This is a genomic window from Serratia sp. ASV30 (assembly GCF_016428815.1).
Classification (GTDB): domain Bacteria; phylum Pseudomonadota; class Gammaproteobacteria; order Enterobacterales; family Enterobacteriaceae; genus Chania; species Chania fonticola_C.
The window spans coordinates 1-49940 of record NZ_JAELTL010000041.1 but is presented as its reverse complement, the minus strand read 5'-3'; the positions used below and the strand labels follow the sequence as shown (position 1 = coordinate 49940).

General features: G+C 54.3%; 46 protein-coding genes, 1 tRNA gene and 1 other RNA gene. 37 read left to right on the top strand and 11 right to left on the bottom strand.

Translation table 11 applies throughout. From position 1 onward, the window contains the following. Positions 1-119: 119 nt before the first annotated feature. Positions 120-920 (bottom strand): transcriptional regulator, encoded by an 801-nt coding sequence (locus JHD74_RS17690; protein ID WP_199063187.1) that lies wholly within the window; start codon positions 918-920, stop codon positions 120-122. A 428-nt stretch (positions 921-1348) separates the two neighbouring features. Between JHD74_RS17690 and JHD74_RS17685 the strand changes: the two genes are divergently transcribed. From JHD74_RS17685 to JHD74_RS17660, 6 genes are all read left to right on the top strand, one after another. Further along, entirely contained in the window at positions 1349-1858 is a 510-nt protein-coding gene (locus tag JHD74_RS17685; RefSeq protein WP_199063186.1) for a fimbrial protein, read from the top strand. A 272-nt stretch (positions 1859-2130) separates the two neighbouring features. Continuing rightward, on the top strand, positions 2131-4647 hold the full coding sequence (locus JHD74_RS17680; RefSeq protein WP_199063185.1) for a fimbria/pilus outer membrane usher protein: 2517 nt from the start codon (positions 2131-2133) through the stop codon (positions 4645-4647). A 16-nt stretch (positions 4648-4663) separates the two neighbouring features. After that, complete coding sequence (locus JHD74_RS17675) at positions 4664-5389, top strand: fimbria/pilus periplasmic chaperone (RefSeq protein WP_370592665.1); 726 nt, start codon at positions 4664-4666, stop codon at positions 5387-5389. An 18-nt stretch (positions 5390-5407) separates the two neighbouring features. Further along, positions 5408-5935 (top strand): fimbrial protein, encoded by a 528-nt coding sequence (locus JHD74_RS17670; RefSeq protein WP_199063184.1) that lies wholly within the window; start codon positions 5408-5410, stop codon positions 5933-5935. Between the two features lie 8 nt (positions 5936-5943). Further along, entirely contained in the window at positions 5944-6453 is a 510-nt protein-coding gene (locus JHD74_RS17665; protein WP_199063183.1) for a fimbrial protein, read from the top strand. 43 nt (positions 6454-6496) lie between these two features. Continuing rightward, positions 6497-7456 (top strand): hypothetical protein, encoded by a 960-nt coding sequence (locus JHD74_RS17660; RefSeq protein WP_199063182.1) that lies wholly within the window; start codon positions 6497-6499, stop codon positions 7454-7456. Between the two features lie 87 nt (positions 7457-7543). Here JHD74_RS17660 and JHD74_RS17655 read toward each other — a convergent pair whose 3' ends face one another. Next, entirely contained in the window at positions 7544-7831 is a 288-nt protein-coding gene (locus tag JHD74_RS17655; RefSeq protein WP_021806219.1) for a putative quinol monooxygenase, read from the bottom strand. A 458-nt stretch (positions 7832-8289) separates the two neighbouring features. On the opposite strand from JHD74_RS17655, the gene epd reads away from it, so the two are divergent. The 3 genes from epd (at position 8290) to fbaA (ending at position 11777) form a co-directional block, all read left to right on the top strand. Then, complete coding sequence (epd, locus tag JHD74_RS17650) at positions 8290-9306, top strand: erythrose-4-phosphate dehydrogenase (protein ID WP_021806218.1); 1017 nt, start codon at positions 8290-8292, stop codon at positions 9304-9306. Positions 9307-9378: 72 nt separating this feature from the next. Then, positions 9379-10542 (top strand): phosphoglycerate kinase, encoded by a 1164-nt coding sequence (gene pgk, locus JHD74_RS17645; protein ID WP_024485678.1) that lies wholly within the window; start codon positions 9379-9381, stop codon positions 10540-10542. 155 nt (positions 10543-10697) lie between these two features. Then, complete coding sequence (gene fbaA / locus JHD74_RS17640; protein WP_021179781.1) at positions 10698-11777, top strand: class II fructose-bisphosphate aldolase; 1080 nt, start codon at positions 10698-10700, stop codon at positions 11775-11777. Positions 11778-11861: 84 nt separating this feature from the next. Here fbaA and JHD74_RS17635 read toward each other — a convergent pair whose 3' ends face one another. Further along, on the bottom strand, positions 11862-12530 hold the full coding sequence (locus tag JHD74_RS17635) for a DUF1345 domain-containing protein (RefSeq protein WP_199063188.1): 669 nt from the start codon (positions 12528-12530) through the stop codon (positions 11862-11864). A gap of 230 nt (positions 12531-12760) precedes the next feature. On the opposite strand from JHD74_RS17635, the gene mscS reads away from it, so the two are divergent. Then, complete coding sequence (gene mscS / locus JHD74_RS17630) at positions 12761-13627, top strand: small-conductance mechanosensitive channel MscS (protein ID WP_021806216.1); 867 nt, start codon at positions 12761-12763, stop codon at positions 13625-13627. Between the two features lie 262 nt (positions 13628-13889). Here the strand turns inward: mscS and JHD74_RS17625 are convergent, their stop codons facing one another. Next, entirely contained in the window at positions 13890-15089 is a 1200-nt protein-coding gene (locus tag JHD74_RS17625) for an NAD(P)/FAD-dependent oxidoreductase (RefSeq protein WP_074029713.1), read from the bottom strand. Between the two features lie 229 nt (positions 15090-15318). Here JHD74_RS17625 and JHD74_RS17620 point away from each other — a divergent pair, with 229 nt between their 5' ends. From JHD74_RS17620 to JHD74_RS17610, 3 genes are all read left to right on the top strand, one after another. Beyond that, on the top strand, positions 15319-15825 hold the full coding sequence (locus tag JHD74_RS17620; protein WP_074029715.1) for an Rrf2 family transcriptional regulator: 507 nt from the start codon (positions 15319-15321) through the stop codon (positions 15823-15825). A 124-nt stretch (positions 15826-15949) separates the two neighbouring features. Further along, positions 15950-16573 carry an arginine exporter ArgO gene (gene argO / locus JHD74_RS17615; protein ID WP_024530749.1) on the top strand — a complete coding sequence of 208 codons (624 nt, stop codon included), beginning with the start codon at positions 15950-15952 and terminating at the stop codon, positions 16571-16573. A 144-nt stretch (positions 16574-16717) separates the two neighbouring features. After that, the gene (locus JHD74_RS17610) at positions 16718-17449 is read left to right on the top strand and encodes an oxidative stress defense protein (protein ID WP_021806211.1); all 732 of its coding nucleotides are present in this window, start codon (positions 16718-16720) and stop codon (positions 17447-17449) included. Positions 17450-17486: 37 nt separating this feature from the next. On the opposite strand, the gene JHD74_RS17605 is transcribed toward JHD74_RS17610, so the two are convergent. After that, positions 17487-18380, bottom strand: coding sequence for a LysR family transcriptional regulator ArgP (locus JHD74_RS17605; protein WP_021179788.1), 894 nt, complete (start codon positions 18378-18380; stop codon positions 17487-17489). Positions 18381-18596: 216 nt separating this feature from the next. On the opposite strand from JHD74_RS17605, the gene rpiA reads away from it, so the two are divergent. Both rpiA and serA read left to right on the top strand, forming a co-directional pair. Next, positions 18597-19256: a ribose-5-phosphate isomerase RpiA gene (gene rpiA / locus JHD74_RS17600; protein ID WP_024530750.1), complete on the top strand. Its 660-nt coding sequence runs from the start codon at positions 18597-18599 to the stop codon at positions 19254-19256. A gap of 416 nt (positions 19257-19672) precedes the next feature. Continuing rightward, complete coding sequence (serA, locus tag JHD74_RS17595; RefSeq protein ID WP_024486383.1) at positions 19673-20911, top strand: phosphoglycerate dehydrogenase; 1239 nt, start codon at positions 19673-19675, stop codon at positions 20909-20911. A 45-nt stretch (positions 20912-20956) separates the two neighbouring features. Here the strand turns inward: serA and JHD74_RS17590 are convergent, their stop codons facing one another. From JHD74_RS17590 to zapA, 3 genes are all read right to left on the bottom strand, one after another. Continuing rightward, positions 20957-21565 carry a 5-formyltetrahydrofolate cyclo-ligase gene (locus tag JHD74_RS17590; RefSeq protein WP_199063181.1) on the bottom strand — a complete coding sequence of 203 codons (609 nt, stop codon included), beginning with the start codon at positions 21563-21565 and terminating at the stop codon, positions 20957-20959. Between the two features lie 52 nt (positions 21566-21617). Continuing rightward, positions 21618-21801: non-coding RNA, 6S RNA (ssrS, locus tag JHD74_RS17585), on the bottom strand. 41 nt (positions 21802-21842) lie between these two features. After that, positions 21843-22172, bottom strand: a complete 330-nt coding sequence (zapA, locus tag JHD74_RS17580; RefSeq protein WP_021179791.1) for a cell division protein ZapA — start codon at positions 22170-22172, stop codon at positions 21843-21845. 295 nt (positions 22173-22467) lie between these two features. On the opposite strand from zapA, the gene JHD74_RS17575 reads away from it, so the two are divergent. The 8 genes from JHD74_RS17575 (at position 22468) to JHD74_RS17540 (ending at position 32918) form a co-directional block, all read left to right on the top strand. Then, positions 22468-23046 (top strand): YecA family protein, encoded by a 579-nt coding sequence (locus JHD74_RS17575; RefSeq protein WP_024486381.1) that lies wholly within the window; start codon positions 22468-22470, stop codon positions 23044-23046. Between the two features lie 90 nt (positions 23047-23136). Beyond that, positions 23137-24450, top strand: a complete 1314-nt coding sequence (gene pepP, locus JHD74_RS17570) for a Xaa-Pro aminopeptidase (RefSeq protein ID WP_021806207.1) — start codon at positions 23137-23139, stop codon at positions 24448-24450. A 1-nt stretch (position 24451) separates the two neighbouring features. Next, complete coding sequence (ubiH, locus tag JHD74_RS17565) at positions 24452-25630, top strand: 2-octaprenyl-6-methoxyphenyl hydroxylase (RefSeq protein ID WP_098929860.1); 1179 nt, start codon at positions 24452-24454, stop codon at positions 25628-25630. Between the two features lie 177 nt (positions 25631-25807). After that, on the top strand, positions 25808-27010 hold the full coding sequence (gene ubiI / locus JHD74_RS17560) for an FAD-dependent 2-octaprenylphenol hydroxylase (protein ID WP_199063180.1): 1203 nt from the start codon (positions 25808-25810) through the stop codon (positions 27008-27010). A 510-nt stretch (positions 27011-27520) separates the two neighbouring features. Next, a complete protein-coding gene (gcvT, locus tag JHD74_RS17555; RefSeq protein ID WP_065684488.1) occupies positions 27521-28618 on the top strand; it encodes a glycine cleavage system aminomethyltransferase GcvT in 1098 nt (365 codons plus the stop codon). A 29-nt stretch (positions 28619-28647) separates the two neighbouring features. After that, the gene (gene gcvH / locus JHD74_RS17550) at positions 28648-29034 is read left to right on the top strand and encodes a glycine cleavage system protein GcvH (protein ID WP_065684487.1); all 387 of its coding nucleotides are present in this window, start codon (positions 28648-28650) and stop codon (positions 29032-29034) included. Between the two features lie 85 nt (positions 29035-29119). After that, the gene (gene gcvP / locus JHD74_RS17545) at positions 29120-31999 is read left to right on the top strand and encodes an aminomethyl-transferring glycine dehydrogenase (protein WP_199063179.1); all 2880 of its coding nucleotides are present in this window, start codon (positions 29120-29122) and stop codon (positions 31997-31999) included. A gap of 172 nt (positions 32000-32171) precedes the next feature. Continuing rightward, complete coding sequence (locus JHD74_RS17540; protein ID WP_199063178.1) at positions 32172-32918, top strand: SDR family oxidoreductase; 747 nt, start codon at positions 32172-32174, stop codon at positions 32916-32918. A gap of 184 nt (positions 32919-33102) precedes the next feature. Here JHD74_RS17540 and JHD74_RS17535 read toward each other — a convergent pair whose 3' ends face one another. Further along, positions 33103-33711: an HD family hydrolase gene (locus JHD74_RS17535; protein ID WP_074029726.1), complete on the bottom strand. Its 609-nt coding sequence runs from the start codon at positions 33709-33711 to the stop codon at positions 33103-33105. A gap of 235 nt (positions 33712-33946) precedes the next feature. Between JHD74_RS17535 and JHD74_RS17530 the strand changes: the two genes are divergently transcribed. Both JHD74_RS17530 and JHD74_RS17525 read left to right on the top strand, forming a co-directional pair. Beyond that, positions 33947-34621: a hemolysin III family protein gene (locus JHD74_RS17530; protein ID WP_024530761.1), complete on the top strand. Its 675-nt coding sequence runs from the start codon at positions 33947-33949 to the stop codon at positions 34619-34621. Positions 34622-34852: 231 nt separating this feature from the next. Continuing rightward, positions 34853-35350, top strand: a complete 498-nt coding sequence (locus tag JHD74_RS17525; protein WP_021179803.1) for a DUF2165 family protein — start codon at positions 34853-34855, stop codon at positions 35348-35350. A gap of 39 nt (positions 35351-35389) precedes the next feature. Here the strand turns inward: JHD74_RS17525 and ygfZ are convergent, their stop codons facing one another. Then, positions 35390-36382 (bottom strand): tRNA-modifying protein YgfZ, encoded by a 993-nt coding sequence (gene ygfZ / locus JHD74_RS17520; protein WP_074029782.1) that lies wholly within the window; start codon positions 36380-36382, stop codon positions 35390-35392. Positions 36383-36682: 300 nt separating this feature from the next. Between ygfZ and sdhE the strand changes: the two genes are divergently transcribed. The 5 genes from sdhE to creD all read left to right on the top strand — a co-directional run bounded on the left by sdhE (position 36683) and on the right by creD (position 40954). Beyond that, positions 36683-36949: an FAD assembly factor SdhE gene (gene sdhE / locus JHD74_RS17515; protein ID WP_024530763.1), complete on the top strand. Its 267-nt coding sequence runs from the start codon at positions 36683-36685 to the stop codon at positions 36947-36949. Beyond that, a complete protein-coding gene (locus JHD74_RS17510) occupies positions 36930-37352 on the top strand; it encodes a protein YgfX (protein WP_074029727.1) in 423 nt (140 codons plus the stop codon). The genes sdhE and JHD74_RS17510 overlap by 20 nt, the downstream gene beginning before the upstream one ends. Then, complete coding sequence (gene creB / locus JHD74_RS17505) at positions 37352-38047, top strand: two-component system response regulator CreB (protein ID WP_024530765.1); 696 nt, start codon at positions 37352-37354, stop codon at positions 38045-38047. Before JHD74_RS17510 ends, creB begins: the two co-directional genes overlap by 1 nt. Then, positions 38044-39462, top strand: coding sequence for a two-component system sensor histidine kinase CreC (creC, locus tag JHD74_RS17500; protein WP_074029728.1), 1419 nt, complete (start codon positions 38044-38046; stop codon positions 39460-39462). The genes creB and creC overlap by 4 nt, the downstream gene beginning before the upstream one ends. A 103-nt stretch (positions 39463-39565) precedes the next feature. Then, positions 39566-40954, top strand: a complete 1389-nt coding sequence (gene creD / locus JHD74_RS17495; protein WP_065684479.1) for a cell envelope integrity protein CreD — start codon at positions 39566-39568, stop codon at positions 40952-40954. A gap of 35 nt (positions 40955-40989) precedes the next feature. Here creD and fldB read toward each other — a convergent pair whose 3' ends face one another. After that, the gene (gene fldB, locus JHD74_RS17490; RefSeq protein WP_021179810.1) at positions 40990-41508 is read right to left on the bottom strand and encodes a flavodoxin FldB; all 519 of its coding nucleotides are present in this window, start codon (positions 41506-41508) and stop codon (positions 40990-40992) included. A gap of 137 nt (positions 41509-41645) precedes the next feature. Here fldB and xerD point away from each other — a divergent pair, with 137 nt between their 5' ends. The 7 genes from xerD (at position 41646) to JHD74_RS17455 (ending at position 49697) form a co-directional block, all read left to right on the top strand. After that, positions 41646-42545 carry a site-specific tyrosine recombinase XerD gene (gene xerD, locus JHD74_RS17485; RefSeq protein ID WP_021179811.1) on the top strand — a complete coding sequence of 300 codons (900 nt, stop codon included), beginning with the start codon at positions 41646-41648 and terminating at the stop codon, positions 42543-42545. A 27-nt stretch (positions 42546-42572) separates the two neighbouring features. Next, entirely contained in the window at positions 42573-43286 is a 714-nt protein-coding gene (gene dsbC / locus JHD74_RS17480; RefSeq protein WP_024530768.1) for a bifunctional protein-disulfide isomerase/oxidoreductase DsbC, read from the top strand. A gap of 6 nt (positions 43287-43292) precedes the next feature. Next, entirely contained in the window at positions 43293-45026 is a 1734-nt protein-coding gene (gene recJ, locus JHD74_RS17475; protein WP_024530769.1) for a single-stranded-DNA-specific exonuclease RecJ, read from the top strand. A gap of 150 nt (positions 45027-45176) precedes the next feature. Continuing rightward, positions 45177-46275 (top strand): peptide chain release factor 2 gene (gene prfB, locus JHD74_RS17470; protein ID WP_098929871.1). Its coding sequence is split into 2 segments (ribosomal slippage): positions 45177-45251 and positions 45253-46275, totalling 1098 coding nucleotides; the frame shifts between segments, so codons are not numbered across the junction. A 9-nt stretch (positions 46276-46284) separates the two neighbouring features. Then, positions 46285-47802, top strand: coding sequence for a lysine--tRNA ligase (gene lysS / locus JHD74_RS17465; protein WP_024530770.1), 1518 nt, complete (start codon positions 46285-46287; stop codon positions 47800-47802). Positions 47803-47959: 157 nt separating this feature from the next. After that, positions 47960-48033: transfer RNA gene (locus JHD74_RS17460), tRNA-Gly, on the top strand. Positions 48034-48296: 263 nt separating this feature from the next. Further along, complete coding sequence (locus JHD74_RS17455; protein WP_199063177.1) at positions 48297-49697, top strand: HdeD family acid-resistance protein; 1401 nt, start codon at positions 48297-48299, stop codon at positions 49695-49697. Positions 49698-49940 lie beyond the last annotated feature (243 nt).

Genomic DNA, 49940 nt, shown 5'->3' with positions numbered 1-49940 from the left:
GAGATTTGCTGTGTATCACAGCGGAATGGTTTTATGTCTTGATGATGGGAACGCCACCACCACAGACACATTAGTAGAACGGTAAAAAGTAGCACTGTGCCAATAACTCGTTTCATTTTTTACTCATTAATTTTAAAGGTTTTACAATGCTGATAATCGCCGGCAGTCTGGTCTTTTTGACAGGCGGCCAGAAAAGTTATCTTCAATAGTTCGTTATCGGGGCGCTCTTCGGTATAAAAAATGTCTTGCCTGACCCGATCGCAATCCAGTTTTTCTGACTCCAGTATCTTTTTTGCCCTGAACTCTGAGCCGGGGACTGTGTCTTTTCTGATAGAGTAAATATCACATTGTTTATAGGTACTAATTAATTTTAGCTGAGTTGATGGTGCCCTGAGCAGCAAAGCCAGGCCGATGAAACCCAATACGGTCAGCAGTGCCAGGGTAGGTATCATCATGGTTTTTATAGTCAATTTACCTGGCATGACCAGTGGAAGAGTACCGATGGGCTTTTCCTCTTTAGGCGCCCCCTCCTTCTCTGGTTTCGCCGCCACTTGCTCCACTTTCTTTATCTTGGCGTCGATCTTTTGTTTTGGGGCGGGGTGAATATCTGCTTCCATTCTAAACCCTAACTTAGGTAGGGTTATAATGATGGGTTTTTCTATCCCCAGGCTAACGAATGATTTTCTCAACTCACTGATGCAGTTGTTCAAGCCTGCGTTGGAGGCAGGAAAACCATAATCCTCCCACGCATTTTTCAGTAACGAATCACGGGATAAGTTAACCCCATTGCTTTTGATAAACTCATTAAGTACTCGGCAAGAGGGTTTTGAGAGTTCAAGAGCCGTCTGATTATTATTGTTTAAGGCGAGTGTTCGATGCTCCGGATCAAACACAATGATTAAGTTTATGGTGTATTTCATTTTATAATCAACTTCCTAGGTGTTGTTGATGAGATGGCTTTGCTGACTAAGATTAATCTTTATATAAATTTAGGAGAAATCTAAGTTAAGTGTGCATAGATAGTCAAGTGTGACGTTTGAATTTATTTTTCATCAACATTTACGTGGGTTTCTAATGAGTTAGAAATGCTGGGCGTTGATGTATTTTCATTCATTTGTTGCATTTAATGTTAATTTATGTGATTTTTTAGATTAAAAACCTAATATTTTGCATAAGTGCAGATTAATTTGCTGTTTATTGCGAGCGTGCATAATATTTGTCGGGTCGCCGAAAGCTATGTGTATATGTACTCAGCGTAACGTATTACGACAGGTAAGATCGGTGACGACTAATAATATGGAGGTGCAGGCTCGACCTGTGCTGTTTTTAGTTAAAAAAGGACAAAATGATGAAATTGACGCAAATTGCGATGGCCACTTTACTGGCAAGCGGTATCTCATTCGGCGCTCAGGCTGCTACCGGAAACAGCGGGACCGTGACGTTCAGCGGAGAAGTCAGGGATACACCATGCGATCTGGCTGCGGGTCAGGATGGGTCTGATATCAAGGTGGATTTTAGTCAGCTTTCCATGTCTGGGTTGAACTCAGGCAAGAGCGTCACCAAGGACTTCAATATCAAATTGGAGAACTGTGCGATGGATAAGAAAACGGCAGAAATTACCTTCAACAGCACCAACCAGATTGCGGGTAAAAACCTGCTGAAAACCAATGGTAGTGCGACCGGTTTGGGTATCAAAATCAACGATATCACCTTTGGTACGGCATTGCCACTGACGGGTCTGGCAGAAGGCAATAATACCCTGACGTATACGGCGATGGTGCAGAAAGCCGATGACGCCACTGCGGTTACCGGGGGTGATTTCACCTCTAGCACCAACTTTGTGATTGCCTATAAATAAAGGATTTTTCTGACGCAGTAGATGTTCTCTGCATCAGAACGTTTCTTTTGCATGGCAGGACAGAGTTACCGTTCTGCCATTGCTATGGTAACCACGAAATACTATTTGTTGTGCGGAGTTAGCGCAAAACTCTTTTCATGCATTGTCTGGTCTGGATAGATTTTTCCTATGTCTCTGTAGCTATGTTCAATCCCTTGTTGTTAGGGAGGCGGCAGTATCTGGTGTAAATGATGTGATGGATTGCTTGTGAAAGGGATTCTGGATAATAGCCTATGATTCAGTCAAGGTTTATAAAAAACCGCATCACGTTGTCGATATTAATGATGCTAACGGCAGGGAATGCACAGGCCGTAAAATTCAATATCGACATGCTTGATGCGCAAGATAAAACGAATGTTGATTTTTCCCGATTTTATCAGTCCGGTTATGTGATGCCGGATGATTATCAATTACAGGTCACCGTCAATGGCGAGAGCTTGGGCAATGAAAGAGTTATTTCGTTTTATCTGCCTGAGGGTATAGCGGCCGCAGAGCCAGATGCCGTTAATTTACCTCAGGCCTGCCTGTCACAGGAAATGGTTGATTCGCTAGGGTTGACGACCTCCGCTCGTGAGAAGGTCACTACCTGGCGTAACGGGCAGTGTGCCGATTTTAGTGCTCTGCCAGGGGTCACGTTGGTTCCTGACCTTGGGGCCAGCCTGTTGAAGATTAATGTGCCCCAAGCCTGGCTGGAGTACAGCGATAATTCTTGGCTGCCGCCTTCCCGGTGGGATCATGGTATTCCCGGGATACTGCTGGATTACAACCTGAATGCCTCGGTAACGCTTCCGCAAGGGAACGGCGGCCGACAGCGCAATATCAGCGTTAATGGTACCGCTGGGATGAATGCAGGGGCCTGGCGCTTGCGGGCGGACTATCAGGGTAATAATAGCCAGAGCTCCGGACCTAACCCGTCCTCCATGCGCAACTTTGACCTGACCCGGGTCTATCTTTATCGCCCTTTACCCAGCCTGCAGTCAACGCTGACCCTGGGGGAGGATTATGTTAACTCAGCCCTGTTTGACTCCTGGCGTTATACCGGTGGGAAGCTGGCCAGCGATGAACGGATGTTACCGCCGCGTTTAAGAGACTACGCCCCGGAAATCATCGGGGTGGCCAATAGTAATGCGCGAGTCACTGTGACCCAGCAGGGGCGCAAAGTGTATGACAGTACCGTACCGGCGGGCCCTTTCCGTATTCAGAGCCTGGACAGCGCCATTCGCGGCACATTGGATGTGACCATTACCGAACAAAATGGTGAGCAGCGCCGGTTCAGCGTTTCCACCGCGTCGGTGCCCTATCTGACCCGACCAGGGCAGATGCGTTATCAACTGATCACCGGGCGGCCCAGCACATGGCAGCATCATCTGGAGGGCCCGCCGTTTGTTGCCGGTGAAATGACCTGGGGTATCAGTAACGCCTGGTCAGTCTACGGCGGCGGGACGTTATCTCGAGACTATCAGGCTGCGGCACTCGGGGTGGGGCGTGATCTGTTCGTGTTGGGAACCATGGCACTGGACGTCACCCAGACTGTGGCGAGATTCCCCCAGCACGATGATCGGCAGGGTAAATCCTGGCGTCTGAGTTACTCGAAGTTCTTTGATGAGATGGATACCGATGTGACCTTTGCCGGATATCGTTTCTCGGAGAAGGATTTTCTCAGTATGCAAGAGTACCTGAATGTACGTTACCGGGAAGACGTTCGTGGCCGTCAGAAAGAACGCTATCAGATAAACGTCAATAAGCGTTTTGAGGGCTTTTCTCTGGGGCTGAACTATGAGAGCCAGACGTATTGGGATCAAGGGGATACCGAGCAGTTTGGCGGAACTGTCGGTACTTATTTTGACCTGCCGTCGCTGGGGTTGAGAAACCTGTCTGTCACTGGCACGGTCACCCGCAGCCAGTATCAGGGGCGTGAGGATAATCTGGTTAACGTGATGATTTCTGTGCCGCTGGGGCTAGGTTCGGTGAGCTATAACGCCAGTCAAAGCCGAGGGCGCTATAACCAGCAGGTCGGGTATTACGGCGTGGCGGGGAATGATAGTTACAGCGTGAATGCTGGGTTGATCAGTGGCGCTCAGGCATCGGCCAATAGTCAGTTCAATGGCATGTACACCCATAATGGCAATATGGCCAAGGTTAGCGCGAATGCGGCTTTTGAAGACCGTGGTACCTCCTCTTTCGGGTTTAATGCCAGCGGTGGTCTGACGGTCACAGGGCTCGGCGCGGCAATGCACCCGGCGGGTTACAACGGCGGAACCCGGCTGATGTTGAGTACGGATGGCATTGCCGGGGTGCCGTTAAACACTTCGGGCGTCAAGAGCAACCGCTGGGGGATCGGCGTGTTGGGCGATGTAAACAGTTATTACCGTACGACCGCACGTATTGATGTTAACACCTTGCCGGATGATGTTGAGGCGGTTCAGGGGGTGGTAGAGGCCTCGCTGACTGAAGGCGCGATTGGTTACCGCCGATTTTCCGTATTGCAGGGGGCTACAGCGTTTGCGGTGTTGCGATTGGCGGATAGCAGCTATCCCCCCTTTGGCGCAAGCGTGACAGATAGCCGAGGACGAGAGGTGGGGCTGGTGGGGGAACAGGGGCTGGCATGGCTCAGCGGTATTGCCCCGAAGAGTGCCTTGAATGTGGCGTGGGCCGGGGAAGTTCAGTGCCAGGTGCAGTTACCAGCGCAGATTGGCGAGTCTAATCTGTTATTGCCTTGCCGACCAACCACGTCGGATCAAATTAATTAATAAAGAGTACATACTTATGAGAGTTCGCAAGATGGCAACCTGCACCGTTTGGAGTGTAGTGACGTTGTTGGTATTCCCTTTAACGGTTCAGGCGGCGGTCACGCTAGACCGAACCCGGGCGGTATTTGACGGCGCCAGCCAGTCTATCAGCCTGAATATCAGCAACGATAACCAGCAGCAGCCCTATCTGGCGCAGTCCTGGCTGGAAGATGAACAGCAGAACAAGATGTTAACGGGTCCCTTGATCATTACGCCACCGGTGCAGCGTTTGGAACCGGCGGCTAAAGGGATCATTCGGGTGAAGGCCTCGGGGTCGGTGAGCCAGCTTCCCCAAGATCGGGAGTCGCTGTTTTATTTTAACCTGCGGGAAATCCCACCGGAAAGTGAAAAGCCAAATGTGCTGCAGATTGCGCTACAGACCAAAATCAAACTGTTTTACCGCCCGAAGGCATTGAAGCGAGAACCGGGAGCGGTATGGCAAGATCAGTTGGTCTTACATACTGAAACTGGCGGTTATCGGATAGACAATCCCACACCGTATTACGTCACGGTGATCGGGCTGGGGGGGAGTGAGAAACAGTCGCTGGAAGGCGATTTTGACAGCGTGATGCTGGCCCCGAAAAGTAGTGTCCGAGTGAAAAGCGGCATTTATGCCAAACCTTATTTAACTTATATCAATGATTATGGTGGCCGCCCCACGTTGGCGTTTCGCTGCAGCGGTAGCCAGTGTGTTGCTCGTTAAACTGGGTAAAAGGTATTTATGAACAGACGATTGATAGCGGGGAGTGTCTGCCTATTGCTGTTGCTATCGCTGGCGAGCCAGGCGGACGATCATCTGGAATTGGTATTTAATGGGGTGATCCTGGTGGCAAACTGCCAGTTTGACCAGGAGGGCAGCAGTCAGAAGGTCTCCTTGCCCAGCCAAAGATTACGTTTTTTTGAACACAACTCACGGACCCAAACCACGCCATTTACCCTTGGTCTGAAAGACTGTACGCCTGCCACGCTGGGGAAGATGGTGAAGCTGACGTTTAACAGTACGCAGACCCAACAGGTCAACGGGGTCGCCATGCTGGCTACCACCGGCGATACCGGGCTGGTGATTGGTCTGGAAGATAGTCTCGGTCAGGCGATTGTTCTGGGCCGTGAGGTAAAGGCCGGTATCATTAGCCAAATCGGCTCCGGGGGGATTAACCAGTTTCAGTTTGGTGCCTATGCCTTGGCTCCGGGGGCGGTAAAAGCGGGCGATTACAGTGCTACGGTGACGGTTGAGGCCAGCTATCAGTAGGAGAAAATATGCAAAAAAATGGCAGACGATATTGGCGTTATGGCCTGTTTAGCCTGATATTGGGGGCGGCGGCGGTGCAGGCGGATGTCCCCGTTACCGTCAAGGCGACGATAGTGATCCCGGCGTGCAATGTCACCAGCGAGAGCGGTGAGTCACGGCTGGAAGTACCGTTTGGAGCGGTTAACTTGCAGGATGTCGGCAGCGCTAAAGCGGAAAAGTCGGTCCGCATCAACGTTTCGTGTAGCGGCGGGGCACCGGTGGGCAAGAGTTTGAAAATGTACTTGTCGCCTACCGCCTACGGGGTGATGAACACTATGGGAGCCAATGTGTTGGGAACCTCGCAATCTGGGGTCGGGATAGCATTATCCCGCAACAACATGGCGTTTACTATTGGTCAATGGCTGCCGATACAGGCTGGGATGTTTACGCTTACCGGGCGGTTGGTTATCCAGGATGGGATGGGTAAAGAGGGCGGAGCGTTTAGCGCCAGCGCGTCACTGTTTGCCAGTTATATCTAGATTATGAATATGCCTGAGATAAAAGAGAGCGGGGAGTACACAGATGAGTGAAACGGGCAGCATAAAATACCTCAAGGTGCGGGGCGGTGGGTTATTAATCGGCTTGATGGGCATGGTTCCCGCTTTTGCTGACTATAATGTCACCTCCATAAATGCCATCTCCCTGGTGACGATTAGCGGCAAGGCTGAGGTGAGTTCTGGGCTGATAAGCACGTATATTGTCTATAAGAGCACTGTCTCTGGCAAGGTGTCTTGTGGCGCTGCAAATGTGCCTTCAGAACAAGCATGGCACTATACGAGGATTGATTTGCCAAGAGAGCCTGACAACCCCGAACGCTATCGGATTAATGCCAATTTATCTGTTTCTGTGACGGCGGCTAATGATTCGGTTGGTCAATGGGTAAATGAGACTGCGGTGATGTGTTCTGATTGGCTGTCGGGGAATAGTACAGAAAATGCCTCGAGTTTCGCCGTGTCTTTTCCTATTACGCTTTCTTTTTATATAAAACGTCGTCCTATTGATAATATGATTACTTTTCCTTCAATGCCATTGGGGGGATATATTCGCAGTTTTGGCAGTCCACAGTGGCAAGGGGTTTATACTATTCCGTTTCAGTTGAAGGGGGGAACGATACAATTACCCAATGCGTGCCAGCTAAATCCTACCGCTCTGACGTTGAACCACGGTACTCTGTCAGCAGATAGCGTCTCGCATCGCACTTCTGCACCCATTACTTATACCTGCGACTCGCCGGTGAAGGCGACTTTCTCACTGAGCTATGAGGCTGATGGGAATGGTGCATTGCCGTTGAAAGACACGGCAGGAAAAACCGGCGCGATCTCTAAGCTGACGATTACCGATCCTGAAACCGGGGCTTCAGGCAGAAGCATTAAGGCGACTATTTGGAAATCGAAAACCTTTACGGTCAGCAGCGAGCTTTCTAGAATCACGGGGAGTGGGCAATTGAGTGGCAGCGCCTGGCTTATTGCCTTACAGGATTAACTCAATTTGCTGCGAATGTGAGCCGTGAAACTTTCACCGTTGAGTGAGCGGAAAGGGGGCGCCGAATCGGCCCCCTAAGAAGCACAATTACAGCTGAGTCAGTTTTTTCACTTCCAGACTCACTAGCTTCCCTTCCAATTCGGCCAGGAAGGCATCGTGGTAAGACATTGCCATATGCTCTTTCAGCGCTTGCTCAGAAGTCCAGCGCTCGATAAAGACGAAAGCGCCCGGATGACCCTGCTCTTCATGCAAATCATATTGGATGCAACCCGGCTCGGAACGGCTCGGGGCGACCATGGCGCGTACCGCTTTATCTACCGCAGCACGGTGTTCTGGCATGGCTTTAATCAGGGCGACTACTTTGATTTCACTCATTTTGGTTCCTTGTAAATAACATCGACCACAAAAGAAAGAGAATTGTACCCATCGGCATTTGCTTCACCCAACAAACGCTGGGTTCATTATGGAGAACTTGGCGTTACCGGCAAGTCATTTGCGCATTCGACCTCATTTGGCTAACGAGGGTTGAGGGTAAAAATGTGCGCTAGATCATTTTATTTTCGCAAAGTCTCTTCGACATGACAGGCAGTGCGTTGCACCTGTTCCTTTTGGCAAAACTTTGGTTTATGCTCGGCTGAAGCGTTTCAGTTATCACTGTTGTCAGTGGAAACGCCAGAGTGAGCGGTTGCGATGAGCAATGGGGTTTGACGAATAATGCAAAGCAGCGATTCACAGCAGGCGGTGCGCTAAAGTACTCTAGGCGAGATAATCAGTCTGCGCGATCCTTGACGTTGAACATTACCGCCAGAGATCGCCCTTTTTCAGGGAGTAGCATGACCATCCGCATAGCGATAAACGGCTTTGGCCGTATTGGCCGTAGCGTTTTACGCGCACTGTACGAATCGGGGAGACGCGCCGAAATTTCCGTCGTCGCCATCAACGAACTGGCACATGCCGAGGGGATGGCCCACCTGCTGAAATATGACTCCAGCCACGGCCGCTTTGCCTGGGATGTGCGCCAGGAATGTGACGTGTTGAGCGTGGGGGATGACAGCATTCGGCTGTTACATCAACCCGAGCTGGACCAGTTGCCCTGGGGCGAACTGGGCGTGGATGTGGTGCTGGATTGCAGCGGTGTATACGGCAGCAGGGCAGATGGCGAAGCTCATCTGGCGGCAGGGGCAAAAAAGGTACTGTTTGCCCATCCGGGCGGTAACGATCTGGATGCGACCATCGTGTTTGGGGTTAACCACCAAACGCTGCGTGGCGAGCATCGCATCGTGTCCAACGCCTCCTGTACCACCAACTGCATTATTCCGATTATCAAGCTGCTGGACGATGCCTACAGCATTGAGTCAGGCACGGTAACTACCATCCACTCCTCGATGAACGATCAGCCGGTGATAGACGCCTATCATCAGGATTTGCGGCGTACCCGCGCGGCGAGCCAGTCGATTATTCCGGTCGACACCAAGCTGGCAGCGGGCATTACGCGCATCTTCCCGCAGTTTTGCGATCGTTTTGAAGCGATCTCCGTGCGGGTGCCGACGATCAACGTAACGGCCATCGATCTTAGCGTCAGCGTGAGCTCGAAGGTGTTGGTCACAGAGGTAAACCAGCTGTTGCAAAAGGCGGCACAGGGATCATTTCGTGGTATAGTTGACTATACAGAACTACCATTAGTCTCGATTGATTTTAACCATGACCCGCACAGCGCCATTGTTGATGGAACGCAAACCCGGGTCAGCGGACAGCACCTGATCAAGACCTTGGTCTGGTGTGATAACGAATGGGGCTTTGCCAACCGGATGTTGGATACAACACGGGCAATGGCCGCAAGCGGTTTCTAGTAAGGCGCTATCAACGTGGTGTTGATGCGTCGCTCAGGCAACTTTATAGAGAATCAACAAAGAGGGTTCACCATGTCTGTAATTAAGATGTCCGATCTGGATCTGGCGGGTAAACGCGTTCTGATCCGTTCCGATCTGAACGTACCAGTGAAAGACGGTAAAGTGACTTCCGATGCGCGTATCCGTGCCTCCCTGCCGACTATCGAAGCTGCGCTGAAACAAGGCGCCCGCGTGATGGTAACTTCCCACCTGGGTCGTCCTACCGAAGGCGAGTACAACGAAGAATTCTCCCTGCTGCCAGTGGTCAACTATCTGAAAGAGCATCTGAAATCCCCAGTCCGTCTGGCGAAGGATTATCTGGAAGGCGTTGACGTTGCAGAAGGTGAACTGGTTGTTCTGGAAAACGTTCGCTTCAACAAAGGCGAGAAGAAAGACGACGAAGTGCTGTCCAAGAAATATGCTGCGCTGTGCGACGTATATGTGATGGACGCCTTTGGTACTGCACACCGTGCGCAGGCTTCTACACATGGCGTGGGCAAGTTTGCTCCGGTTGCCTGTGCAGGCCCGCTGCTGTCTGCGGAACTGGAAGCCCTGGGCAAAGCGCTGGGTAACCCGGCTCGCCCAATGGTGGCTATCGTTGGTGGTTCTAAAGTTTCTACCAAACTGACCGTGCTGGATTCTCTGTCCAAGATCGCCGATCAGCTGATCGTTGGTGGCGGCATCGCTAACACCTTCGTGGCGGCACAAGGGAATAACGTGGGGCAGTCCCTGTACGAACCCGATCTGATCCCGAACGCGCAAAAACTGTTGGAAACCTGCGATATTCCGGTGCCAACCGACGTACGCGTTGCGACCGAGTTCTCTGAAACCGCTGTGGCCACGGTGAAGCAGGCCAACGAGATCCAAGACAACGAGCAAATTCTGGATATGGGCGACGTCTCTGCCGAGCGTCTGGCCGTTATCCTGAAGAACGCCAAAACCATTCTGTGGAATGGCCCGGTTGGCGTCTTCGAGTTCCCTAACTTCCGTCGGGGCACCGAAATTGTTGCACGCGCTATCGCAGATAGCGAAGCCTTCTCCATTGCAGGCGGCGGCGACACTCTGGCAGCTATCGATCTGTTCGGTATCGCTGACAAAATTTCCTACATCTCTACCGGCGGCGGCGCCTTCCTGGAATTCGTTGAAGGGAAACCTCTGCCTGCAGTAGTGATGCTGGAAGAGCGCGCTAAGCAGTAATTCAGATAACGGGGGGCGCAAGCCGCCCGTTTGTTTATGCTCCCCAGCTGAGCTGTGGGGGTAAAAAATCGCTATTTATCCATCGCTACCACTAGCTTGCAGGTTGTAGCTTGCAAGACGACGGGTATACGGCCAACGAAACAGGACAACGTCTAATGTCTAAAATTTTTGATTTCGTAAAACCAGGTGTCATCACAGGTGATGACGTGCAGAAAGTCTTCGCAGTTGCCAAAGAGAACAACTTTGCACTGCCAGCGGTAAACTGCGTGGGTACCGACTCCATCAACGCAGTGCTGGAAACAGCAGCCAAGGTACGTGCTCCAGTGATCGTGCAGTTCTCTAACGGCGGTGCTGGCTTTATCGCGGGTAAAGGTATCAAAACTGACGTGCCACAAGGTGCTGCGATCCTGGGCGCAATCTCTGGCGCGCACCACGTGCACCAGATGGCTGAACATTACGGCGTGCCAGTGATCCTGCACACCGACCACTGCGCGAAGAAACTGCTGCCATGGTTAGACGGCCTGTTGGACGCGGGTGAGAAGCACTTCGCAGCGACCGGTAAGCCACTGTTCTCTTCACACATGATCGACCTGTCTGAAGAGTCACTGGAAGAAAACATCGAAATTTGCAGCAAGTACCTGACTCGCATGGCGAAGATCGGTATGACCCTGGAAATCGAACTGGGTTGCACCGGTGGTGAAGAAGATGGCGTAGACAACAGCCACATGGACGCTTCTTCCCTGTACACTCAGCCACAAGACGTTGATTACGCGTACGAAAAACTGAACGCTATCAGCCCGCGCTTCACCATCGCTGCCTCTTTCGGCAACGTACACGGTGTTTACAAGCCAGGCAACGTGAAACTGACTCCAACCATTCTGCGCGATTCTCAGGACTATGTTTCCAAGAAACACAACCTGCCGCACAATGCGTTGAACTTCGTGTTCCACGGTGGTTCAGGTTCTACCGCAGCAGAAATCAAAGAAGCGGTCAGCTACGGCGTAGTGAAAATGAACATCGATACCGACACCCAGTGGGCAACTTGGGAAGGTATCCTGAACTACTACAAAAAGAACGAAGGCTATCTGCAGGGCCAACTGGGTAACCCAGAAGGTGCCGACAAGCCGAACAAGAAATACTACGATCCACGCGTATGGACTCGTGCTGCCCAGACTTCCATGATCACCCGTCTGGAACTGGCATTCAAAGAACTGAACGCGGTAGACGTGCTGTAATATCGTGCCTCCGTTCAGATTGACGCTAAAAGGCTCCCTTGGGAGCCTTTTCTTTTTTTACCCAGGCATCCGTCACCTAAGTAGCTACCCCAATAACCCCGCCCCAACGTTAATCGACAGCCCCAGTATCAAGATATTGAAGACAAAGGAGATCACCGAATGCAACAGGGTGATTTTACGCACGTCTGCGGTGCCCACGGCCACGTCGGCGGTTTGTGAAGCCACGGCAATGGTGAAGGAGAAATAAGCGAAGTCCCAGTAGTTTGGCTCGGCCAGCTTGCTGGGGAACAAAAGTGGTAACACCTCCGTATTGGCCCGCTGGAGGTAAAACAGGTGGGCGTAGTGCATGGTGAATGCCGTGGGTAACAGCAGCCAGGAAACCACCAGTGTAGAGCCGGTCAGGGCCAGATGCAGCGTTTTCAACGCATCGCTGACCTGTTTGGCAGTGCTCAATTCAAACAGGATGGCCAGAATGCTCACTACGCAGCCCAAACTGACCAACGCCAATACCTGGCTTGCACTCTCGTCCTGCTTGCGTGCCAATTGCCGGGTACGTTGTGGAGTACAGCCCAGCATCAGATGCCAAAGGCATAATAAATAGATCCATGCCATCACGTTCCAACCAACGATCAACCGTTGCAACCATGGGAGATGAGCAGGAAGCAGCCCGATACACAGAAGCCCTACGCCTACCGAAATCAATAATCTGGGGCGCACTTGCCAATAGTGTTTAAGCGAGGGAAAAATAGCGATCACGATAGGCTCTCCTTGTACCGTAAAATCACTTCTATCATAGCTGAAATCAGGTTAACCCGAGATTTATTCAGGTTATACCTGGTAAAGCTGGTGGAAAATTTTACCCGTTGCGGTTGGCACTGCGGCAAAATGTTGGTTACCCTTAGCTGTGGTTTGTTTATTGGCCCTGTTTCGCCAGTATATTTTGCTCATTTTCCCCGCATGGGGATGTCAAGTAGGACGTTAGAATGGAAGAACTTAACGTAGTAGAAGGCATTAACAATGCCAGCAGTTGGCTAGTCAACCATCAGGATATGCTGATCCAGTATGCGGTGAATATTGTTGCCGCGATCGTGATTTTCATTATTGGTTCAGTGGTGGCTCGCGTAGTGAGTAATGCACTCAGCCGCGTGATGAAGCTGCGTGGCATCGATGCCACCGTGGCGGATTTCCTGGCTGCGATGGCGCGTTACAGCATCCTGGCGTTTACCTTTATTGCGGTGCTGGGGCGTATTGGTGTTCAGACCACCTCAGTGATTGCCGTGCTGGGTGCCGCTGGCCTGGCTGTGGGTCTGGCACTACAAGGTTCACTTTCCAACTTTGCAGCCGGTGTGCTGCTGGTGGCCTTCCGTCCGCTGCGGGCCGGGGAGTTTGTCGATCTGGGTGGCGTTTCCGGCACGGTAGATCAGGTGCAGATCTTCTCCACTACGCTGCGTACTTCAGATAACAAAACCATTGTGGTGCCGAACGGTAAAATCATCGCGGGCAATATCATCAACTATTCCCGTGAGCCAAACCGCCGCGTGGATATCGTGGTGGGTGTAGCTTATGACGCTGATATCGATTTGGTGAAGAAAGTGTTGGGTGACGTGATCGCGGCAGATAAGCGCATCATGCACGATAAAGGCGTGACGGTTCGCCTCAATGAAATGGCCCCTTCTTCACTGAACTTTGTGACCCGTTCCTGGACCACCAATGCCGAGTACTGGAACGTGTACTTTGATCTGATGGAAAACTTCAAGCGTCAGTTGGATGCTCACCAGATCGGTATTCCATTCCCACAGATGGACGTGCATGTCCGCCATGTAGCGAAAGCGGCAGAGCAGCCGGAGTAATAACCGCCCCTCACCTTAACCCTCTCCCACTGGGAGAGGGTACCGATCGAGTCCGCTGATATTTCTGCTTAATTTCCCCACTTTCGTTTTCTTTACTCCCCACTAAGCGCTCCAGGTAGCTCCCTCTCCCTATGGGGACAGATAGAGTAGGTGACGCACCTCGGGTGAGTGAGCGTCGAGTTTACTGGGATGACTGCTTTACTTCCAAAAGAGCAGGGCCTAACAGCTCCCTCTCCCTTTGGGAGAGGGTTGGGGTGAGGGCTCAAACAAACGGTGCTAACGGATCGGCGGCGGCAAAGGCCACTTCACGTTCCGCCTGCGGGGGATAGATCAACTCGTTGGTAATGGAGACTTTGATTTTCTTTCCCTCTTCTTTGGTGAATTTCACCACCTGATCCCAACCTTCGCTGTAGACCGCGCCCCAGGCCCCCAGATCCAGACAGGTAACGTAATTCACCTGGCGGTAGGGCAAGGGTTCAATACCGATCAGATCGGCGGCGACGTTATGGCCGACAAAGCGCCCTAACATAATGGCGTGCTGACAGGTCATCAGGGCGTGATTGCCTTGATCGTCAGTACGGGCAAAGGCGACATCGCCGGTCGCATAAACCGCGTTTTGCCCAATCACTCTTAACTGCTGGTCGACATGCAGCCTGCCTTGCGGATCGCGCTCACCCGGGATTTGCCGGGTTAACGGGCTGGCCTGTACGCCCACGGTTAGAATCACCGTGCTGGAGGCGATATGTTCGCCGTTTTTCAGCGTCAGCCCGCTCTCGTCAATGGCCTTAATCTCGCTATTCAGCCGCCACTCGACACCCAACTCTACCGAGGCTTGGCTAATCACGTCGCGCAGTTGCTCGCTGTAACGGCCTCCCGCCACTGGGCTGCGATCGACGACAATCACACGAATTGCAGCTGAGTCACCGAGGATCGCCCGTAAGCGTGCAGGCATTTCGGTGGCCACCTCAATACCGGTAAAGCCGCCGCCACAAACGATGACGGTATTACGTGCGGCGCTCTCAGGCTGCTCGGCTAACGCAGCAAGATGCCGCTCCAGGCGGGCTGCGCTCTCCATTTTATCGACGTTGAAGGCGTACAGCTGTGCTCCTGGTAGGGCATGAGCGATGTGGCTACCGGTCGCCATGATCAGGCGATCGTAACGTACGGCAGTCAGTTGGTCCTGCTCGTTGCGGTACCAAACCTGCTGGCCGGCGCTATCAATCTCACTGGCAACCCCGGCGAGGAATTTTACCCCGGTTACTGCGAATAATGGCAGCAGCGGAGCGGCGTAGTTTTCCACCTCGGACTCATAGAAACGTGGGCGGATACGCAGCTCAGGCTGGGGGGCCAGCACGGTAATCTCGATATCGTGACGACCGTGGAGATCGGCTAATCGTGCCGCGCTCAATGCCGCCCACATCCCTGCAAAACCGGCACCCAGGATAAGAATTTGTTGTTTCATACTGTCACTCCGCTGTTGTTTCATCTGCACATTGGCTTAATTATTAACTGCGACTATATTGATCGTAGTTAAGATCATCAAGCCTTTTACACGTCATTCTGGATGTGGTTTGTTTAATTTATTGAATTTTATTATCTTTTTATTATTTATGGCATGGAGGTATGCTGGCATTGCATCGTTGAAGGGAAGAAATTACTATTTAACTCAGAATTAATCGTGCGGAGAACACATGGCGTTCTACAGTTCCGGGGTGGAGTATGGCATCCATAGCCTGATGTGTATGGTCGATAGCAAAGGCGAAGGCCGCGAGATGAGCGTGCGTGAAATCGCCGAATTGCAGGGTGTGCCTTATGACTACCTGGCCAAGATATTCACCAAGTTTTCCAAGGCTAAACTGGTTGAAAGCACCGAGGGTAAAGGCGGTGGCTTCCGGCTGGCCAAACCGGCCGATCAGATCACCGTGCTGGATATCGTGGCGGCTATCGACGGTGAAAAGGCAATCTTCGACTGCAAAGAGATACGCCAACGCTTGGCCGTATTTGATGCAGCTGCGCCCGACTGGGCCTGTGAAGGCATTTGCGGTGTACGCCAGGTGATGAATATTGCCCAGCAACGTATGGAAGAGGCGCTATCACAACATACCGTGCTGGATCTGGTGCGGCGGATGTTGAGAAAGGCGCCAGATGTCTTCCCGATTCAGATTGAAGAGTGGATCGATCATCGCCGTAACGATTGAGCATTAGCATTACTGATGCCTGATTAGAAATATCCATTTCCCCTAATAATTTTCTCTTCGTATGATGCGCGTGTTGAACAGCACACGCCGCTTTCCCGGCGCTGATATTGCCAGAAGGAACACCATGTTAGCCATCTATCTGCAAGGCTTTGCCTTGAGCGCCGCGATGATCCTGCCGCTTGGCCCACAAAACGTGTTTGTGATGAACCAGGGGATCCGCCGCCATTATCATCTGATGACCGCCTCGCTGTGCGCGTTGAGCGATATCATTCTGATTTGCGCCGGTATTTTTGGCGGTAGCGCCTTGCTCAGCAGTTCACCTATGCTATTGGCGTTGGTGACCTGGGGCGGCGTTGCTTTCCTGCTGTGGTACGGCTGGGGGGCTTTCCGCACCGCGTTTAGCCAACATCTGGAGCTGACAGCGGCGCAAGAGATGAAGCAAAACCGCTGGCGCATTGTGGTGACCATGTTGGCGGTCACCTGGCTGAACCCGCATGTGTACCTCGATACCTTTGTGGTGCTCGGCAGCCTGGGAGGGCAACTGACGCCAGACATTCGATCCTGGTTTGCCCTTGGCGCGGTCAGTGCTTCGGTCGTCTGGTTCTTTGCCTTGGCATTGCTGGCCTCATGGCTGGCTCCGTGGCTGAAAACCCTGACGGCACAACGGATTATCAACGTTCTGGTCGGGCTGGTGATGTGGGTTATTGCACTGCAATTGGCCTGGCATGGGCTAACCGCTAATTGGTAATAATCGGCCGTAGGGGCGAGCCGGGCGCAGCATGCGGCGCCCCCACAGCCCGATTAGCCCTTATATTTGTCACTAATCCGAATTCCAAGGGCGGCAGGATGTGTTAGCTTTGAAGGTAAGCATTTAGTCATTCAAGGAGACACTGTGAAGCTTAAAGCATTGGCCATGGCCGCAATGATTGGATTAGGCACGTTACCTCTGGCGCTGCAGGCAGCAGAAGTACCTGAAGGGCCGCATGTGGTCACTTCCGGTACGGCCAGCGTGGACGCCACCCCGGATATTGCTACGCTGGCGATCGAAGTCAGCGTCTCTGCCAAAGATGCCGCTCAGGCGAAAAAACAGGTTGATGAACGCGTAGCGCAGTATTTTGACTTCCTGCAGAAAAACGGCATTGAAAAGAAAGATATCAATGCGGCCAACCTGCGTACTCAGCCAGAATATGACTATCTGAAAACCGGTGAATCGCAGCTGAAAGGCTACCAGGCCGTGCGCCAGGTGCAGGTAACCTTGCGCCAGTTGGATAAACTCAACGAGCTGTTGGACGGTGCGCTGAAATCGGGTTTGAACGAAATTCGTGCGGTTGAGCTTGGAGTAGCCAAGCCAGAGGTTTATCGCGAGCAGGCACGTCAGAAAGCGATTGAAAATGCCACTCAGCAAGCCGCTTCGTTGGCGCAGGGCTTTAAGGCCAAGCTGGGGCCGGTGTACAGCATTCGCTATCACGTTGCCAACTACCAGCCGATGCCGGTAGCTCGCATGTTTAAAGCCGCTTCTGCGGCACCGGAAAGCGATGCCGCTCAGACTTACGAGCAGCAAAGTATTCACTTCGACGATCAGGTGGACGTGGTATTCGAGCTGAAAACCAACGCCGCGCAGTAAGTAATCTCTTGCCTGGGCGCGGCGTCACGCTGCGCCTTTAATCCTGCCTTAACACCTGATGCCCATGCGACAGCAGCGCATCGGTGACCTTACGCATCATGCGGCTTTCCGGGGCAAAGCGGTGCCAGAACAGCATACGGCGCTGGAACAGGCCCGGTGTCAGGTCGATCAGTTCTCCGCTGGCCAGCTCTCTCTCAATCTGCAAATGCGGGATCATACAGCAGGTGGTGCCTTGCCGTGCCAACTGAACAAACGCCTCTGACGAGTTAACGATATGGCAGGGAACGCTGCCCGGCGAGAGATCGAAGTTCTGCTGTAAAAACGCCTGATGCATATCATCAAGATGATCGAATGCCACCGCTGGTGCCTTCAGCAGGGCGGAACGGGTCACCCCGTTGGGGAAATAGCGATCGGCAAAGGCCTTCGAGGCGACAAACAGATAGTCCAGCGCGCCTAACCGATCGACCAGGCAGCTTGGCAGCGGCTGCGGCTGGATACTGACCGCGCCCACCACTTCCCCCCGGCGCAGACGTTCCTGCGTGCGGGTTTCGTCTTCCACCTGTAAATTCAGGCGCACCGGGGAATCGGCCAGCACCGGTTTTAGCGCCGGTAACAGCCAGGTTGCCAGGCTGTCGGCGTTGACCGCCAGTGACAGCAACAGCGGCGTATCGACCCCATTGTCATTCCCTAACCACTCCTCTTCCAGCAGCTCGACCTGATGCAGCAAGGCCAGCAGTTTTTGACCCTGCTCGGTTGGGCGCGGTGGCACGGTGCGTACCAGTAGCGGTTGGCCGAACAGGTTTTCCAACTGTTTGATGCGCTGGGATACCGCCGATTGGGTGATGCAAAGTTTTTGTGCCGCGCGCTCAAAGCCACGCTCACGGATCACCGCGTCCAGCGCTTGCAGCGTTCTATAGTCTGGGCGTTTCATCGGAGAGAAGATCCCTTTTAGTAAGTTGATTCAGGCACTATGCCACATTTTTGCACTTTCTCAGGTGAAAAAATCCCGCCGCTCTTTTCAGAGCGGGCGTCGTAGGGTGGGGCAGAAATGTGCGTCAGGTTAAATAAGTGTGTTTTAGCCTAAGTTGCCATCAGTGATTTACCCTATAATACGCACACGTTTTCGTACATAGGCAATGAACACATCATGACTCAGGATGAACTGAAAAAAGCGGTAGGCTGGGCAGCATTGGAATACGTGAAGCCTGGCACTATCGTGGGCGTGGGCACCGGCTCGACTGCGGCTCACTTTATCGATGCGCTGGGTTCGATCAAACACCAGATCGAAGGTGCGGTATCCAGCTCAGACGCGTCGACCGCCAAGCTGAAAAGCCTCGGGATCCACGTTTTCGATAGCAATGAAGTGGATTCGTTGGATATCTACGTTGACGGTGCCGATGAAATCAACGGCCACATGCAGATGATTAAAGGCGGTGGCGCAGCGCTGACCCGCGAAAAGATCATTGCTGCCATTGCCCGTCAGTTTATCTGCATTGTCGATTCCACCAAGCAGGTTGATGTGCTGGGTAAATTCCCGCTGCCGGTAGAAGTGATCCCGATGGCCCGCTCCTACGTGGCGCGTGAGCTGGTCAAGCTGGGTGGCCTGCCGGAATACCGCCAGAACGTCGTAACCGATAACGGCAACGTGATCCTGGATGTGTACAACCTGGAAATCCTCGATGCCATCGCGTTGGAAAACAAAATCAACGGCATTGCTGGCGTGGTTACCGTTGGCCTGTTTGCCAACCGTGGCGCGGACGTCGCGTTGGTTGGCACGCCGGATGGCGTAAAAAAAGTGGTCAGATAATCTGGCCGTAAAAGCGGTGAGCCTGCTGACAAAGTCTCAGCCGGTTCGCCGCTTTTTACTGGCTTACGGTCCGCCACGCATAATTCTTGTCTTAAAATATCTTTTCTTAAAACGGGCGAATTTGGTGACATATGTCACATTCCGTTAATAACCTCCGTTAAGCTTCTGCCTAAATCTTTCCCAATGGCATTTTCCACCAGAAACCATCGACATCGCTGAGCCTTGTGCTAACGGGCAGGCAATCGTTTGTATTGCCGGGCGCGTTATTTTTGTTATGTTGGAGGGACGTGCTGTTGATTTTGGGTTGCTGCCAGTGTGGCGGCAATTTGAAAGCTATCCCCGTCGTGTGGTTTAAAGAATGACGGGTATAAAGGGGAAAACAGCCGCTTCTGAAGTCTGAACATAGGGTCGGGTAAATGGCAAAAGTATCATTGGAGAAAGACAGGATTAAGTTCCTGTTGGTAGAAGGGGTTCATCAGAGCACCGTGGATAACCTGCGTGCTGCCGGATATAGCAACATTGAATATCACAAAGGTGCGTTAGACACCGAAGCGCTGAAGGCATCGATCCGTGATGCACACTTCGTGGGTATCCGATCGCGCACGCATCTGTCCGAGGAAGTCTTTGCGGCCGCAGAGAAGCTGGTTGCGGTGGGCTGTTTCTGTATCGGCACCAACCAGGTTGATTTGAAAGCGGCGACCAAACGCGGCATTCCGGTGTTTAACGCGCCTTTCTCCAATACTCGATCCGTGGCCGAAATGGTGCTGGGTGAGCTGCTGTTGATGCTGCGCGGGATCCCAACGGCCAACGCCAAGGCACACCGTGGCCAGTGGCAGAAACTGGCCGTGGGCTCGTATGAAGCGCGGGGCAAGAAGCTGGGGATCATCGGCTACGGCCATATTGGTACTCAGCTCGGCATCCTGGCGGAAGGCCTGGGGATGAAAGTGTTCTTCTACGACATCGAGAACAAGCTGCCGCTGGGTAATGCCCAACAGGTGCGCCATCTGTCCGATCTGCTCAATATGAGCGACGTGGTCACGCTGCACGTGCCGGAAACGCTGTCGACCAAGAACATGATCGGCACCGAAGAGCTGGCGCTGATGAAGCCAGGTGCGATCCTGATCAACGCCTCACGCGGCACCGTGGTGGATATCCCGGCACTGTGTAACGCCTTGGCGAGCGACCATCTGGCCGGTGCGGCAATCGACGTGTTCCCGGAAGAGCCTGCAACCAACAGCGATCCGTTCAATTCTCCACTGTGCGAGTTCGATAACGTGTTGTTGACGCCGCATATCGGCGGTTCAACCCAGGAAGCGCAGGAGAACATCGGTGATGAAGTGGCTGGCAAGCTGGCGAAGTATTCCGATAACGGCTCAACGCTGTCTGCGGTCAACTTCCCAGAGGTGTCGCTGCCAGCACATGGCCCGAACGCCAGCCGTTTGCTGCATATTCATGAAAACCGCCCAGGCATCCTGACGCAGATTAACCAGATCTTCGCCGAAGAAGGGGTGAACATCGCGGCCCAGTATCTGCAGACCAGCTCGGAAATTGGCTACGTGGTTATCGATATCGAAGCGGAAACTGAACGTGCTGATGCAGCGTTGCAACGTATGAAAGCGATCGAAGGGACCATCCGTGCCCGCTTACTGCTGTAATCGGTAACCGACGGAACACCAAGGCCGGAGCAATCCGGCCTTTTGCTATGTGGAGATTGGCCAGGCCCAGCTTTGTGACGGGGTGATAATCTCTGGCAGAGGGATATCCCATTGCTCCACCGGCAGGGCGCTAACCTGTTGGCAATCGTGCGCAATCCCCAGCGGATAGGGGCCTGCGTGCTGCCAGTTTTGTAAGGTGCGATCGTAAAACCCGCCGCCCATCCCCAGACGTTGCCCTGCCGAATCGAAGGCGACCAGCGGCGTCAATACCACATCCAACAGTGACACAGGTAAGACGTGGCGGACATCGAGCGCTGGCTCAAGGATTTTGAAGCGGTTACTCACCAGCGGCGTTTGCGCAGTGTAATGCAGGAACAACAGGTTACCAGGGCTGAATGGATGCAAAACGGGCAGATAAACCCGTTTACCCAGCTGCCACAGCCGCTCGATCAGCGGGCCTGTATCTAGTTCGCCATCAAAAGAGAGAAACGCCGCAATGTGTCTGGCTGCCTGAATGCGTGGATGTTGCGCAATATTGCTGGCCATTTGCTGGGCGAAATCATGCTGTTGAGTGGGCGTTAAGGCACGGCGTCGTTGGCGTATTTCGTTACGGATGAGTTGGCGTTGCTGAGCGAACTGAGGTTGCAAAGACATAGTGTTAGATTCGCCAGTAGTGGTGAGTTAACACACTGAAAACGCAGGTGAAGGGATCTCCGAGATGCCGTCGCAGGCTGTAACCCTTGAACCCATGGTTCAAGGTGAACGTGCTGTCACAATCTTAAGGCTTCTCGGACGGGCCGAGCATGCACACCGATCGTGGATCATCACATTCTGTTGGTACTAAATATCGGCTCAGGGGACTGGCCCGCTGGCAAACATCTCAGAGAAATTTTTCACTCATTGCCGGAGCCTTCAACTCCAGCAACTTAAGTTATTCGAATTGTGCATCCTGACGTTCAGAGATGCGACCCTGTTCAAGCAGCGCTTGTTCAATGGTCTGTTGCAGCATACGAATTCGTTGTTCCATATTGGCCGCATAGTCACGCGTTTTCAAGCGTTCTTGAGCAAGTTCGTGACAGACGTTCAATGCTGCGATAAATACGAGCTGCTCTGTATTTGTGACTCTAGTGCGAACTTTAAGATCTTGCAACCGTTGGTTAAGATCTTCTGCTGCCATGTTCAACGCATCTTGTTGTTCTGGCGGGCAATTGACTCTTAACGAGCGGCCAAAAATTTGAATATCTACCGGTTGTGCAGACATGCCACCTTCCTGCCTAAATTTCGCGCCAGCACCGGTCAGCCATTGCCGGGCCACCGAAGCGGGCGCCACTATATATACCTGGGTACCAAGATTCAACACTTTTTCAGTACCTGGTTGTAATCTACCGCGCCTAACATTACCAAACAAAAAACGGTTGCAAAATGCGTATTTACCGTACGTTTGCCCGGACTGCGCTGATTATAACTAGCCACTGAGGTGTTGCCTCAACTGGTATACCAACGGACCTTGGTGGTAGCATAACACGAACTTATCCTGCCAACGATGACGAATGCGCATGTCTATACAGAATACATTTCCAAGTTACCAATCTTTGACCGTGGCTCTTAACCAGCAGGCGGTTGCTTTGACCGCAGCCGAGATGCACGGTTTGATCAGTGGCCTGCTGTGCGGTGGCAACCGCGATGCCAGTTGGCAGACGCTGGTGTTTGATCTGACCAATGAAGGCATTGCCTTCCCGCAGGCGTTGAGCCAACCGTTACAGCAACTGCATGAAATCACCCGTGATACGCTGGAAGATGACGAATTCATGTTCCAACTGATGATGCCGGAAGGCGAAACCGTCAGCGTGTTTGACCGTGCGGATGCCTTGGCGGGGTGGGTAAACCACTTCCTGTTGGGGCTGGGCATGATGCAGCCGAAGCTGGCGCAGGTGAAAGATGAAGTGGGCGAGGCGATCGACGATCTGCGTAATATCGCTCAACTGGGTTATGACGAAGGCGAAGACCAGGAAGAACTGGAACAGTCGCTGGAAGAAGTGGTGGAGTACGTGCGCGTTGCTGCGCTGCTTTGCCATACTGAATTTACCCGCCAGAAACCGACGGCCCCGGAAAATAAAAGGCCAACGTTGCACTGACCGGCGGATCCCACGTCCGTTGGCCGAGAGCGCTGATAACCCCTACTGACTGCGTTCAGCAGGTGGCATAAACCGATTTCAGGAGATGTGATGACCCAGCAGGAATTCCATAAACGCCGTCAGGCTTTGTTGGCACAGATGGCTCCGGCCAGCGCGGCAGTGATTTTCGCCGCACCGGAAGCGACGCGTAGTGCAGACTCTGAATATCCTTACCGTCAGAACAGTGATTTCTGGTATCTGACCGGTTTCAACGAGCCGGAAGCGGTGTTGATCCTGGTGAAGAGTGATGAAACTCATAACCACAGCGTGCTGTTCAACCGCGTACGCGATCTGACGGCAGAAATCTGGTTTGGCCGCCGTTTGGGTCAAGACGCGGCTCCGGCCAAGCTGGGGGTAGACCGCGCGCTGGCCTTCGACGAAATCAACGATCAACTGCACCTGCTGCTCAACGGCCTGGACGTGGTGTATCACGCGCAGGGGCAATATGCCTATGCCGATGAAATCCTGTTCGGCGCGCTGGATAAACTGCGTAAAGGCTTCCGCCAGAATCTGGAAGCCCCTGCAACCCTGACGGATTACCGTCCGTGGCTACATGACATGCGCCTGTTCAAATCGGCAGAAGAGGTTGCCGTTATGCGCCGCGCCGGTGAAATCAGCGCCATGGCGCATACCCGTGCGATGGAAAAGTGCCGCCCGGGCATGTTCGAATATCAGCTCGAAGGGGAGATCCTGCACGAGTTTAACCGCTTGGGCGCCCGCTTCCCGTCTTATAACACCATCGTCGGCAGCGGAGAAAATGGCTGCATCCTGCATTACACCGAAAACGAATGTGAAATGCGTGACGGTGATTTGGTGCTGATTGATGCCGGTTGTGAATATCGTGGTTATGCTGGCGATATTACCCGTACCTTCCCGGTTAACGGCAAGTTCAGCAAGCCGCAGCGTGAGGTATATGACATCGTGCTGGCGTCGATCAACAAGGCGCTGGAAATGTTTAAACCGGGTATCAGCATTCGCGAGGTGAACGATCAGGTCGTTCGCATCATGATCGCCGGATTGGTTGAGCTGGGCGTGATGAAGGGCGACGTGGAACAGCTGTTTGCCGAGCAGGCACACCGCCAGTTCTTTATGCACGGCCTGAGCCATTGGTTGGGGCTGGATGTGCATGACGTGGGCCACTATGGCTCAGCGAGCCGCGATCGCGTGCTGGAGCCAGGCATGGTGTTGACGGTAGAACCTGGCTTGTATATCGCACCGGATGCTGATGTGCCGCAGGAGTATCGCGGTATCGGTATCCGCATCGAAGACGACATCCTGATCACCCAGGACGGTAATGAGAATTTGACCGCCAGCGTGGTGAAGGATGCCGATGCGATTGAAGCCCTGATGGCGGCGGCCAGATAACATGAGCGTAATCATTGTGGGCGGTGGGATGGCGGGCGCTACGTTGGCGCTGGCGATTTCATCTTTGACTCAGGGCAAGGTGGCCGTCGATCTGGTGGAGGCAACCCTGCCAGACGATCGTGCGCATCCTGGCTTTGATGCACGCGCTATTGCTCTGGCGCAGGGAACCTGCCAACAGCTGATGCGTATCGGCGTTTGGGCTGCGTTGCGGGACTGTGCCACGGCGATCACTCACGTCCACGTCAGCGATCGCGGGCATGCCGGTTTCGTGAACCTGCATGCGCAGGACTATCAGGTGGAGGCGTTGGGGCAGGTGATTGAACTGCACGACGCTGGGCAGCGGTTATTTGCCCTGCTGGCAAAGGCCCCAGGGATCACCCTGCATTGCCCGGCTAAAGTGGTCGATGTGCTGCGTACCGTCGATCGCGCTGAAGTGCAGTTGGATAACGGGCAGCATCTGACGGGCCAGTTGCTGGTAGCGGCGGATGGTTCACGTTCGGCGCTGGCGCAGGCCTGCAATATCCAGTGGCAGCAGAGTGATTACCCGCAGTTTGCCACCATTGCCAACGTTTCGACGGCCGAGGCTCCGCAAGGGCGGGCGTTCGAACGTTTCACCCGCTACGGGCCGTTGGCGCTGTTGCCGATGTCTGGCGGGCGTAGCTCGCTGGTGTGGTGCCACGCTCGGGAAGCTCGTCAGCAGGTCGATAGCTGGAGTGATGAGCGTTTTCTCAGTGAGCTGCAACAGGCCTTCGGCTGGCGGCTGGGCAAGATGCTGAAGGCGGGTAAGCGCCACAGTTACCCCCTTAGCCTGCTGAGGGCCAATCAGCACGTTAGCCATCGTCTGGCGCTGGTTGGCAACGCGGCGCAAACGCTACATCCGATCGCCGGGCAAGGATTCAATCTGGGTTTGCGAGACGTGATGTCGCTGGCGGAAACCCTGGCAGAAGCCGCGCAGGCTGGCACCGATCTGGGTGACTATGCGCTATTGAGCCAATATCAGCGACGTCGGCAACAGGATCAGCAGGCGACCATCGGCGTCACCGACGGTTTGATTCGCCTGTTTGCCAATAGCTACGCGCCGCTGGTCGCCGGGCGTAATCTGGGGCTGATGGCAATGGAGCAGCTACCGGCCATGCGCGATGCCTTTGCCAAACGCACGTTAGGCTGGGTTGAACGCTGATTTATTCCCTCATATTCCTTGTCGGAGAGGGTTGGGTCGAAGTTGGGATGAACACTAATTTTTGCCCTACCTGCCTTGCCGAAGTAGGGCAATATTTTGATAAAAGTCACCGAATCAGCTCCCTCTCCCTGTGGGAGAGGGTTGGGGTGAGGGGCAAATTTAAGGAACTCAAGCAGCATGCAATCATTTGATGTGATTATCGCCGGTGGCGGTATGGTGGGATTGGCACTGGCCTGCGGTTTGCAGGGCAGTGGCCTGCGCATAGCGGTGCTGGAACATCGGCAGCCAGATTTATCACCGCTGCCAGAACAGCCAGCGTTGCGCGTATCTGCCATTAACGCCGCCAGCGAGCGCTTGCTGCAAAGAATTGGCGTGTGGGATGAGATCCGCAACCTGCGCGCTAGCCCGTATAACGCGATGGAAGTCTGGGATCGTGACAGCTTCGGCAAGATCGCGTTTCGCGGCGACGAATGTGGTTTCAGCCATCTCGGCCATATCATAGAAAACGAGGTGATCCAGCAGGCGCTGTGGCACAAGGCGGCCACCTTGGCCGATGTGACGCTGCTCGCCCCGGCTGCGCTGAAACAGGTGGCATGGGGGGAAAACGACGCCTTCGTCACGCTGGAAGATGGCCGTATGTTAACCGCCCGGCTGGTGATCGGTGCCGACGGAGCCAACTCCTGGCTGCGTCAGCACGCCGATATCCCGTTGACCTTCTGGGACTACCGCCACAGCGCGCTGGTGGCCACTATTCGCACCGAAGAGCCCCATTTGGCTACGGCCCGCCAGGTGTTTCATGGCGAAGGGATCCTGGCTTTCCTGCCGTTTAGCGATCCGCATTTGAGTTCTATCGTCTGGTCGGTTGCGCCAGAAGAAGCTGAACGGCTGCAACAGCTGGAACCGGAAGCCTTTAACCGCGAGCTGGCAATGACCTTCGATATGCGTCTGGGCAACTGCAAGCTTGAAAGCGAGCGGTTGACCTTCCCGCTTACCGGGCGATACGCTCGCAGCTTTGCCGCCCATCGTCTGGCGCTGGTGGGGGATGCGGCACATACCGTGCATCCACTGGCCGGACAGGGGGTGAACCTGGGCTTTATGGACGCCGCCGAGCTGATATCCGAGCTGAAACGCCTGCAACGTCAGGGCAAGGATATCGGCCAGCATCTGTATCTGCGCCGTTATGAACGCCGCCGCAAGCACGGTGCCGCAGTGATGCTGGCGAGTATGCAAGGGTTCCGCGAACTGTTTGCAGGCCATAACCCGGCGAAGAAGCTGCTGCGCGACGTAGGCTTAAGGCTGGCCGACAGTCTGCCGGGCGTGAAGCCGAAACTGGTGCGGCAGGCCATGGGGCTTAACGATCTGCCGGACTGGCTCGCCTAGTCAGCTTGGAGCTGACAAACCTCACTATGGGGCGCCACATGCCGCGCCCGCTAATCTGCATGTTTACCCGTCATCGATTTCCCTTATAGCTCCCTTCGTTTGAGAAATTCTAATTTCAGGCAGAATTTCTCATTACTTTTTCTAATTCCATGGTCGGTTATCAAAAACCGAAATTCTCTATCCCAGCCCCTGTTTGTTATATAACTTCGGATTTTTGCCGCTTTAATTGTTAATTTTGTGCCTCAAAGCGCATTTTTCCAGTGAAAAACTCTGCAAACTAACGCGGCATTTTACCGACCCTGAACCCGGTCGAACCTATTTTAACTTATGGTTAATAGGGGCGTTCGGTGTTAACGTCAGGGCAAAGGTATCGTTTGCGTCGTTAACCATTGGCGAGGCAATTTGTGTTGAGCAGCCAGCGTGTTTCGCGCAATCAGGCCCGCGAGCTACACCCGCCTTATTGCGTAATAACACCCTGTCTTCGGCTACTTGAGTGGAAAGAGGGAAAAGATGGCAAAGCAAACCCCACTGTACGACCAGCACGTGGCGTGCGGTGCGCGCATGGTTGATTTTCATGGCTGGATGATGCCGCTGCACTATGGCTCCCAGATTGATGAACACCACGCCGTGCGTCAGGATGCCGGCATGTTCGATGTCTCCCATATGACCATCGTGGATCTGCGCGGTGCTCGTACCCGTGAATTCCTGCGTTACCTGCTGGCGAACGATGTCGCCAAACTCACTCAATCGGGTAAAGCGCTGTATACCGGCATGCTGAATGCATCCGGCGGCGTGATCGACGATCTGATCGTCTATTTCTTTACCGAAGACTATTTCCGCCTGGTGGTGAACTCCGCCACCCGAGAAAAGGATCTGGCCTGGATCGAACAGCATGCGGCTCCGTTCAACGTTGAGCTGACGGTGCGTGACGATCTGGCGCTGGTTGCGGTGCAAGGCCCACAGGCCAAAGAGCGCGCCGCCACCTTATTTACCCCAGAACAGAAGCAGGCTGTAGAAGGCATGAAGCCTTTCTTCGGCGTGCAGGCGGGGGATCTGTTTATTGCTACCACCGGCTATACCGGAGAAGCGGGCTATGAAATTGCCCTGCCGAAAGAGCAGGTGGTGGATTTCTGGCAGAAACTGCTGGCCGCTGGGGTAAAACCTGCCGGGCTGGGCGCTCGCGACACCCTGCGCCTGGAAGCCGGTATGAACCTCTACGGCCAGGAAATGGACGAAGGCGTTTCACCACTGGCTGCCAATATGGGCTGGACCGTTGCCTGGGAACCGCAGGATCGTCAGTTTATCGGCCGTGAAGCGTTGGAACAGCAGCGCGAAAATGGCACCGAACAACTGGTCGGCTTGATCATGACGGAAAAAGGCGTATTACGTAATGAGCTGCCGGTACATTTCACCGATGCTAACGGTCAACCTCAGGTTGGGGTGATCACCAGCGGTTCTTTCTCACCGACCTTGGGCTTCAGCATTGCGCTGGCAAGGGTTCCGGCCGGTATCGGTGAGCAGGCCATCGTACAGATCCGTAACCGTGAAATGCCGGTGAAAGTCTGTAAGCCAGGTTTTGTTCGTGCCGGTAAGTCACTGATCAATTAGTTTTTATTCTTCGAAGGAGTAGCAGGCCAATGAGCAATGTGCCAACAGAATTGAAATACGCCACCTCCCATGAGTGGGTGCGTGATGCAGGCAACGGCGAATACGTTGTCGGTATCACCGAACACGCGCAGGAACTGCTGGGCGATATGGTCTTTGTCGATCTGCCGGAAGTCGGCACCACGGTTTCCGCGGGTGATGACTGTGCCGTCGCAGAATCGGTCAAGGCCGCTTCCGATATTTATGCGCCAATCAGCGGTGAGATCATCGCGGTTAACGGCGAACTGGAAAGCTCCCCGGAGCTGGTCAACAGCGAGCCATACGGTGAAGGTTGGCTGTTCCGCATCAAGGCATCCGATGCGACAGAGCTAGACAAGCTGCTAGATGCGGGTGCTTACCAGGCCTCCATCGACGAATAATCACTATCACGCCCCACTACCCTGTGGGGCGTTTTGCAGTTCAGGCTATATCCCGTACCCCGCAAGCATTCAGGAATTTGTAGCAATGACTCAGACACTCAGCCAACTTGAACACAGCGAAGCGTTCATCGAGCGCCACATCGGTTCTTCCGCAGAGCAACAGCAGCAGATGCTGGAAGCCGTGGGCGCTCGCTCGCTCAGCGCGCTGATCCAGCAGATTGTGCCAGCCGATATCCAACTGCCAGGGCCTCCGCCGGTAGGCGATGCGGCCACGGAACATCAGGCGCTGGCCGAACTGAAGGCGATTGCCTCACAGAATCAGCGCTACAAATCCTATATCGGTATGGGTTACAGCGCGGTGCTGACGCCGCCGGTGATCCTGCGCAATATGCTGGAAAACCCAGGCTGGTATACCGCTTATACCCCTTATCAGCCGGAAGTGTCACAAGGCCGCCTTGAGGCGCTGCTCAACTTCCAGACGCTGACTCTCGATCTGACCGGGCTGGATCTGGCCTCTGCCTCTTTGCTGGATGAAGCTACCGCTGCCGCAGAAGCGATGGCGTTAGCCAAACGTGCCAGCAAGCTGAAAGACGCCAACCGCTTCTTTGTGGCTGATGATGTGCACCCACAAACGCTGGACGTGGTGCGTACCCGTGCCGAAACCTTTGGCTTTGACGTGATCGTCGACAAACCGGCGAAGGTGTTGGAGCTGCAAGGCGTGTTTGGCGTACTGCTGCAACAGGTTGGCACCACCGGTGAGCTGCACGATTACAGCGCCCTGTTGGCAGAACTGAAAACGCGCAAAATCATCACCAGCATGGCAGCCGATATTATGGCGCTGGTGCTGCTGACGGCACCGGGCAAGCAAGGGGCCGACGTGGTATTCGGTTCTGCACAACGCTTTGGCGTACCGATGGGCTACGGTGGCCCACACGCGGCGTTCTTCGCCTGCCGTGACGAATTCAAACGCTCGATGCCTGGCCGTATTATCGGGGTGTCCCGCGATGCTGCCGGCAATACTGCGCTGCGTATGGCGATGCAAACCCGTGAGCAACATATCCGCCGTGAAAAGGCCAACTCGAATATCTGTACTTCGCAGGTGCTGCTGGCCAATATCGCCAGTCTGTATGCGGTGTACCATGGTCCACAAGGCCTGCAACGTATCGCCGGGCGTATCCATCGCCTGACCGATATTCTGGCCGCGGGCCTGCAACAAGCGGGTCTGACACTGCGCCACCAAACCTGGTTCGACACGCTGACCGTGGAAGTGAAAGACAAGGCGGCGGTGCTGGAACGCGCGCTGGGCTTTGGCATCAACCTGCGTACCGATATCCACGGGGCAGTCGGCATCACGCTGGATGAAGCCACTTCCCGTGAAGATGTGCAGACGCTGTTTGCCCTGTTGGCAGGCGATAACCACGGTTTGGATATTGATGCGCTGGATGCAGCCGTGAGCAAACACAGCCAGTCGATCCTGGCGGCCATGCTGCGTAAAGATCCGATCCTCACGCATCCGGTGTTTAACCGCTATCACAGCGAAACCGAGATGATGCGCTATATGCATCGTTTGGAGCGTAAAGATCTGGCGCTGAATCAGGCGATGATCCCGCTGGGTTCCTGCACCATGAAGCTGAACGCCGCTGCGGAAATGATCCCGATCACCTGGCCTGAATTCTCTGAACTGCACCCGTTCTGCCCACCAGAACAGGCCGCAGGTTATCAAGTGATGATTGGGCAGCTTTCTCAATGGTTGGTGCAACTGACCGGTTACGATGCGGTGTGCATGCAGCCTAACTCGGGCGCTCAAGGTGAATATGCCGGATTGCTGGCGATCCGCCGCTATCATGAAAGCCGCAATGAGGCAGGGCGTAATATCTGCCTGATCCCAAGCTCGGCGCACGGTACCAACCCGGCTTCTGCCCAGATGGCGGGCATGGGCGTGGTGGTCGTGGCCTGTGACAAGAACGGCAACATCGATCTGCACGATCTGCGGGTGAAAGCCGAGCAGGCCGGGGAAGCCCTGTCCTGCATCATGGTGACCTACCCATCAACCCATGGCGTGTATGAAGAAACCATCCGCGAAGTGTGCCAGATCGTGCATCAGTTTGGCGGCCAGGTTTACCTGGACGGCGCCAACATGAACGCGCAGGTGGGGATCACCACACCGGGCTATATCGGCGCGGATGTATCGCACCTCAACCTGCATAAAACCTTCTGTATTCCTCACGGCGGTGGCGGCCCAGGCATGGGGCCTATCGGCGTCAAGTCTCATCTGGCACCGTTCGTTCCAGGCCACAGCGTAGTACAGATTGATGGCGTCACCACCCAGCAGGGCGCGGTTTCTGCCGCACCGTTCGGCAGCGCCTCTATCTTGCCGATCAGCTGGATGTATATCCGCATGATGGGCGCGGAAGGGCTGAAGCAGGCCAGCCAGGTGGCGATCCTCAATGCCAACTACATCGCAACCCGCCTGAAAGACGCTTATCCGGTGCTGTATACCGGCCGCGATCATCGCGTGGCGCACGAATGTATTCTGGATATTCGCCCGCTGAAAGAAGAGACAGGCATTAGCGAAATGGATATCGCCAAGCGCCTGATCGACTACGGTTTCCATGCGCCGACCATGTCGTTCCCGGTGGCAGGTACGCTGATGGTTGAACCGACTGAGTCGGAAAACAAGGTGGAGCTGGATCGCTTTATTGATGCGATGCTGGCGATCCGCAGCGAGATTGACCGCGTGCAGCAAGGCGAATGGCCACTGGAAGACAACCCATTGGTCAACGCACCGCACGTGCAGGCAGAATTGGTCAGCGACTGGCAGCATGCTTACAGCCGCGAGCTGGCGGTGTTCCCGATAGCGGGTGTGCGTGAGAACAAATACTGGCCGAGCGTGAAACGCCTGGATGATGTCTACGGCGATCGTAATCTGTTCTGCTCTTGCGTACCGATGAGCGACTACGAATAACACCATTTGCCAAAATGATGATCGAGGGACACTGCATGATGCCGTGTCCCTTTTTTATTGCAGCACCGCAGCGATTGCTGTTCACTGATTAACCTATCTTCGAGCAGCAAGTTGTCTGGCTTGCCCTCGTGAGTACCCGCTATTTTTCTGATCTCAACAGCAAGGAACCGTAATGACAAAAGTAGCGTTAGTGACCGGTGCCAGCCGGGGTATAGGCCGTGCGACGGCGTTATTGCTAGCTCAGCAGGGCTATGCGGTGGGGGTCAATTATCTGCGTGATAGTGCTGCTGCTGAGTTAGTGGTGGCGCAGATCCGCCAACAGGGGGGCAAGGCGCTGGCTCTGCAGGCAGATATCGCCGAGGAAGCAGAGGTGGTGGCGATGTTTGCCGAACTGGAAGCCACGTTGGGGCCAATCAGTGCTCTGGTCAATAACGCAGGCATTTTGTTCCAACAGGCGAGCATTGAGCAACTCACCGCCGAGCGGATCAATAAGGTGCTGACGACTAACGTCACCGGGTATTTTCTCTGCTGCCGCGAAGCGGTAAAGCGCATGGCGCTTCGGCATGGTGGGCAGGGCGGATCGATCGTCAACGTTTCTTCCGCTGCGTCGCGACTTGGGGCTCCGTGGGAATATATTGACTATGCGGCGTCAAAAGGGGCGGTGGATACGTTGACTACCGGTCTGGCGTTGGAAGTGGCGGCACAGGGGATACGCGTCAACTGTGTTAGGCCGGGTTGTATTTACACCGAGATGCATGCCAGCGGAGGAGAGCCGGGGCGGGTAGATCGTGTGAAGTCTGCGTTGCCAATGCAGCGGGGTGGTCAGCCAGAGGAAGTGGCGCAAGCTGTTGCCTGGCTGCTTTCCGATGCGGCGTCCTACGTCACCGGCAGTTTTATCGAAGCCGCTGGAGGGCGTTAAGTACGGCAATCGCGGTGTTCCCTCACCCCGACCCTCTCCCACAGGGAGAGGGAGTTGGTCGGAGCGCTTGGTTGGCCCTTACTGCTGCGGGAAGTGAGCAGTAAGAAGATTGGGTATTACGCAGAGAAATCAGCGAACTCGATCGGTCCCCTCTCCCTGTGGGAGAGGGTTAGGGTGAGGGGCATTACTTCAGCCAGCCTTTACGCTGTGCATCCCGCAAATGCTGTTCCAAATATTGCCACAGCTCGGGATGGATATCGGCAATCATCGTATTACGGTCCAGTACCTGTTGCAGGCTGATATCATTCTCTACCCAGCTCTGACCGCCGTTGTGCAGGTTCATCAGCATTGGCATGCAGCGATCCAGCACCAGTGCAAAGCGGGCATCGGCGCTTTCGCCTGCTTCATACTCCTGCCACAGATCGGTGAAAACGCCACGTTGAGGTTCCGGTAACATCCCGAACAGCCGTTTTGCCGCCGCCACTTCCTGATCGTGGATCGCCGCTCGCGCCGCCAGATCGTAAACCATAACGTCACCGGCATCGATCTCGACGATATCGTGCAGCAGAGCCATCTGGATCACGCGCTGAATATTCACTTCATCGCTGGCATAAGGGGCCAGGCTCAAGGCTGCAATGGCAAAGTGCCAACTGTGCTCGGCCGAGTTTTCCTGACGCTGGGTGCCCATCACCTTGGTACGGCGTTGCACGCTTTTAAGTTTGTCGATTTCCATCAGAAACTGGATGGTTTGAGTCATGGAGCCAAAGTCTAACGCGGGTACAGCGGATGACATGGTACGAACCTCGAGGTGAATGATGGGATACCCGCCGTATTCAGCCGTAACTGAAATCCATAGGGTGCAAAGCATATCGATTGTAGCCCAGCAGGCTGAGGATTTCGATGTTCGCTTGGTGTTACAAGCGTACACAGTTTTATTTTAGCGTACACGTGTACACTGGAATCGTTCTCAGTTAATCTCATTTGCAGTTAATTCGCACAATATGCGTTGTTTTGAGGGGTTGCGCGTTATGGGGAAAAAGGACGAAGTGAAAGTCGGGGCAGACCAGTTGCCCGCCACGGCTTATCCATGGGCAGAGGAAATTGCCAACAGCATCAGCCACGGTATTGGCTTGGTGTTTGGGATTGTCGGCCTGGTGCTGCTGTTGGTTCAGGCGGTAAACGACGGCGCTGGGGTAACGGCCATCACCAGTTATAGCCTGTATGGCGGCAGTATGATCCTGCTGTACCTGGCTTCTACGCTGTATCATGCTATTCCACATCAGGGAGCCAAGCACTGGCTGAAAAAATTTGACCACTGCGCCATCTACCTGCTGATCGCCGGAACCTATACGCCGTTCCTGCTGGTGGGGCTGGACTCACCGTTGGCGCGAGGGCTGATGGTGGTGATCTGGGGGCTGGCGCTGTTCGGCGTGATTTTCAAACTGGCATTTGCGCACCGCTTTGAGGTGCTGTCGTTGGTGACCTATCTAACCATGGGCTGGTTGTCACTGATCGTGATTTACCAGTTGGCAATGCGCCTGGACGTCGGTGGAGTCACTTTACTGGCGGTGGGGGGCGTGGTGTATACGCTAGGGGTGATTTTCTACGCCTCGAAACGCTTCCGTTTTGGCCATGCGATCTGGCACGGTTTTGTGCTCGGCGGCAGTGTGTGCCACTTCATGGCGATCTACCTTTACGTATAACCTGCCCATCTGTTGTCGATATATTGCCAAAGCGTTTCTTTTGGGTTAAAAAGAGGCGCTTGTTTCTTTCGGGTATCCAGCAAGCCTTAGCGTTATTTCTGAGCCCGCCAAACCCCTCGCTTTCAAGTCGCAGGGGGTTGGCTGCGCTTGCTGCTGGCTGACCTGCATCTTGAGATCTATGGGGTATTTGCACCTTCCGGTGCCTTTAATCATTACCCAGGACTCTTCACTATGATCGTTCGTTTATCCAAAGCCCTGCTGGTTTGCGCTATCGCGCTATTTGCCTCACTGGTGGCCTTTGGCAATATCACCGATTACGACACCAACTTCGCTTTCGTACGCCATGTTTTTATGATGGATACGATCTTCCCTGATGCCACTATCACCTATCGTTCCATTCAGTCGCCATGGCTACATCAGGTGGGGTATATCGGCATTATTGCGTTGGAAACCCTCACCGCTATTTTGTGTTGGATTGGGGGAATTCGCCTGCTGTGCGGCCTGAAATTGCCAGCGGCCAGCTTTAACCGGGCCAAGACTTTTGCCATCGCAGGGTTGACGTTAGGCTTCCTCACCTGGCAGGTGGCCTTTATGTCAGTTGGGGGTGAGTGGTTTGGCATGTGGATGTCAAAACAGTGGAACGGGGTGCCCGATGCCTTCCGCTTCTTTGTCACTATTTTGCTGGTGCTGATTTATCTGGTGCCGCGTGATGGGGAATTGGACGAATAACTCGTCTGGCCGCAGGCTCGATGCCTGCGGCCAAACCACTTACTTTTCTTCCGCCAGTGAGTAAGGCAGAGGCTTGATGGCGAGCTGACTGCTGGCATCATCGCGTACGCGCAGCACACTGTCCGCTTCCAGATCGTTATTCATCACCACCTGCACCCACAGTGTTCCGTCAGCCAGCAAGCTTGCCGCCAGCACGGTGCCGGTACGGCGCCAGTTTTCACCCAGCTTCAACTCCAGATCGTCACCCGCCTGAGGTACCTGGCTGCCTTTACCTTCCAGCCAGTACAGGGCACGCTTGTTGGCTCCCCGGAACTTGGCGCGGGCCACCATTTCCTGCCCGGTATAGCAGCCTTTGCTGAAGCTGATCCCGTCCAGCGCCTGTAGATTGGTCGCCTGAGGGATCAACTGTGCACTGTTTGCTGCATCAATCACCGGGTAACCGGCCTCGATATCCAGTGCCAGCCATTGGCGGCTGTCGTTCAGCTCAGCCTGTCCTTCCAGCTTGGAAGCTAGCAGAGCGGCGGTTTCTGCCGTGGTAATCAGCACAAAACGTTCTGCTGGCAGCGCAAAGTGCAGCAAAGTGGTATCGCCGTCTTGCACCACTTGATGTTCTGCATCTGGCAGGGTGCTAAACACTTTCGCTAATGCGGCCCGCGCCTCAAGGCCAGCGAGGCCCAGCAGCACCGCATTGCTGTCTGCCGCGATGGTGATTTTGGAGAACACCGCGTATTTCTTTATTTCCGCTAGTTGGCTTTCCAGCACGCTACGGCGCTCAAGATAGGCAAAGCCTTCACCACGGTGGAATAAACGCAGGTTGCTCCACATTTTGCCTTTGGCATCGCAATGGCCGCACAGCACGTGTTGATCGGCCGCCAGTTTGTCGATATCAGCCGTTACCTGGCCCTGAAGATATTTTACCGTGTCTGGCCCGCTCAACTGCACCATGGCCCAATCTTCCAGTGAGATCAGCGTCAGTGGCAGATGGGAGGAGGCGGAAGGTTGACGGGGTGGAAAAGGAATATTGAACGCCATAATCGGTTCCTGCTGCATGTTTAGCATACCTGTTGGGGTTGCTACCATGGTAAAAGAGGTGGCTGGCTTTGCAAGCAGTTATTACCAGGCAGCGCTTTTTTTGACATTTTACGTTTTGTTGGGTAAACGCCCTTCCCGGCGAGTATGTCAAATTGTTACTCTAGGCGCTTACGGCCAACGAGACCCAATTGCACCCAAATCGTTGGCTGACGGAATTAAATTGCGCGCGCGTTGCCATACCAAGTGTCGGTTGCCCAAGAGCATGGCAAGCCATGCCGAAAAGAGGTTAGTCATAACAACATGGATATTAATAATAAAGCACGTATTCACTGGGCCTGCCGCCGTGGCATGCGCGAGTTGGATATCTCGATCATGCCGTTTTTCGAACATGAATACGATACGCTGAGTGATGCAGACAAGGTCGTATTCATCCGCTTGCTCGAATGTGACGACCCCGATTTGTTCAACTGGCTGATGAATCATGGCGCTCCGCAGGATCAAGATCTGCAGAGAATGGTGTCCCTGATCCAAACGCGAAATAAAGCCCGTGGCCCAGTGGCGATGTGATGTCCGCGTTTCCTGGCGTACCCAGTTAGTCTCGTTGCTGACTCACGGCCTGCTGATTTTGCTGATCCTGATCGCCCCTTGGCCGGAAGGCTATGGCCCGATCTGGTTAGTGCTGTTGACGTTGGTGGTGTTTGAATGCATTCGCAGCCAAAAGCGCATTGCATCCAGGCAGGGAGAACTGCGTTTGCTGGCTGAACGCCGGATTGAGTGGCATGGCCAGGAATGGCTGATGGTGAACAAGCCCTGGATGCCAGGGTTCGGTATTTTACTGTCGCTTCAGCAGGCCAACGGCAAAAAACGCCATCGGCTGTGGTTGGCTTCGGATTCCATGAGCAAAGCGGATTGGCGCCAACTGAGTCAGCGGTTGTTGTTTGAACAATCCGCTACCGACGAGGACGTATAATGAAACCGCTGCTTTGGCTGGTAGAAGACGAGCCCAGCATTGCGGATACGCTGATTTATACCCTGGAGAGCGAAGGCTTTCAGGTGCGTTGGTTTGATCGTGGCGAGCCTGCTTTGCAGGCTTTGCCACAGGGCTTACCGGCATTGGTGATCCTCGACGTCGGCCTGCCTGATATCAACGGTTTTGAGCTTTGCCGTCGGCTGCTGGCGCAGGCGGTGGATTTACCGATCCTGTTTCTTACCGCGCGCAGCGGTGAACTCGATCGCCTGATCGGGCTGGAAATCGGTGCCGATGACTATGTCGCCAAACCCTTTTCCCCGCGTGAGGTCAGCGCTCGTGTGCGCACGATCCTACGGCGTTTACACAAGCAGCAGCGCTTGCAACAGCCTGCCCTTTATCATTTTGGTGCCTTCAGCCTGGATGAAGAGGGGGCCACGATCTGCTACCACCAGCAGCCGTTGCCGCTGACCCGCTATGAATTCTTGTTGCTGAAAACCCTGTTGCAAGCGCCTGGCCGGGTGTTTTCCCGCCAGCAGTTGATGGACATCGTTTGGGCCCAGGCGGAAGAGAGCCTGGATCGTACCGTTGATACCCATATCAAAACGCTGCGTGCCAAATTGCGGGCGATCGATGCCGCAGAACCCCCAATCCATACCCATCGTGGCTTAGGCTATAGCGTGAGCCGCCAGCCATGAGGATTGGCCTGCGCCTGCTGTTGGGCTATTTCCTGATTGTGGCGGTGGCGGGCTATTTCGTACTGAGCATTTTCGTGCAGGAGGTCAAACCTGGCGTACGGCGTGCCACTGAAGGCACGCTGGTGGATACCGCCAACTTGCTGGCACAGGTGGCGCGGCTGGATATGAGACATGGGGATGCGGCAAAAGGTCAGTTGGCACAGGCTATCGCCCAGCTAAATCAGCGGCCGATCGGGGCCAATATTGCCGGGATCCGTAAAGATCGTAACGAATATCGCGTCTATCTTACCGATGGGCGCGGCAAGGTGATTTTCGATTCATCAGGCCAGGCGCTGGGGCAGGATTACTCCCGCTGGAACGATGTTTATCTGACATTACGTGGCCAATACGGTGCTCGTAGTACCCGGACGATTGCTGATGACGAGAGCAGTTCGGTAATGTACGTGGCCGCACCGGTGGTGGAGCAAGGGCAGATTATCGGCGTGTTGAGCGTCGGCAAGCCCAACAGCACCATGGCACCGGTGATCCGCCGCAGCGAGAGGCGTATTTTGCTGGCGGGCGCGGTGCTGCTGGGGATTGCGCTGGCGATCGGGCTGGGCTTCGTCTGGTGGATTAACCGCTCGATCAACCGCTTGGTACGTTACGCCGACGGGGTCGCGCACGGCGAAGCGGTGCCACTGCCACGCATGGGCAGCGTTGAACTTACCCAACTGGCACAAGCGTTGGAAAGCATGCGCATGAAGCTGGAAGGCAAGGCTTACATTGAACAGTATGTGCATACCCTGACTCATGAACTGAAAAGCCCGCTGGCGGCGATCCGTGGCGCGGCGGAACTATTGCAGGAATCACCGCCTCCGGCGACGGCACAACGCTTTTTGACCAACATCGAACAGCAGAGCGCCCGCATTCAACAATTGGTCGATAAGCTGTTGGTGCAGGCGCAGTTAGAAAGCCGGCCCGGTTTGGAACTGGCTACGGTAGCGATGGTGCCGTTAGTCCGGCAGATTGTCGCGGGCAAAGAAGCACAGGCGGCGCAGCGTGGTGTCACGATTGAATTGGGGGCATTAGCGGAAGCATCGCTGACCGGGGATGCTTTTTTACTGGGGCAGGCGCTGAGCAACCTGCTGGATAATGCCCTGGATTTCACCCCGGAGGGTGGCTCGGTTAGCATTGATGGCGAGCGGTTGGAGCATCATTACCAAATCACCCTTTGCGATACTGGCAGCGGCATACCCGACTATGCGCTGGATAAGGTGTTTGAACGCTTCTATTCCCTGGCGCGGGAAGATAAACCCAAGAGCAGCGGCCTGGGCCTGAACTTCGTGCAGGAAGTGGCGCGCCTGCATCGTGGCACCATCCGCTTGCAAAACCTGCAACCCACCGGCGCGAAGGCCATCCTCACTTTACCCCTCTGATTACAACATATTGTCCGCACTTCACCTTCTCTTCACATAACCACATTCTGATTTCACTTGCCGACTTTATCGTAGCGACATTACCTACAAGGAGTCTGCCACGATGTTTAAATCGGTACTGTTTTGGAAAATAACCACCCTGCTGGGATTGATGATCCTGATGATGATCCCGGTGGGCATGCTCATGGATGTGGTACAGGAACGCAGCGGCTATCGCCAGAGCGTGGTGGGGCAAGTGAGCGAAAGCACCAGCCGGGCGCAGCGTATTCTTGGGCCAGTGATCGTGATCCCGTACACCTTGCGCGAAGAGAAGAAAAATGAAAAAGGTGAAATCAAGATAGAGACCAGCCGCTATCAACGCTTTGTCTTGCCCGAATCCTTGGTGGTGAATGGCAGGCCCAACGTTGAGATCCGCAAGCTGGGTATCTACCAGACTCAGGTGTATCAGGGGCCACTGGATTTCCAGGTGAAATTCGGCCAACCCGATCTGGAGGATTTGCAGCATAGCAACATTACGGTCGGCCAACCCTTCCTGATGCTGTCATTAAGCGATTCTCGTGGTATCAAAAGCATCTCTGCCCTCAACGGCATTCAACAGCAGGCCAAGTTTGAGCCGGGTACTTTGGTCAGCGGGCTTTCTCAGGGGATCCATGCACCGCTGGCCCTGGCCTCGTTGCAGAAAGAAGGGCTGACGGCGGATTTCACACTGAACCTGGCAGGGACCAGCAGCTTGTCTTTGGTGCCGGTAGGGCGCAGTTCCGAGCTGCTATTACAAAGCAACTGGCCGCACCCGAACTTCCTCGGCAACTTCCTGCCGGATGAGCGCAAGGTGACTGATAAAGGCTTCTCGGCCCGCTGGCGCAGCACCTGGTTTGCCAACAACATTAATAGCGCCTTCATGTATGACAACGGCATTATGGAAGAGGAAAAGCTGCCGACCTTCACGACTAGCCTGATCGAACCGGTCGATCACTATCAATTGACCGAGCGAGCGGTGAAGTATGCGGTGCTGTTCCTGGGGCTGACGTTTATGGCGTTCTTCCTGTTCGAAACCCTGACCGGGCTGCGGGTACACCCGATCCAGTATCTGTTGGTGGGGGCGGCGCTGGTGCTGTTCTACCTGATCCTGCTGGCTTTCTCGGAACATCTGGGATTCGACGTAGCCTACCTGCTGGCAAGCGTGGCCTGTAGTGGACTGATTGCCTTCTACCTCAGCGCCGTGCTGCGTGGGATGCGCCGTGGCATGCTGTTCGCCGCCAGTCTGCTCCTGCTGTATGGCATTCTGTATATGCTGTTGCAGTCGGAAGATAACGCGCTGGTATTAGGTTCGGTGCTGCTGTTCGGGGTGCTGGCGGGCATTATGCTGCTGACGCGTAAACTGGACTGGTATCAGGTGGCCGACCCGGCTCGCTTGAAAGGCAACGCTGCTGAGCCAGAAACCGCAGAGACGCCGGCCAGCAATGGTGAGAGCCGTTTCAGGTTGTGGAAATAAGGATTTTGTTGGGCGCGATATCGCGCCCAATTTCGTTACAGCAGCGGTTCCATCTCCAGTAGGATCTGTTCACACCACTGTTGCAGGCGTTCTTCGCTCAGATCGTACTGGTTCACCTCATCCAGCGCCAGGCCAACAAAGTGTTTGCCGTCGGCGCTGAGCGGTTTGGGGCTGGTGAATTCAAACCCGTCAATCGGCCAGAAACCGATAAACTGCACGCCCTGCGGGGCAAGCTGGTCGTGCAACATCCCCAGCGCATCCAGGAACCATTCGCCATAACCCAACTGATCGCCCATCCCGTACATGGCGACGATCTTGCCTTTCAGGTCTAGTTCAGTCAGTTGCGGCCAGATCGCTTCCCAATCCTCTTGCAGCTCACCAAAATCCCAGGTTGGAATACCCAGGATCAGGATGGAATAGTCTTCCATCAGCTTGGGAGAAACGTCTTTCAGGTTGTGCAGGTCGACCAGGTCTTCACCCAGAATCTCACGGATTTTTTCTGCCGCCATCTCGGTGTAGCAGGTGCTGGAGCCGTAAAACAGACCAATCTTCATATTTAAACCGTTTATAATGCCGTGTGTAGAATTGCAACGAGTATACCTTAAGGCATAATGCCTGTGGCATATACCCGTCGTCTTTCAAGCTGCAGCTTGAAATCCATAGGGTATGAAGATAATGAAGAGGGGACCGCGTGCAACAGCAAGACAGTGCGCTGATTGAGCAATTCCTGGATGCGTTGTGGATCGAACGCAATCTGGCAGAGAATACGCTGGCCTCTTATCGGCTCGATTTACAGGCGTTGGCCGGTTGGCTGGCTCTCAACAACCGCAGCCTTTTACAGGCCGAAGCTCTGGACTTACAGGCCTTTCTCGCCGAACGGGTAGAGGGAGGATACAAAGCGACCAGCTCAGCCAGGTTGTTAAGCGCGATGCGCCGCCTGTTCCAATATCTCAACCGTGAAAAAATGCGGGCGGATGACCCCACCGCGTTGCTGGCCTCGCCCAAATTACCGCAGCGGTTACCCAAGGATCTGAGCGAAGCGCAGGTTGAGGCCTTGCTACAGGCGCCTTGCGTCGATCAACCGTTGGAGCTGCGTGACAAGGCTATGCTCGAGGTGTTGTATGCCACCGGCTTGCGCGTGTCGGAGCTGGTGGGGTTGACCATCAGCGATGTCAGCCTGCGCCAGGGCGTGGTGCGGGTGATCGGTAAAGGCAACAAAGAGCGCCTGGTGCCGTTGGGCGAAGAAGCGGTGTACTGGATCGAAAATTATCTGGAACACGGCAGGCCCTGGATGCTGAACGGCCAGACGCTGGATGTGCTGTTTCCCAGCAACCGCAGCCAGCAAATGACCCGCCAGACGTTCTGGCATCGGATTAAACACTATGCGATCCTAGCGGGTATCGACAGCGAACGGTTGTCTCCGCATGTGCTGCGCCATGCTTTCGCCACCCATTTACTGAACCATGGGGCCGATCTTCGTGTCGTACAGATGTTATTGGGGCATAGCGACCTCTCAACCACACAAATTTATACTCATGTAGCCACTGAAAGATTGAAACAGCTACATCAACAGCATCACCCGCGCGCCTGACGCGCAGGGATCGAAAGGATTGGAAGAATGAAAAAAGGTTTAATGCTGCTCTCCCTGCTGGTGGCTTCGGTTACCGGTGCGGCCCATGCTGACGATGCAGCTATTCAGAAAGCACTAGGTAGCCTGGGCATTAAGCAGGCAGACGTGCAACCCTCGCCGGTCGCTGGTTTGAAAACCGTATTGACCGAAGGCGGCACGCTGTATGTGACGGAAGATGGCAAACACGTGCTGCAAGGGCCGCTGTTTGACGTCAGCGGCGGTGAGCCGGTCAACGTGACTAATCAACTGTTGATGACCCGTCTGGAAGCGCTGAAAGATCAGATGATCGTCTACAAAGCGGCGAAAGAGAAACACGTGATCACCGTGTTTACCGATATCACCTGTGGCTATTGCCACAAGCTGCACGAGCAGATGAAAGAGTACAACGATCTGGGGATCACCGTGCGCTATCTGGCGTTCCCGCGTCAGGGCCTGGAATCTCAGGCAGAGAAAGATATGCGTTCCATCTGGTGTACCGCAGACCGTGCTAAAGCCTTTGATGCCGCCATGAAGGGCGACGCAGTGTCTCCGGCGACCTGCAAAACCGATATCAGCCAGCATTATGCACTGGGCGTACAGTTTGGTATCAACGGTACTCCGGCTATCGTGCTGAAAAACGGCATGGTTGTCCCTGGCTACCAAGGGCCGAAAGAGATGGCCGCGATGTTGGATGCGCATGCAGCCTCCGCAGCCACGAAATAAGTTACGGTGAGTATTAAAACCCAATTACGCCGCCGTGAGGCGGCAGATGCCAGCCATTTACCCGCCAGCCTGCCCCCCCTGTTGCGTCGCTTATACGCGTTGCGCGGAGTTAAGGGTGAACAGGAACTGGAGCGTAGCGTCAAGGGCATGTTGCCTTGGCAACAGTTGAGCGGTATCGATGCTGCGGTAGCGATATTGCAGCAGGCACTGGCCGATGGCCGTCGCATCATGGTGGTGGGCGACTTTGATGCAGATGGTGCCACCAGTACCGCCCTGACGGTGCTGGCCTTGCGTAGCATGGGCTGTAGCTCCATCGAATATCTGGTGCCCAACCGTTTTGAGGATGGCTATGGCCTGAGCCCCGAAGTGGTGGAACAGGCGGCGGCTCGGGGTGCCGAGCTGATCGTTACGGTCGATAACGGCATCTCTTCTCATGCGGGTGTAGACGTTGCGCACGGCTTGGGAATACAGGTGCTGGTCACCGATCACCATCTGCCGGGCGATACGCTGCCTGCGGCAGAGGCGATCGTTAACCCGAACCTGCGTGACTGCGATTTTCCCTCCAAATCCCTGGCTGGTGTTGGCGTTGCCTTCTATCTGATGTTGGCGTTGCGGGCCAAGCTGCGTGACAGCGGCTGGTTCGAACAGCGTGCGCTGGCTATGCCTAATTTGGCCGAATTACTGGATCTGGTGGCATTGGGCACGGTGGCAGACGTGGTGCCGCTGGATGCCAACAACCGTATTCTGGTGTATCAGGGGCTGAACCGCATCCGGGCTGGCAAGTGTCGGCCAGGTATCCGCGCTTTGCTGGAGGTGGCCAACCGCGATGCGCGGCAATTGGCCGCCAGCGATCTCGGCTTTGCCCTTGGGCCACGGCTGAACGCGGCAGGGCGGCTGGACGATATGTCGATCGGTGTAGCCATGCTGTTGAGCGACGATATTGCCCAGGCGCGTATGCTGGCCAACGATCTCGACGCGCTCAACCAGACCCGGCGTGAGATTGAGCAGGGGATGCAGGTGGAAGCGCTGGAGCTGTGCGATCAACTGGAACGCACGACCACTGAACTGCCTTACGGGTTGGCGATGTATCACCCGGAGTGGCATCAGGGCGTGGTGGGCATTCTGGCGTCGCGTATCAAAGAGCGTTTCCATCGCCCGGTGATCGCCTTTGCCCCTGCGGGCGACGGCATTCTGAAAGGCTCTGGCCGCTCGGTGGCCGGGTTGCATATGCGTGATGCGCTGGAGCGGCTCGATACCCTGAATCCTGGGCTGATGATGAAGTTCGGCGGCCATGCGATGGCGGCGGGCTTGTCGTTGGAGGAGGCCAAGTTTGACGAGTTTCGCCAGCGTTTTGGCGAACTGGTCGGCGAATGGCTAGATCCCGCCATGCTGGAAGGCGTGATCTGGTCGGACGGCGAACTGATGATGCAAGAACTGACCCTGACCACCGCAGAACTTCTGCGTGAGGGCGGGCCGTGGGGGCAGGCGTTTCCTGAGCCAACCTTTGACGGCAAGTTCCGTATCCTGCAGCAGCGGCTGGTGGGCGAAAAACACCTGAAGCTGATGATCGAACCGCTCGGTGGTGGCCCATTGCTGGACGGCATCGCCTTCAACATCGATACCACGCAGTGGCCGGATAGCAGCATCAAAGAAGTGGAACTGGCGTATAAGCTGGACGTGAATGAGTTCCGTGGCAACCGTAATGTGCAGTTGCTAATTCAACACCTCTGGCCGCGTTAACCGGTTTATCAGGGCACCTGCGGGTGCCCTAATCTCAATCCCCCACAAAAACTGACCAACTCGCTATAAACTGGCGACTGGATCCGCTAGAATTACCGGTTCCAATGGCATTTCGCCATCGACGACATCAACGTAAGAACGCAAAAAATCATGTTTGAAATTAATCCGGTAAAAAACCGCATTCAGGATGTGTCCGAGCGGACAGCCGTTCTCAGGGGGTATCTTTGACTATGATGCCAAGAAAGAACGCTTAGAAGAAGTTAACGCCGAGCTGGAACAGCCGGACGTTTGGAACGAACCTGAACGCGCACAGGCATTAGGCAAAGAGCGCTCGTCGCTGGAAGCCATTGTTGAAACCATCGATCAGCTGGAACAAGGCTGTGAAGACGTCACGGGCCTGCTGGAACTGGCGGTCGAGGCGGAAGACGAAGACACCTTTAACGAGACCGTGGTTGAGCTCGATCAACTGAGCGCCAAGCTGGAACAACTAGAATTCCGTCGTATGTTCTCTGGTGAATATGATAGCGCGGACTGCTACCTGGATATCCAGGCAGGTTCCGGCGGCACCGAAGCACAGGACTGGGCCAGCATGCTGCTGCGCATGTACCTGCGTTGGGCGGAATCCAAAGGTTTTAAAACGGAAGTGATTGAAGAGTCCGACGGCGACGTCGCGGGCCTGAAATCGGCAACCATCAAGATTATCGGCGACTACGCGTTTGGCTGGTTACGTACTGAAACCGGCGTGCATCGCCTGGTACGCAAGAGCCCATTCGACTCCGGTGGCCGTCGCCATACCTCCTTCAGTTCCGTATTTATCTATCCGGAAGTGGATGACGATATCGATATCGAAATCAACCCGGCCGATCTGCGCATTGACGTTTACCGCGCCTCCGGTGCCGGTGGTCAGCACGTTAACAAAACCGAGTCGGCGGTGCGTATTACCCACTTGCCAACCAACATTGTGGTGCAGTGCCAGAACGATCGCTCTCAGCATAAGAACAAGGATCAGGCATTCAAACAGCTGCGCGCCAAGCTGTATGAATACGAGATGCAAAAGAAAAATGCTGATAAGCAGATGCTGGAAGACAACAAGTCCGATATCGGCTGGGGCAGCCAAATCCGATCTTACGTGCTGGATGATTCCCGCATCAAGGATTTGCGCACCAACGTCGAAACACGTAATACGCAGGCCGTACTGGATGGCGACCTGGATAAATTCATTGAGGCAAGTTTGAAAGCCGGGTTATGAGGAACAGAAATGTCTGAGCAACAAGCACAAGGCGCCGAACAGGCGTTGGATCTCAACAATGAGCTGCAGTCACGCCGTGAAAAACTGGCCGCGCTGCGCGAGAACGGCATTGCGTTCCCGAACGACTTCCGTCGTGATTCCACCTCCGACAAGCTGCATGCCGAATACGGCAGCAAAGAAAACGAAGAGCTGGAGTCACTGGGTATCGAAGTGACCGTGGCTGGCCGTATGATGACCCGCCGTATTATGGGTAAAGCCTCCTTCGTGACGCTGCAGGACGTGGGTGGCCGCATTCAGCTTTACGTGGCACGTGACGATCTGCCTGAAGGCGTTTACAACGAGCAGTTCAAGAAATGGGACCTGGGCGATATCCTTGGCGCACGCGGTAAGCTGTTCAAGACCAAAACTGGCGAACTGTCTATCCACTGTACCGAGCTGCGTCTGCTGACCAAAGCACTGCGTCCACTGCCAGACAAGTTCCACGGCCTGGCCGATCAGGAAACCCGTTATCGCCAGCGTTATCTGGATCTGATCGCCAACGAAGAATCCCGTAACACCTTCAAGATCCGTTCTCAGGTGATGGCGGCGATCCGTAACTTCATGGTGGGTCGAGGCTTTATGGAAGTCGAAACCCCGATGATGCAGGTGATCCCTGGCGGCGCGTCTGCTCGTCCGTTCGTTACTCACCACAACGCGCTGGACATCGACATGTACCTGCGTATCGCGCCAGAGCTGTATCTGAAGCGCCTGGTGGTAGGTGGCTTCGAGCGCGTGTTCGAGATCAACCGTAACTTCCGTAACGAAGGCGTTTCCCCGCGTCATAACCCAGAGTTCACCATGATGGAACTCTATATGGCGTATGCGGATTACAAAGACCTGATCGAACTGACTGAGTCGCTGTTCCGTACGCTGGCGCAGGACGTGCTGGGTGACACCAAAGTGCCTTATGGCGATGAGGTGTTCGACTTCGGCAAGCCGTTTGACAAGCTGACCATGCGCGAAGCGATCAAGAAATATCGTCCGGAAACCAATCTGGACGATCTGAACGATATGGCTAAATCCGTAGCGATTGCCGAGTCGATCGGCATCAAGGTTGAGAAGAGCTGGGGCCTGGGCCGCGTGGTTACCGAGATCTTCGAAGAGACCGCGGAAAGCCATCTGATCCAGCCAACCTTCATCACCGAGTATCCGGCAGAGGTTTCTCCGCTGGCACGCCGTAATGATGAGAACCCGGAAATCACCGACCGTTTCGAATTCTTCATCGGTGGGCGTGAGATCGGTAACGGCTTCTCGGAACTGAACGACGCAGAAGATCAGGCGCAGCGTTTTGCCGATCAGGTTAGCGCGAAGGATGCTGGTGATGACGAAGCGATGTTCTACGACGAAGACTACGTCACCGCGCTGGAACACGGCCTGCCGCCAACTGCAGGCTTGGGCATCGGTATCGACCGTATGGTGATGTTGTTGACCAACAGCCACACCATCCGCGACGTGATCCTGTTCCCGGCCATGCGCCCGAGCAAGTAATCTTCGCCAAGTGATTAAACCGGTGCAGGCGACTGTGCCGGTTTTTTTTCGCCTGAAGAGAGCGGGGTGTTGCTAACCGCTTAAAACATCGGCAGTTATGCACTTTCTTCTCTTGCCCGGCGCGCATAACCGGTTATAATGCCAGTCGCACACCTAAGCGGGTGTAGTTCAATGGTAGAACGGCAGCTTCCCAAGCTGCATACGAGGGTTCGATTCCCTTCACCCGCTCCAATATCAAGTCTCCCCCGAACTCCACCAAAATCAACAACTCTCTGATTTAACAGCGTTTTTATCATTTTCCATATCAACTTGGTTTAACCCGCATTTCCCCAATCAACCCAGTATCTTGTACAGAAATGCCTGTAGTTGCACCTATGCAGTTTGAAACGACACAAATTGCGTGATTTCAGAGGGGGAAACTATACTCATGCCATCTTGGAAGAGCACCTCTGCGTAGATCTGACAAGCCGCCTTACAATTAGAGGGGATAAGGCATGGTTCGGTTGGTAATGATTTTACTTGGGGTTGATTATTTGCGTAGCCGCTGGCGAGGATTGATGATTGCCGGTTGGTTAGGCGTGTTAGCGGGTTTAATCGTTTTCATCGATGCGTTGGATGACGCGATTTATTTCCCTTTGCATCCCTTCGCTTTCCTGTTGTTGGTAGAGGGACTGGCAACGTTGATGGTCGCGCATACCGGCATCGGCGGGCAACGTACCTTGCGTTACGTAAAAGGAGGTGCATTTTCACTGGCCGCAATATTGATATTGAGTGGGCAACACCATGGCCATTTTATTTTATCGATGATTTTTGGCACTTTGTTTTTGGCCGATGGGCTACTGCAAATCGTCTCCGCTGGGGTCGTGCGCTATAAAAACTGGAAGTTGGTGGTGGCTGGCGGTGTATTGGAAGTTATGTTAGCTATTTTCTTCTTTCAACCCTATCCGACCCATTATGTCGGCACCGTACCTTATTGTTTAGGACTGGGGTTGATGTTTGGTGGGTGGAATATGGTTATGCTGGCGATGCGCGTCAAAAAGCTGGAGGTCAACCCCGCAGTTTTGGGTAATAAGGCCGCAGAGGAAGCCAGTAGCGCAATAACCACGCCTTTGGTAACTGAATGGGAAGGTCCTCCGGATGATGATGAACCTGCATTGACCATACATGTCTGGACTCCTGTGGGATCCTCGAAGAGTGCAACGGTACCTCATCCTGTTATTGATCGTTATATTGCTGCGGTGGATAAAGATGGGGTGATTTCTACTGGTCATGCTGCACTAGAATCTCCGGAAGGCATTTATATCAGTCTGTATCCCGCAGTCGATATTGACCGGTCGCCAGATCAATTTACCCGCTTGCTGCGGGCAACCGCAGACAATAATGTTAAAGGGAAATTCCAACCGGATTATGTGACTGAGTCCGGTGCATGGTGTTCTTCAACCCAGCGAGTGCGGATCAGGAACTACGATGCTGAACGTCTGAAACGGTTCTGGGAAGTTTATCGTGAAGACAATACTTATAATCTCACCTATCGTAACTGCTCAAGCAGTGTGGCACGGGGTCTTGAAGCGGCGCTGGAAGGCGTAGTGAGTAAAATATGGGGGCAACGTGGCCACTGGTGGGTGTTGAGTAAAATTCTCACGACGCCGGAATTATGGGTGGCGGTACAAATACGTAAACGTGCAAAAACGATGGCCTGGACACCAGGGCTGATACTTGACTATGCTCGTGCATTAAGCATGTTGGCGGATCCCCGGCCGGCTGGCTGGATAACCACCATACGACGTGCCCTGGAGAAAATGTTTTCTTTGCGCAAGCAATGGCGCGATGAAAAAGCGCAGGGCACGATAGCGTCAGGCGTTCGCAGTGAGCCCTCAAATGACAAAGGCAACTAGCGATTATGGCAATGTTTCCCCCTTTATACGCAGGGCTTTATTATTGGCATCAATAGCATGACGAACACTCTGCTGATTGGTATCAAAAATATCGTCAATAAACCACTGCCCATTCTCAGCTACTAAATCAAACTCGGTGGTTGTCGTGAGGTTGCTATCTCTAAAAGCTGTCTCTTATACACATCTAAAAGGGGGGGGGGGGGGGGGGGGGGGGGGGGGGGGGGGGGGGGGGGGGGGGGGGGG

What these genes read in the sequence shown, in the direction of transcription:
- gcvH (WP_065684487.1), top strand. Translation starts at nt 28,648, where the DNA reads ATGAGCAATGTGCCAACAGAATTGAAATACGCCACCTCCCATGAGTGG.
- dsbC (WP_024530768.1), top strand. Translation starts at nt 42,573, where the DNA reads ATGAAAAAAGGTTTAATGCTGCTCTCCCTGCTGGTGGCTTCGGTTACC.
- creB (WP_024530765.1), top strand. Translation starts at nt 37,352, where the DNA reads ATGAAACCGCTGCTTTGGCTGGTAGAAGACGAGCCCAGCATTGCGGAT.
- gcvT (WP_065684488.1), top strand. Translation starts at nt 27,521, where the DNA reads ATGGCAAAGCAAACCCCACTGTACGACCAGCACGTGGCGTGCGGTGCG.
- creD (WP_065684479.1), top strand. Translation starts at nt 39,566, where the DNA reads ATGTTTAAATCGGTACTGTTTTGGAAAATAACCACCCTGCTGGGATTG.
- fldB (WP_021179810.1), bottom strand. Translation starts at nt 41,508, where the DNA reads ATGAAGATTGGTCTGTTTTACGGCTCCAGCACCTGCTACACCGAGATG.
- gcvP (WP_199063179.1), top strand. Translation starts at nt 29,120, where the DNA reads ATGACTCAGACACTCAGCCAACTTGAACACAGCGAAGCGTTCATCGAG.
- JHD74_RS17625 (WP_074029713.1), bottom strand. Translation starts at nt 15,089, where the DNA reads ATGAAACAACAAATTCTTATCCTGGGTGCCGGTTTTGCAGGGATGTGG.
- JHD74_RS17670 (WP_199063184.1), top strand. Translation starts at nt 5,408, where the DNA reads ATGAACAGACGATTGATAGCGGGGAGTGTCTGCCTATTGCTGTTGCTA.
- JHD74_RS17675 (WP_370592665.1), top strand. Translation starts at nt 4,664, where the DNA reads ATGAGAGTTCGCAAGATGGCAACCTGCACCGTTTGGAGTGTAGTGACG.
- JHD74_RS17590 (WP_199063181.1), bottom strand. Translation starts at nt 21,565, where the DNA reads ATGTCTTTGCAACCTCAGTTCGCTCAGCAACGCCAACTCATCCGTAAC.
- JHD74_RS17540 (WP_199063178.1), top strand. Translation starts at nt 32,172, where the DNA reads ATGACAAAAGTAGCGTTAGTGACCGGTGCCAGCCGGGGTATAGGCCGT.
- creC (WP_074029728.1), top strand. Translation starts at nt 38,044, where the DNA reads ATGAGGATTGGCCTGCGCCTGCTGTTGGGCTATTTCCTGATTGTGGCG.
- JHD74_RS17535 (WP_074029726.1), bottom strand. Translation starts at nt 33,711, where the DNA reads ATGTCATCCGCTGTACCCGCGTTAGACTTTGGCTCCATGACTCAAACC.
- argO (WP_024530749.1), top strand. Translation starts at nt 15,950, where the DNA reads ATGTTAGCCATCTATCTGCAAGGCTTTGCCTTGAGCGCCGCGATGATC.
- sdhE (WP_024530763.1), top strand. Translation starts at nt 36,683, where the DNA reads ATGGATATTAATAATAAAGCACGTATTCACTGGGCCTGCCGCCGTGGC.
- JHD74_RS17525 (WP_021179803.1), top strand. Translation starts at nt 34,853, where the DNA reads ATGATCGTTCGTTTATCCAAAGCCCTGCTGGTTTGCGCTATCGCGCTA.
- ubiI (WP_199063180.1), top strand. Translation starts at nt 25,808, where the DNA reads ATGCAATCATTTGATGTGATTATCGCCGGTGGCGGTATGGTGGGATTG.
- zapA (WP_021179791.1), bottom strand. Translation starts at nt 22,172, where the DNA reads ATGTCTGCACAACCGGTAGATATTCAAATTTTTGGCCGCTCGTTAAGA.
- JHD74_RS17455 (WP_199063177.1), top strand. Translation starts at nt 48,297, where the DNA reads ATGGTTCGGTTGGTAATGATTTTACTTGGGGTTGATTATTTGCGTAGC.
- JHD74_RS17605 (WP_021179788.1), bottom strand. Translation starts at nt 18,380, where the DNA reads ATGAAACGCCCAGACTATAGAACGCTGCAAGCGCTGGACGCGGTGATC.
- JHD74_RS17685 (WP_199063186.1), top strand. Translation starts at nt 1,349, where the DNA reads ATGAAATTGACGCAAATTGCGATGGCCACTTTACTGGCAAGCGGTATC.
- ubiH (WP_098929860.1), top strand. Translation starts at nt 24,452, where the DNA reads ATGAGCGTAATCATTGTGGGCGGTGGGATGGCGGGCGCTACGTTGGCG.
- epd (WP_021806218.1), top strand. Translation starts at nt 8,290, where the DNA reads ATGACCATCCGCATAGCGATAAACGGCTTTGGCCGTATTGGCCGTAGC.
- JHD74_RS17660 (WP_199063182.1), top strand. Translation starts at nt 6,497, where the DNA reads ATGAGTGAAACGGGCAGCATAAAATACCTCAAGGTGCGGGGCGGTGGG.
- JHD74_RS17620 (WP_074029715.1), top strand. Translation starts at nt 15,319, where the DNA reads ATGGCGTTCTACAGTTCCGGGGTGGAGTATGGCATCCATAGCCTGATG.
- JHD74_RS17680 (WP_199063185.1), top strand. Translation starts at nt 2,131, where the DNA reads ATGATTCAGTCAAGGTTTATAAAAAACCGCATCACGTTGTCGATATTA.
- fbaA (WP_021179781.1), top strand. Translation starts at nt 10,698, where the DNA reads ATGTCTAAAATTTTTGATTTCGTAAAACCAGGTGTCATCACAGGTGAT.
- pgk (WP_024485678.1), top strand. Translation starts at nt 9,379, where the DNA reads ATGTCTGTAATTAAGATGTCCGATCTGGATCTGGCGGGTAAACGCGTT.
- JHD74_RS17530 (WP_024530761.1), top strand. Translation starts at nt 33,947, where the DNA reads ATGGGGAAAAAGGACGAAGTGAAAGTCGGGGCAGACCAGTTGCCCGCC.
- JHD74_RS17575 (WP_024486381.1), top strand. Translation starts at nt 22,468, where the DNA reads ATGTCTATACAGAATACATTTCCAAGTTACCAATCTTTGACCGTGGCT.
- lysS (WP_024530770.1), top strand. Translation starts at nt 46,285, where the DNA reads ATGTCTGAGCAACAAGCACAAGGCGCCGAACAGGCGTTGGATCTCAAC.
- mscS (WP_021806216.1), top strand. Translation starts at nt 12,761, where the DNA reads ATGGAAGAACTTAACGTAGTAGAAGGCATTAACAATGCCAGCAGTTGG.
- JHD74_RS17655 (WP_021806219.1), bottom strand. Translation starts at nt 7,831, where the DNA reads ATGAGTGAAATCAAAGTAGTCGCCCTGATTAAAGCCATGCCAGAACAC.
- JHD74_RS17665 (WP_199063183.1), top strand. Translation starts at nt 5,944, where the DNA reads ATGCAAAAAAATGGCAGACGATATTGGCGTTATGGCCTGTTTAGCCTG.
- rpiA (WP_024530750.1), top strand. Translation starts at nt 18,597, where the DNA reads ATGACTCAGGATGAACTGAAAAAAGCGGTAGGCTGGGCAGCATTGGAA.
- JHD74_RS17690 (WP_199063187.1), bottom strand. Translation starts at nt 920, where the DNA reads ATGAAATACACCATAAACTTAATCATTGTGTTTGATCCGGAGCATCGA.
- serA (WP_024486383.1), top strand. Translation starts at nt 19,673, where the DNA reads ATGGCAAAAGTATCATTGGAGAAAGACAGGATTAAGTTCCTGTTGGTA.
- pepP (WP_021806207.1), top strand. Translation starts at nt 23,137, where the DNA reads ATGACCCAGCAGGAATTCCATAAACGCCGTCAGGCTTTGTTGGCACAG.
- ygfZ (WP_074029782.1), bottom strand. Translation starts at nt 36,382, where the DNA reads ATGGCGTTCAATATTCCTTTTCCACCCCGTCAACCTTCCGCCTCCTCC.